Source organism: uncultured Eudoraea sp., from assembly GCF_947258925.1.
Taxonomy (GTDB): Bacteria; Bacteroidota; Bacteroidia; order Flavobacteriales; family Flavobacteriaceae; genus Eudoraea.
Map to the genome: position 1 here is coordinate 1 of NZ_CAMYKG010000027.1, position 57,671 is coordinate 57,671.

Genomic DNA, 57,671 nt, shown 5'->3' on the forward strand with positions numbered 1-57,671 from the left:
TACCAAAGTAGAAACAATAGAAATGGGTATAGTTACTTCAACTACTAAAGAAAATACTGTTGCTCGTTTGTACAAAAACAAGAATAGCCGAATTAAGAAAGCTTTATCTTTTACAACAAAAAGAAACAAAGCTAAATTGGCTTAATTCCCGGTTCACTTCTAGGCCATCTGATATTTCTCGACAAGCATGCAACCCACATAGAATGTGGCGATAATAATCCAGACGATTTGCGGGATCATCCATTTGTATTCCTTTATCGGCAGCTTCTTTAATTTTTGCATATAAGATATCGTTGCCCAAAGTGTAAGCAGGTTACCGGCAAAGGCAACTTCCAGCTGGTTGAAGATAAAAGTATATAAAGGGTATAACCATACTAAAACCAAGAGAAAAACCCCAAATCTAAATACAGGATGTTTCCTTCCCTCAATATCGTAAACCTTATAGAGCATCCAGAACATAATGACCGTAAGCAAAATCCATACAGTGGCAGCTGCAGAGTCTATCCAGGATAGCGAATTGATAAGATCTTCCATAGTACTTATTTTATTTTGGTGTTAAGGTTCTGTTTATTTATTTGTCCAGAACCGGCTCAAGGACTTTCCAAACATTGTCAGCTACTATTTTTTGGCCTTCCACAGTAGGGTGGATGCCATCTTCTTGATTTAATTCAGGAATACCTGCTACATTATCAAGTAAAAAAGGAATAAGGCCCGCTTTGTTCATCTCGGCAAGCTCCGGAAATATCTTTCTGAATTCTGAAGTATACTCCTGACCCATATTGGGAGGTATTTGCATCCCCGCAATTACAATTGTCGTTTCTGGATTTTTAGCTTTAACAGCATCGATTATTTCCTGCAGGTTTTGCCTTGTTTCCTTTAATGGAATGCCGCGCAATCCATCATTTGCGCCCAATTCCAGTACAAAAACGTCTGCACTCTGATTTAAGACCCAGTTCAGCCTGTTTTTTCCGCTCGCAGTGGTTTCCCCGCTTAATCCCGCATTAATTACGGTATATTCTAAATTTAAAGAATCAATAATTTGTTGAATAACCGCAGGATAGGCTTGCTCTGTTTCGAGGCCGTAGCCCGCAGTAAGACTATCGCCAAAGAATACAATTAGTTTACCACTGTCTGAAGTAGTACTGCCATTATCGGTTTGTTCTGTATCAACTGATGAATTTCGGTCTGATTTGTCGGCCTTTTCTCCACAAGCCAGCAATAGTACGAAAACAAAAAAATAACGAAATTTTAAGAAGGTCTGCATGATTTAAGGGTCTAAAAGTCGAAATCATTTCCTTATTTTGCTGCGTTGTTGCAAACAAAATTCTAATAAACTAATAATGTCAAAGATATTAAACGTTCACCAACTGGGGAAGACCTATTCCAGTGGTTCTAAAAAACTAACTGTCCTGGATGCTATTTCCTTTGAAATAGAGAAGGGCGATACCTTTGCCATTGTGGGGCCTTCGGGTAGTGGTAAGACTACTTTACTGGGGCTTTGTGCAGGTTTAGACGAAGCTGATTCAGGCTCCATAGAACTTTGTGGGACCTCAATAAATGAATTAAGTGAAGATGAGCGTGCTTTACTGCGAAATAAGGAAGTAGGTTTTATATTTCAGGACTTTCAATTGTTACCAACGCTTACTGCCCTTGAGAATGTTAGTGTTCCTCTTGAGTTACAAGGTATAAAAAATGCCAAAACCCAGGCCATGGAGCTTTTACATAAGGTTGGGCTGGGGGATAGGTCGGACCATTACCCTTCACAGTTATCAGGTGGTGAGCAACAGCGTGTAGCATTGGCAAGAGCTTTTATAAATAATCCTTCCATTCTTTTTGCAGATGAACCAACGGGTAATCTTGATGAAGAAACGGGTGAAAAAGTAATACAACTCCTTTTTGAACTCAATAAAGAAGCGGGTACAACTTTGGTTATTGTCACACACGACTTGGATCTTGCAAAGCGTACGCAACATATACTAAGGCTTAAAAGGGGCAAAATAGCTTCAAATCAAAGTACTGTATTATCAACATGAAAATGCAAAAGGAAAAGATGTCTAATGCAACCACAGGCTGGCTATTTAAAATGGCCTGGCGGGATGGCAGGGCCAGTGGGGGAAGATTGATTTTGTTCATGGCTTCAATTATTCTCGGTATTACGGCACTGGTTTCAATTCAATCCTTTAGTGATAATCTGCAGGAAAATATTCGTCTGCAGTCCAAATTCCTGATGGGCGCAGATTTTATTATAGATTCAAGACAATTACCTAATGAAAGGGTTCAGGGAATTATGGATTCATTGGGCGGCGCCGAAGGAATGGAAGTCAATTTCGTATCCATGGCGTCATTCCCAGAAAGCAATGACAGTAAATTTGTACGCGTAAGGGGTGTTGAGGGTAGCTTTCCACTCTACGGGGAGTTGGAAACGGAACCTCAAAAAGCCGCAACAACCTATATCACCAAAAATGGGGCTTTGGTTGATGCTACCGTTATGTTGCAGTTCGATTTAGAAGTGGGCGATGTCATTAAAATTGGTGATACTACTTTACCTATTACCGGTATTCTTAAATCTGCACCTGGAAACAGTGGGTTGGCAAGTTCTGTAGCGCCGGCAGTTATTGTTCCTTATCAGATAATTGATCAGACAGGTCTTATTCAGGTTGGGAGCAGACTGGATTATAACTACTATTTTCGGGCACCAGAAGGGATGGATCTGGATATTCTCGATAAAGAACTCGACCCCATCCTGGATGCTGAAGGTGCTGATCTGGATACACATACATCAGGAAGCCGGCAATTGGGTAATTCATATGGTAATGTGGGCAAATTTCTTAATCTGGTGGCATTTATAGCTCTTTTATTAGGTTGTGTGGGTATAGCCAGTTCAGTCCAGATCTATATAAAAGAAAAATTAAGATCGGTGGCAGTACTCAAGTGTTTGGGAGCCAGCAGAAAGCAAACCTTCCTTATCTACTTGATCCAAATAGCCGGAATGGGATTGCTAGGAGGCCTCATAGGTACTTTGGCCGGTGTATTGCTGCAACTTACATTTCCTAGTCTGTTACAGGAATTTCTGCCTTTTGAGATACAATTGTCACTGGCTCCCCAACCCATTGTCATGGGTCTTTTACTGGGTGTCTTAATGTCTGTGCTCTTCGCGTTATTACCACTTATGAATACATGGTATGTTTCACCTTTACAAGTACTTCGCATTCAGGAAGCACCCGAGAAACGCCCGAAAAAGGCCAGGGCGCTTGTTCTTCTAGGAATATTGGTTTTTGTTTTCCTATTTTCACTTTGGCTATTACAAGACTGGCGCTACGCCCTTGGTTTTGTAATCTGTATTGCAGTGACATTCTCCATATTGGCCGGGGTAGCTACATTGTTTATGAAAGGCATTAAAAGATTTTTTCCGTCCAATTGGGGATTTACCTCGAGGCAGAGTTTATTAAACCTTTTCCGTCCAAATAACCAGACCATGGTGTTATTGGTGGCCATAGGAGTTGGTGCTTTTTTAATCAGTACCCTTTATTTTACAAAAGACATGTTGGTAGCCATGGCGCAGCTTGAAAACGATGGGAACAGCCCAAATATAATTTTGTTGGATGTGCAAAGTGAACAAAAAGAAGCAGTTGCACAAAGCATAACCCCTAAAGGCTTACCTATCTTAGATAATATTCCGATAGTGACAATGCGTGTGCATTCGATAAAAGGACGTGCCGCTAATGACCTAAGGCAAGATACCACGCTAACGATGAATAAATGGGTATTGAATCATGAATTCCGGGTTACATATAGGGATTCCATGATCTCTTCAGAGTCCCTTACTGAAGGTGAGTGGGTGTCTGAAACTCCAAAAGATGGCCTTATCCCGGTTTCCATTGCCGATAATATTGCCAGGGATGCTGAAGTAGTAGTTGGAGATACGATTGTTTTTAATGTCCAGGGTGTGTTGATGGAGACGGTAGTGGGAAATACCCGCGCGGTAGACTGGGCACGAATGCAGCCTAACTTTAATATAGTCTTTCCCAAGGGCGTCCTGGAAAATGCTCCTCAGTTTAATGTAATTACAACGAATGCCCCCAATGCTAAAGCTTCTGCCGGACTTCAACGGGAATTGGTCCAAAAATTTCCTAACATTTCGGTCCTGGATTTGCGTCAAATAGTAACCCTTATTGAGAATATCCTTGATAAGATCGCCTGGGTGATCAACTTTATGGCCTTTTTTAGTATCCTAACCGGAATTATTGTGTTAATAGGGGCAGTACGTACCAGTAAATATCAGCGAATTAAAGAGAGTGTTCTTCTAAGGACTTTAGGGGCGAAAAGCAAGCAAATTATGCAAATTACGGCGCTGGAGTACTTTTATCTGGGCGTACTTGGAAGTGGTATTGGGATATTACTTTCACTCATAAGCAGTCAGTTACTCGCCACTTTTGTATTTAAAACACCGTTTGTGCCCTCACCAGTGCCCTTTTTGGTCTTATTACCGGGAATAACATTACTCGTTTTGCTAATTGGGCTTAGTAATAGCAGGAGTGTGCTAAACAGCCCCCCATTGGTAGTGCTTCGGAAGGAAGGAAGTTGAAGTAATGGCATTTCAAATTTTATGCTGGATTTCTCAATCGCTGCTTCGCAGTTCATGTCGAAATGACTTGGGTGGTTTTTAATAGTCCAGTTTAAGCTACAACAGTCATTTCGAACCGAACGGAGTGAGTGTGAGAAATCTCGTCAAATAACCTCTTGATTTATGAATTCCCATTTCGGATTAAAAGCATTTATTAGGTTTTCTTTCTTTTTTCTACGCCACTTCTTAATTTCTTTTTCTCTAAGTATAGCGCTCTTCGGATCTTGGAAACCTTCATAGTATATTAGATAATAACAATTATATTTTCCGGCAAAAGACTTTTTTGAGTTTTGACTGTCAAAATAATGTTGTGATAGTCTTCTTTGGATATTATTGGTTATTCCGATGTAAATTGTGGTCCGGTTTGCATTAGTGGTTATATATACAAAGTAACGGTATAACATTTCTTTATTAGATTTCTCAATCGCTGCTTCGCAGCTCATGTCGAAATGACTGGTGGGTTTTTAAATTGCCTAACACTACCTATAACTGTCATTTCGAACCGAACGAAGTGAGTGTGAGAAATCTCAATTTAGGTGTTTTCAATGACACTTACATGCAGTCTGGATTTCTCAATCGCTGCTTCGCAGCTCATGTCGAAATGACTGGTGGGTTTCTAAATAGCCTAACACTACCTATAACTGTCATTTCGAACCGAACAGAGTGAGTGTGAGAAATCTTGTATTATCAATTTGGAATGCCCGCTAAAAAGCCCAAAATCCCGATTAAGGGTTTTATACCCCAAACCTATTCATCTGAGAATTTTATCACTTCATCGTAAATTCTCCCACCTACCGAAAATAAGGGACTTTCGGCGATTATAACCCTAAATATTTCACTTTCTGTAGTTATTTTATTGTACCCAATCTTATAACATGAAAGCTTATTTTACCTTTTTACTCATACTTTTTTTCGGAGCAGTTGCTCTAGCCCAAAATACAGCAGACCATGGTAAAGTTGAAACATTACAAATGGATATTTTTCTGGCTGATAGCCTTCCTGTTCCTAACAATAGTGGGCAAATTAAGACAGCAAAAGAAGACGCTATTACGCGCTTATACAAATTCAAGAATTCAAGAGTAAAGAAAGCTTTGGCTTTCCGTACAAAACAAAACAGACCCAAACTTGTTTAATCCCCAAACCTATGATACTATTTATTCTTTTATTACCCGTAGCCCTTTTGATAAGTTATGCCCTTGTTTTTCCAAAAACCAAAGGTGTTTTAAGACCTATTAAAGTTCCTTCAAAGCAAAGACAAGCTTTTAGATAATCATAGCTTTATTTTCTCACACCTGGGATGATAATCTATAGCAGGAAAGGCTATTCCTGAATACCGGGTTGTTTAATCTGATAATTCAGGCGATCTTTCTCTGCGTCTACCATCTGTTTAACTTCTTTAAGCAGTGCTTTGGCATCATAAATTATACCATCCTTTATGGTGTATTTTACCCCGCCAACCCGCACAACTTCGTTATCTTCGGTAAGTTTTATGGCGCCAGTGCCATATAGGACTTTCAGGTTTTCCAATGGATTTTCTGAAACAATAACAAAATCTGCTAGTTTTCCGACGGTAACGGTACCAATTTGATCATCGATCCCCAGGGCCTCTGCTCCGTTCAGGGTTGCAGAACGAATAATTTCTAAAGGATGAAACCCGGCTTCCCGCAGCAACTCCATTTCCCGGATATATGCAAAGCCATAGAGTTGAAAGATAAAGCCCGAATCTGAACCCGTAGTAACTCTGCCACCTCGATTTTTATATTCGTTTACGAAGGTCATCCAGAGTTTATAGTTCTTTTTCCAGGCAACCTCTTGTTCCGTTCCCCAATAATGCCAGTAAGAGCCATGGCTTATTTTACTTGGTTGGTAGAAATCCCATAAAGACGGAAGGGTATAATCTTCATGCCATTCTACCCGTCTCGCTCTTTGCAAGTCCCTGCTGGCTTCATAAATATTAAAGGTCGGATCCAGTGTAAAATCCAGGGCAATAAGTTCATCCATTACCTTATTCCAATGCTCTGAATAAGGTTTGGCAGCCTGCTGCCATAGTTTACCCGCTTCTTCAAAACGATGTTGCTCATTGTTGTAATTGTAGTCAAGAGGATAATCCTGTACGGTTCTATCTTCAAACAAAGCCTCAGGTAACCCATACCAGTGCTCCATACTGGTTAAGCCTGCCCGTGCTGAATGCAGCACATTCCATCTGGCCACATTAAGCTGAGCGTGATGACAAGCAGATCGCAAGCCTAATTTTTTGTTTTCATCTAAAGCTGCTGTCATAATTTCGGGAGGTGCCCCAAATAACTTAATGCCATCAGCTCCTTTTTTTGCATTGTTCCGTACCCATTCACGCGCCATTTCGGGAGTACTGATTACGGCATCACTACCCTGGCCAAAACCTGTATACGCCATAATTCGGGGTGCTACAATTTCATTGTTTGCGCTTTTTCTTTTCAGGTCCAGAGTAAAGTCCACACCCCGTCCGCTCGGTTCCCTTACGGTGGTAATTCCATGAGCCATCCAGAGCTTAAAAACATAATCTGGTTCTGCGCCTTGCGCTTTTCCCCCTATATGGCCGTGCATATCCACAAAGCCCGGAAGCAAATACATGCCCGTACAATTCAATTCTTTGCCACCCGGTTTTAGTTTCGGACGGTCTGAATCTTTTATAGCTACCCCGGGATAACCAACTACTTTAACGTTTTTGATTCGATTATTTACAACTTCAATATCCACAGGACCCATGGGTGGTGCGCCATTTCCGTTGATTAAAGTAACACCCCTTATAATAAGTTGAGAAAATGGTCCATCGCCCACGCTACTTTGTGCAATTATTGAAAGATTGCAACAAATGGTGAGTATTAACAAGATTTTTATTCTCTTTTGCATATTAGTCTTTTTGTTTCGGAACTTCAATCTTATCTCCCAGAAATAAGGCATTAAGGAATAATCTGTTAGTGCCGTACCATGATCCACGGAAATTTGGATTATCTGCGAACAATACCACTCTTCCACTACCAAGGGGACTTACAATAAGCGAAGCGGAAGATTTTAAGAATTCCTGGCTATTCTTTCTGCTTATGTAACCGTCTATTAAGGCATTTCTGGAATACCTGGCCACGGTAGAATATTCATTTTTGCTTGGGGAAAGCCAAACATTATTGTTTTTATAAACAGGGATATCCGAATCTCTGTAGCCAAAAGCCAATGGATGGGTAACATCCAGATCTACCTTTAATATAACCCCTCCAAGGCTTTCACGGCCAAGATTTTCATCGGCATCTACATAAGGTCTTCGCGGTACAGCTTTGGTAGAATCTATTTCCGATTTGGTAAGTTTTTCTTTAACAATTTTTTTATCAATTACCCATTTGGAAGCTGTTCCAACAGTGATCAGGGTATTCCCTTTTTTAACCCAGTCGGATAGTTTGGTTCGTTGTTTTTCGGTAAGGCTATACTTGCCTGAAATCATTACAAGGGTAGTGTATTGGTCTAATTTTACCTTGTCAAAATTTCTAACAGGGATTTTAGTAATTGGCATATGTACTCTGGTATCTAACAAATGCCAAACTTCACCGGCTTCGTAGGAGCGTGTACCATCACCAATAAGCATTGCTAATTTAGGGGTTTTTAATGGGCGAATATTTCTACTGCCTAAATCAATTCCCTGACTGCTGTAGCCGGTTGTTATCCCATAGATTGGAACCTGAAATTTTTCCTGGGCTTCAAGCACCCATTTATATACTTCATCTGCATCTTTCTTTTGAAGGCTTACCGGGAGAACCAAGGCGCCATAATTAAAGGATTTGTTGATATTATCGACCTTTGTAGTAAAAGGTTTAAAAGCAGAAGACAGGACCAACTTTTTAGATTGAAGAAAATTTAAAGCTGCCGGGGCATTGTAATCATCCCAGTCAATAATATAGGCATATGAGGATTTTTGTACAGTTTGGACTTTTACAAGACTATCTGTGGATGTAATTTTTTCGCCAGGGTTAACCCGTTTCAACGCCCGGTAATTGATATTATAGAAATTAGCCACAGACCAGGCAGACGCATCATAAAAAACGCTATCCCTATATTTTTTATAAGTTTCAAACATGGTTTGTACCATCCTGTATTGCGGCTGCGATGTGGGTACCACATAGGAATCGTTTCCGGATTTATACACGTCTATTTTGTGTATCAGGAGTTTATCAATAAATGCCTTAACCCTGTTTTTATCATAGCGATCTCCAAAACTGTAACCTTTTATTCCCCTAATAGCCGAGTTCATCATAGCGGATTTAAAGAACTCTTTTTGATAGGCTCGCAAGAAATCTTTGTTTTCAACTGCGGCTTTGACTGTGGTTATACTGGAAACATATTGATTTCGAATGGTAAACGGAAAGGTAATTTCACCAAAGGCGGTTTTCTGTTTATGGCCCCTGGAACTTGCCTGTTCAAATAAAAGTCCCAGTCCACCCTGTATATCGGGATATGAAGAACCGTAGCCGGGATAGGTACCGTCAAAAGCTTCTTTGGTAAAATAGAAGGAACCAATACTATCCAAAGCCTTGGCAAAGTAGTTCCCGAATAAATTATTCAGGTCTTCATAATTCTGTTTAGGCATTATTGGATTTAGTGATCCATTTGCTTTCATAGGTTCGAAGAAATAGGTGCTTTGTGTACCCATTTCATGAAAATCCGTCACCACATTGGGATACCATTCGTGATACCATTTTAGTTTACCCCTGCTTTCAGGATTAATAGCCAGTAGCCAATCTCGGTTAAGGTCGAACCAATAATGATTTGTGCGCCCTCCGGGCCAGTACTCGTTGTGTTCTGCATCTTGTGGGTCCGCTACAAGTGGCTTGCCCTGATAGGTGTTTGCCCATTGCGTATGTCTATCCCGGCCATCAGGATTAATGGTTGGATCAATAAAAATTACCGCATTGTTCAGGTAATTTTGTATCTCGGGATTGTCCGAAGCTACAAATGTATAAGCACTTAAAAGAGCTGCCTCAGAGCTTGAAGGTTCGTTACCATGTACGTTGTAGCCCAAATTTATAAAAATGGGTAGGGATGCGTCTGTAGAAGGCGATTTATTGGGATCAGTGAAAGCGAGGTGTCTTTCCTTGAGCGCTTCTAAATTATCCAGATTTTCGGGAGTGGTAATGGTAAGGATCACGAGTTTTCGTCCCTCATGTGTTCTCCCGTATTCATGAATAGAAGCCCGGTCCGAGAGTTCTGCGAGTTTTTCTAGATAAGCGACAATAAGATCATGTCTGGTATGATGTTCTCCAATGCCATAACCCAAAAACTCTTCAGGGGAAGGGATATTGCTGTTAAAGGGATGGTATTTTTTTAGAAAGTAATCCTGGCTAAATAGGAGGGAAGTGCTTAGCAATAGGCCAACAAATAAAATATTCTTCATGAAAGTAAAGTTGAATTAGTCGGCTAAATATAGGGATAATTGACTTAAGAAGAAGTGTTGCCAGGAGAAGAAGTTAATCATCATTAGTTACCTTGCTATCTCCAGTTAGGACAAGGTTTATGCAATAGATTGATGAAATTCATTTTCACCAACTTCTTTGAAATTAACGATGTAGTTAGTGCCTTTTTTAGAAAAGTCCCTGATAATAGTTCCTTTTAACTGACGCGTAAGATTATGAATTAATTTCAGGCCCAGAGAACGGGTGTTTTTAAAATTCACTTCTTCTGAAAAACCAACGCCATTGTCTCCTATGTTCAGCACATAGTCCTTATCTCCGGTTTTCTCCAAATCAATATGTATTTCACCCTGATCGTCCCCTTTAATTCCATATTTAAGAGCATTAGTTAAGGCTTCGTTTATAAGGAGTCCCAGTGGAATAGCTGTATCTATACCCAACTCAATCTGAGGAATATTAATATTCACCTTAACATTACTGTCCGCTCCCTTGACAGATTTAACCAGGTATTCGCTTAATTCTTCAACATAGGCCCTATAATTTATTTTAGACAGATCTTCCCTCATGTAAAGCATTTCATGAACCATTGCCATTGAGATGACTCTGTTTTGACTGCTTTTTATAAGATTTTTTACCTTATCATCCTTTATTCCCCTGGATTGAAGACTTAATAAACTGGAAACTGTTTGCAGGTTGTTTTTGACCCGGTGATGTACTTCTTTGAGCAGGGTGTCCTTCTCATGGATCCTTTCTTCAATTTCCATCTTGGTTTTATATAAATTATGATGTGCTTTTAATAGGTTTTTACCAAGAACGCCACCCAGGAGGTATACAGAGAACACAATACTTAAAAAGCTAAAGAGGTTTTGGCTTTCAGGAGGAACCACATTCCGGGTTATTGAAAAATCCGAAATCCCCTGAACAAAAATTAAGGTAATAATCAGCACAGTGATATACATATAGATCATGCCATAACGCCGTGTGGAAGCATATCCTGCAAACACAACGATTGCCAGAACAAAAATAAACGGACTGTTAATGCCGCCTGTCAACATGGTGATGGCAGTAGCTGCAGCCAGGCCAAGAATAGAAAGGATATTGTATGTAAGGGACAGATTTTTATGAGAAGCATAGGCCAGGTTATTGATTATACTCAATGCACCAAAAGCAATAAATATATGGGGAACCAATTCATAGATGTCAAGAAAAAAGAGGCAAACGAAACCAAAGATTAAGCCGAAAATAGAAGCAAAATAGCTAACCCTAAGGGTAAGGCGTATTTTATCCTTTATTCTTTGCTGATGTTTGATAGCTTTTTCCATTGTCTTACCTTAAAATCATTATTGTAGCTATACTACATTTAGAAAATAGCAACAAGATTAAGAAAGCGAAATCCCTTAATAGTGTAAAGCTATATATGTTTTGGCATATATTCAACAGCTAAGCAGACAAAAAATAATTTTATTATTGACAATTCTCATGATCTCTATCTTACCTAATAGTGCTAACCTCTAATTTTTTTTGGTCGTAAATTGGTCAGATCTTTTATCTTAACAGCTGTGCCTGTTTCAATACTTTTTCTTGCAGCAATACCTATAAGTATTGACATTGCACCATCTCTACTTCCAGCGGTCCTGTCAAATGGGTCTGCTGAATCCGGGGTTCTAAACATTTTATCCTGCAGGCGTTTATCGCCACCTCCATGGCCGCCTTTTTCCATTTCCACTTTAACCTTTTCAAAATCGTTCCATAATTTATGAACTATTATAGGTTCCTGATGCACGCCTTCTTCGTTTTCCTGATCCATTTCGCGTTCGTGCATTTCAGCCTGATCTATATTCATCTTTTTGTAATAAGGGATATCCATCCATGCTTCTATTCTTCCCTCGGTACCATTGAATGCCACCCGCCAACCTTCCAGGGGAGAATATGTAGTGAGTGAATAATTTAACTGCACATTATTTTGATATTTAACCTGTGCAGACATCTTATCATAAATATTTATTTCATTTCTAAAGAGGCAGTTATCCCGGATATAACCGTCATATTTCTCATTGTCCGCATAAAGATCTGTTAAAAATATATTCTTGGTAATATCCCAATAGAAGTCACATTCAGATTGATGGGTACATGTTCTGCAGTTATCACCGCGGATTGTTCCATTTTTACCGTAGAACTCCAGATCACCAAATGCAAATACTTCCGCCGGTTCAGAATTAATCCACCAGTTAAGCAAATCAAAATGATGAGTAGCCTTGTGTACCCATAAAGATCCGCTACTTTCCATTTGCCCATGCCATCTCCTAAAATAACTGGCACCGTGATAGGTGTTCAGATACCAATGAAAGTCTACTGAAGTTAATTTTCCAATTGAGTTTTTTGCCAGAAGTTCTTTAATCTTTGTATTGTAAGGACTCCAGCGGTAATTAAAACCTACAATAAGGTTTTTTCCGGATTTTATTTCGGCGTCAAGTATAGCCTGACATTTATTCTCATCGGTTGTTAGCGGTTTTTCTGTAAGCACATCACAACCCATTTCCATCGCTTTAATAATAAACTCATGGTGATTGGCATCTTTGGTCGTAACAATGACAAGATCTGGCCTGGAAACCTGAATCATTTCCTCAAAATTTAGAAAAGCAGGACAATTGGCCCCGGTGTACTCCTTTGCAAATGACAGGCGCCCCGGGTTTATATCGCACATGCCTACAAACTCCAGAATATCTGAATATTGATCTACCAGGCGTTTACCCCAAAATGTGATTCCCCTGATACCTGTTCCTACAAGTGCAATTTTTAGTTTTTCATTATGTCCAAAATGAAACTGTGAAATGGGCATGGCATAAGAGGCTGCCAACATGCTAACTGACGTTAGAAATTTTCGTCGGGAAGTTTTCATATCAAAAGGATAATTAAGTGCTGTTACCTAAAGATAGCTCAATTTAAACAAAAAAGGCGCCCTTAGTCGGACGCCTGTAGCATTATTAGTTGATAAATTGTTAATCTTCTATCAAAACCCATTCACCTTTGTCTATTAAAGGTTCTGCCTGTTTAAATTTTAGCGTTTTGCTTTCGCCGGACATTACATTTTTTATAGTGACTCTTACGTTTCTGCCAATTTTGGGTTTTTCCCTTACAATGGTTTCTGTTATAGGAGCTCTGCCCTGATTTTGCCCAGCCGCTCTGTTCTGTGCAGCCAATTCATCACTATTAGGGATTTCCTCCTTGGTGGTCTTTAGTTTTTCCTTAGGCCTTCTCACATTTCGGGCTTCCTGGATATCACTGGTATCAGACGAGGGTAATTCCCCTTTAAAGAGGAAGGAAACAACTTCCTTATTCACCTTGTCGATCATGCTTTTAAAAAGTTCAAAAGCTTCAAATTTATAAATCAACAGGGGATCTTTCTGCTCGTGAACTGCTAATTGAACAGACTGCTTCAACTCGTCCATTTTCCTTAGGTGAGTTTTCCATGCATCATCAATTATTGCAAGTGTTATATTCTTTTCAAAATCCGTAACCAATTCTTTACCATTGGTTTCGTAGGCATTTTTAAGATTAGTAACCACATTTAGCGACTTAATACCATCGGTGAAAGGAACAACAATTCGTTCAAATTTATTGCTGCTGTCTTCGTAAACCTTTTTAATTACAGGAAAGGCGGTGGCAGCACTTCGTTCCATTTTGTTTTGGTAATACTCATAGGCCGCGGCATAGGTCGTATTTGCTATTTCCTGAAAACTTTGTTTGGTGAATTCTTCCTCTGTAACCGGTGAAGTAATGGAAAAATACTTTATCAGTTCAAATTCAAAATTTTTGTAATCACTCGCGGCCTTATTTGTATCAGCAATAACTTCACAGGTATCATACACCATGTTCGCAATATCAACTTTAAGTCGCTCTCCCTGAAGCGCATGGCGTCTTCTTTTATAGACAACTTCACGTTGGGCATTCATAACATCGTCATATTCCAAAAGTCGTTTACGGATACCGAAATTATTTTCTTCAACTTTCTTCTGAGCTCGTTCAATAGATTTGGTCATCATGGAGTGCTGGATTACTTCGCCTTCTTCAAGCCCCATCCTATCCATCATTTTGGCAACCCTGTCCGATCCAAAGAGACGCATTAAATTATCCTCTAAAGAGACATAAAATTGTGAGCTACCGGGATCCCCCTGGCGTCCCGAACGTCCTCGTAACTGTCGGTCTACACGTCTTGAATCATGTCTTTCTGTACCAACAATGGCTAATCCACCAGCTTTTTTGACCTCATCCGATAATTTAATATCCGTACCTCTACCGGCCATATTTGTTGCAATAGTCACTATCCCTGCATTCCCCGCTTCTGCTACAATATCTGCCTCTTTCTTATGGAGTTTCGCATTCAAAACGTTATGAGGAATTTTTCTGATCCCCAACATGCGGGACAATAATTCTGAGATTTCCACAGAAGTTGTACCAATTAGTACGGGTCTCTTCTGTTCAGAAAGCTTTGTAACTTCTTCAATGATTGCGTTGTATTTTTCCCTTTTGGTCTTGTAGATCAGATCGTTTCTGTCATCCCTGGCAATAGGCCTGTTGGTAGGGATCTCCATTACATCTAATTTATAAATCTCCCAAAATTCACCTGCTTCGGTTACCGCTGTACCGGTCATACCGGAAAGCTTTTTGTACATCCTGAAATAGTTCTGCAAAGTAACCGTAGCAAAAGTCTGAGTCATTGCTTCGATTTTTACATTCTCTTTCGCTTCAATAGCCTGATGCAACCCGTCTGAATACCTTCGCCCATCCATGATCCGGCCAGTTTGTTCATCCACAATCATGACCTTATTTTCTATGACCACATATTCCACATCTTTTTCGAAAAGGGTGTATGCTTTGAGCAGCTGACTCAAGGTATGGATGCGTTCACTTTTTACGGCAAAATCTTTGAACAACTCCTCTTTCTGCGCTGCTTCCTGTTCAATTTCCAGGTTTTGATTTTCAATTTTTGCAATTTCACTTCCAATATCGGGCATGACAAAGAAATCTTTTTGCTGATCCCCTGAAATATATTCTATTCCCTTATCGGTAAGTTCAATCTGGTTGTTCTTTTCATCTATGACGAACAACAATTCAGCGTCTACCTGGGGCATCTCCCGATTGTTATCCTGCATATAGAAATTCTCAGTTTTTTGCAGTAATTGTTTAATACCTTCCTCACTGAGAAATTTTATAAGCGCTTTGTTTTTGGGCAAGCCTCTGTGAACCCTTAGCAATAAAAAGCCACCTTCCTTGGTATTACCTGCTGCAATTTCTTTTTTAGCTTCAGCCAGCACTCCGGTGAGGTACTGACGTTGTCTTTGAACGATGTCCGAAACTTTGGGCTTTAATTCATTGAATTCATGTCGGTCTCCTTCCGGTACGGGTCCGGATATTATTAAGGGAGTACGGGCATCATCAACAAGTACAGAATCTACCTCATCTACAATAGCATAATGATGTGGCCTTTGTACCAGGTCTCCTGGTGTATGGGCCATATTATCCCTCAAATAATCGAATCCGAACTCGTTATTGGTTCCATAGGTAATATCAGCATTATAAGCCGCTCTTCGGCCTTCAGAATTGGGTTGATGCCTGTCTATGCAATCGACAGAAAGTCCATGGAATTCGAAAATAGGAGCCATCCAGGTACTATCCCTCTTAGCCAGGTAATCATTTACCGTTACCAAATGGGCCCCTTTACCGGCCAAAGCATTTAGGTACATTGGTAATGTAGCAACAAGGGTTTTACCTTCACCGGTCTGCATCTCTGCAATCTTTCCCTGGTGCAAAGCAATACCTCCAATTAACTGTACATCATAGTGCACCATATCCCAGGTTACTTCTTTACCTGCAGCATCCCATGAATTTAACCAAATGGCATTATCGCCATCGAGACTTACATAGTCTTTTGAACCTGATAAAAGCCTGTCAAATTCTGTAGCTTCAACAGTGATGGTCTCATTATTTACAAATCGCTTGGCAGTTTCCTTCACTACTGCAAAGGCTTCGGGAAGAATATCGTTTAAAGTACCTTCTGTAATCTTGTATGCCTCCTCTTCAAGCCTGTCAATTTCAGTATAAATTTCTTCATTCCTATCAATATCTGTGGAGGCCTGTACTTCTTTTAATAAGGTGTCAATCTGCTTCTGCTGTTCTTCAGTAGCCTTTTTTATGGTTTGTTTGAAGTTATTTGTTTTTTGTCTCAGTTCATTATGGTCCAAACTTTCAATAGCCGCCTCAAAGGACTTAATCTCTTTTAAGATAGGCTGCAGTTCCTTAACATCTTTCTTCGCCTTGTCACCTACGAATGCCTTGATGACTGAATTTAAAATACTCATAAATTATTATTGTTTTGATAGCATGCGCTCCAATTCTTAAAGTGCATTAGAGAAAGTCTTTAAAACGGGTAGTATGCTATAGCATTGTAATATCCTTTGTTAAGCAAAAGGTATTCCAGATTATAAATTTGTGCTTAAATATTTTTAAGCCTGTCAAAATTACATAAAAAAAAAGCCTCAAATGAGACTTTTAATAGTATTTAAGAAACTTCTTTAATATTCATCCTCATTCCAGAGGTAATCTTCTTCAGTGGGGTAATCCGGCCATATTTCTTCTATTGATTCATAAATTTCACCGCCTTCTTCCTCCATAGATTGTAAATTCTCCACTACTTCCAGAGGGGCACCTGTTCTAATGGCGTAATCTATTAACTCGTCTTTGGTAGCAGGCCAGGGCGCATCACTTAAATAAGATGCTAGTTCTAATGTCCAATACATGGCTTTATTCTAATTTTAAAATTTTTGCAAAAATAATTTTAAAACCCAAATTGCCAAGAAAAATCCAATAAATTTCACGTATTTTTTTAACAAATTATGGTTTTAGGTAATTTGATAACGGTGAAATTGTGTATTTATTTGTCCTTTTTCTCAGGAATCCACTTTATTTCATTTGCTTTAAGATCTAATGACAACTTGCGTGCCAAGACAAATAAATAATCAGATAGTCGATTAAGATAGATCAGAACTAATTCATCCACAGGCTGATTTTCATGGAGGAAGGACACCATTCGCTCGGCTCTTCGGCAAACTGTACGTGCAATATGACAGTATGACACGGTGGTGTGCCCTCCTGGTAGGATAAAGTGGGTCATTGGGGGTAAGGATTCATTCATTGTATCGATTTCTTTTTCTAATAGCTCTGCATCCGATAGTAGTATCTTTGGAATATTCAACCGTTCTTTTCCGCTTTTTAATTGTGCCTTATCCGGATCTGTGGCCAAAATTGCCCCTACCGTGAATAATTTATCTTGTGTAGCTACAAGGATTTCCTGCGAATGAGCGTCCATTTTCTGATCCCTAAGGAGTCCCAGCCATGAATTCAGTTCATCTACTGTACCATAAGCATTAATACGGATGTGATGTTTATCAACCCTGGTACCCCCAAAAAGTGAAGTTTTTCCTTTATCCCCGGTTTTGGTATATATTTTCATATGCAATGCTATAACTTTTAAGGTGCAAGTTAGGAAATTGGTCGTATATAGAATTGCTTAAAGCATACAAAGGAATACAATAAGGATTCCTTGTCACTCCTTTTCATCCTTTCGCTCATATCCATCCATAAATTTCCTCGACTTTCGTCTTTTTGAAACCTTTTTACTAAAAATTGATAAGATTATATAAACCAATGCAACTCCGGCTAATATGTAAAAAATGTAATTATTCATGTTTTGTAAATAAACTACCTTAAAATTAATAGATTAAACCCGTATCTTAAAATGTTCTTTAGCCTGGGTGGTATGAAAAAAAAGAAGGCCGCAATAATACATATCTACCGTAACAACATGAAAACTGGTTTGAAGTAGTTTTTGCCACAATTCTTTTGAATTTTTGTTTTTCCTGATTTCATCAATAAATAGTATTCCACCAGGTTGTTTTTTTGCGTATTCGGCCATGGAAGAAATTTCCGTTTCGGATAGGAGTTCCCCATAATAGATCATATCAAAGGGCTCATTGAACCCAACCGTTGGGAATTCTGTTATCACTTTCTTTTTGATCAGTTTATGCCCGTTTTTTAGTTCAATATTTTTTGGTTGGAAGTAGTGAATACATTTCAGGAAAACATCGAGCGAGGTTGACTGCGAGAATTTCTTCTTAGTATAAAGCCCTTTGGTTACAAAGTCATACATAAATGGAGAATGAATTCCATGCTGATTCTTTGCTGTAAACCAAAATTTTAAATAATTCAAAAGCTTATACACAACTAAAGGGGCTAAAAATAGGTAAACATGAATAGAATAATTATTGTTTGAACAATTGGTAAATCAATCTTCCAGGAGGACAGAAAGTTCAAACCACCGTTCTGTTTTCGTCTCAAGATCGGACTGAATATTTTTTAATTTAATTGCTAAAAGATCTATTTCTTCCCCTGATAGTTCTGGATCAGAGAATTGATTTTCTATGTCGTTCTTTTGTTTTTCCAGATCCTGAATAGATTTTTCCAACCGGCTAAATTCCTTTTGTTCTGCATAAGACAGTTTTTTGTTAGTACTATCCGATCGCCATGAATTTTTGTTGGTTTTATTTTGTGTTTTGCCACTCTTTTCGGCCCTTTTATCAAGAACAACACTATCTTCATAGGCCCTGTGATCCGAATAATTCCCGGGAAAATCTTCTATAATTCCATTCCCTTTAAAAACAAATAAATGGTCGACAATTTTATCCATGAAATAGCGATCGTGTGATACTACCAGCAGACATCCGGGAAAATCGAGTAAAAAGTTCTCCAGAATATTTAGGGTAATAATATCCAAATCATTGGTTGGTTCATCGAGGATAAGGAAATTTGGATTTTGGATAAGGATCGTACATAAATACAATCTCTTTCGCTCACCACCACTTAGTTTTTCTACAAAATCGTACTGTTTTTTCCTGTCGAATAAAAATCGTTCCAATAGCTGCTGAGCGGAGAGTTGTCTTCCTTTTTTTAATGGTATATAATCCCCAAACTCGCGAATGACATCAATAACTTTTTGTCCTTCTTTGATAACGATACCTTTTTGGGTATAATACCCAAATTTAATGGTTTCCCCTATAACGATTTTGCCGCTATCAGGTTGTTCAAGTCCGGTTACTATATTCAGGAATGTAGATTTCCCAGTGCCATTTCTACCAATTATTCCAATTCGCTCACCCCTTAAAAAGGTATAATCAAATTTATCTAAGAGCGTGAGATCGGGATAAGCTTTACAAACTTTGTGAAGTTCCAAAATTTTACTACCCATCCTCTCCATATTGATTTCCAATTGAATTTTGTGGCTCATCCTCCTCTGGTGAGCTTTTTCCTTGATGGTATGGAAATCATCAATACGCGATTTAGATTTTGTGGTTCTTGCTTTAGGTTGCCTTCGCATCCAATCCAGTTCTTTTTTATAAAGCAATTTGGATTTATGCTTTTCCACAGCTTCACGTTCTTCCCTGGCTTCTTTTTTCTCGAGATAATATGCGTAATTTCCTTTGTAAGAATAAAGCTCCCCATCATCCAATTCCAGAATCTCATTACAGACCCTTTCCAGAAAATACCTGTCATGAGTTACCATAAAAAGGGTAATTTTTTTACGGCTAAAATAATCTTCGAGCCATTCTATCATCTCCAGATCCAAATGGTTTGTAGGCTCATCCAGAATTAACAGATCTGGTTCATTTAATAAGGCGTTTGCCATGGCCAGCCTTTTTTTCTGTCCACCTGACAAACTTCCTACCTTTGCTTTGATGTTCTCCAGGTTTAACTTAGAAAGTATCTGCCGGTATTGTGTTTCAAAATCCCACGCATTATTCCTTTCCATGGCCTCAAACGCTTTTTGGTAGGCTTCTTCGTTTTCTGTATTAGCAAGTGCCTCTTCATAAGTGGCGATAACCTTCAGAATCTCATTATCAGATTCCAAAATGGTTTGCTCAACAGTAAGTTCTTGATTTAGATCTGGTTCTTGTTCCAAATAAGATATCCTAATTCCTTTTCGGTAGTTTACAGCACCGCTATCGGGAACATCTTTCCCGGAAAGCATATTTAAAATTGTAGTTTTTCCTTCTCCATTCCTGGCTATCAAGGCAATCTTTTGGTCTTTGTTTATGCCAAATGAGAGGTCTTCAAACAAAACTAATTCGCCATAAGATTTGGCTATGTTTTCTACGGAAACCAAATTCATTTCAGGCCGGGATTGGAATTTGTAAAGTACTTATAAAGTAGGGCGTATCGGAATCCAAGTGTGGCAAAGACTATTGAAATCAAAGGTGAAAACTGTTGAACCTGAAAAATCCAGAGGATTAATGTTAGCCCCAGCAAGACCAGGAGAATCAAAATGTATTTGCCCATCCATGTCGGAATACGATCTTTTCTGATTAGGAAATAACAGGCAATAAAATTTAGTGGGAATGCCCAAAGAATGTTGAAATTATTGGCCGTTGAAGAATGGTCTGTCATAAACCACAGGAAAAAAATGAGCACGCCTGCAAGCCCCGTAACCAAAAATAAAAAAAAGTCAAGCCATCTGCTACGGGTGCCATTTCTAAGATCTATATAGGATATGGCAAGGGTAAAAAATAATAAAAAGAGTAACCAAAAAAGAGGGGAGGTCCCAAAGGTAGAATTAAAGTTCCTGTTTGGATAATCCAGGACCGTACGTTCTCTAATCACCAATGGACTATTGGCTAAATTAGTATGGCTCATTTGCTGCATTACATAATAGGGAAGAAACATATATTCTTCAGGTTTAGCCTCCACGTCTATTACTGAACCAAGGGCCAGGTCTATACCAAAACTGGACCATGAATTGTAAAACAGGTTTTGGTGTATCAGATCCCTGAAAGTAGTTTGGGCTTTAATGTGCTGATCATCAAATTTCAGCTTATTGCCTAAAACTTTTTTTAATATTTCGGGTAATTTGGTCGCACAATTATCAAATAAGAAATCGTATTTGTAATCTTTATTTTCCGGAAGTCTGTTGTTTTCCAAAAACCGGAATAAGGCATCTTTCTCTTCCCGATTTAATGCTAAGATTTGTTCTTTTACCCATCTGTTTTCCAGTTCGTAGGTAAACAGGAAGTCGGAAAATTTGGATACACTTAGGGAATAAAGCAATTTTCCTCTGGCAAATTTTCCGTAGAAATTAGGGGTATTAAAATTAAAAGTACCGTAATTATATGCCCAATCTATCCCTCTTGCAGGGTCCTGAACTCTAAAGGCGCTATGTCCAAAACTCGAATACAATTCCTGACCTGAGTCACAGGTAATAATGCTAATCATTGCCCCATCTGATAATTGCGACTGACCATAAAAACTGGTGAAGGCAATCCAAAGGACGAAAAGATGTTTTAACCGAATTCTTAATGCTCTGATCACTTGAAGGATAACAATGAACAGCAAATATCCGAATAAAATATGTTAAGAAAGAGTTAGAATAAAAATTATCTTATTTTTACGAAAACCACCAATCATGAAGAGACATATTCCGCAATTTATCACTATGCTCAATATTTTATGTGGCTGTATTGCTACTGTATTTGCGGTTATGAATATGTTGGAACTTACCGCTTTATTCGTTTTTCTCGGTATTATCTTTGATTTCTTTGATGGACTTGCAGCAAGGTTACTGAATTCACAAAGTGAATTAGGAATCCAGCTCGATTCATTGGCTGATATGATAACCAGTGGCCTGGTCCCGGGCATAGTCATGTTCCAACTTTTGGCCATGTCTCAAACCGGGGGGTGGAATCTAGATTTTTCGGGATCTGGAGAGGCGCTTACATGGGGGGTGTTAAAGACTTCATTTCTTCCTTTTTTTGGCTTTTTAATAACCCTGGCTTCTGCCTATCGATTGGCCAAATTTAATATTGACGAAAATCAAGTCTCGTCATTTATAGGTCTGCCGACCCCGGCGAATGCTTTGGTTATACTCTCACTTCCCTTAATTTTGTTATACCAGGGAAATGACTACTTAAATTCGATAATCTTAAATCCGTGGTTTCTTATCATACTCACCCTTCTCTCTTCCTACCTGCTAAATTCTAAGATTGAATTATTTACCTTAAAATTTGATAATTGGAGCTTTAAGGATAACGCCCTGCGTTACATTTTCATAATTGTAAGTTTAGTCTTACTTTTAACTATGAAGTTTTTAGCTGTCCCTGCCATCGTGGTGTTTTATATTGTAAGCTCCATCGTTTATAAGTTTGGAGCAAAATAATACATTTGGAAAAAACACTTTTATAATGTCGAAATCTATCACCTACTTGCTATTTTTCTTTATTGCTATTGGGCTAACCGCTCAGAAAAATGATAAAGGAGGACTTTTGGAAAATAAGATCAAAGAGTTCTTTGAATTACCAAGAGAAACTATCTATTTACATTTGAACAAAAGTGTTTATTCGAATCTTGAGACGATATGGTTTAAGGGATATGTTTACGATCGTGCGCAAGAATTGCCTTTTGAAGAAACCTCAAACGTATATGTTGGAATATATGATAGTTTGGGAAGGCAAATTCAAAAAAGCCTTTATCTCGCCAAAGCAGGATACCTAAAAGGTAGTATAGATCTTGATTCCACCTATCAAACAGGCTCATATTATTTAAAGGCTTCTACGAATTGGATGAAAAATTTTGCCTACGACAATTCCTATATTGAGAAAATTCAGGTATTTAATAAGGTTGCTCCGAAAAAAGCAGTAAACGTAGCCGTTTCCTATGATGTACAATTTCTTCCGGAAGGTGGAAATCTTATTGAAGGTATAAGGAATACGGTTGGAGTAAAAATTATTGACCAGGATGGTTATGGGGTTCCGGTTAAAAAAGCGGTTGTATATGATAAGAATAACAATCAGGTCTCAGAATTTAAAACTTCTATATACGGATTTGGTAAATTTATCATGGTCCCCGATTTGCAAAATAATTATAAGTTAAAACTGACATTTGCAAATGACAGTCAGGTAAGCTTTACATTACCACCTGCGAAAAAAGAGGGCATTAATATAATGGTTACAAATAATTACAGGCAGGATAAAGTTTTGCTTTCCGTTAATGTAAATGAGGCAACTCAGGCCAAACTAAAAGACAGAACTTTTTATCTTATAACACATCAATCAGGGAAAACCACAAAACTTAAAATAGACTTTGCTGAGAAAAAATCTGTCCTCGTGGCATTGGAGCGAACAGCGCTTTCCAAAGGATTGAATATAATTACCCTATTCGATGAAAATTTTAAACCAGTATTGGAACGGCTTTTTTTTAATGGCCCGGAAGTAGGTGTAAATCAGCTGACACTTTCCGCATCAAAAACGGATAATGATTCTATAGAAGTTAAATTAAAAGAGACTAAACGTTTTGAATCCCCCCTTAATTTTAGTGTCTCCGTATTACCAGAAAGCACTTTGGCCTACGGGCATCAAGAAAATATTCTCAGCACGTTTTATCTTAAACCTTACCTAAAGGGGTATATTGAAAATCCCTCTTATTATTTTCAGAATATAACGGCAAAAAAAGCATATGAATTAGACCTTTTATTACTAACACAAGGATGGAGCAGGTACGATTGGGATATTCTGCTAAATACGCAACCACAACAGCAGCATGAATTTGAAAGGGGCCTTACCTTGAAATCCAGAATAAATGATTCTAAATGGACACCTAATGATCAACTTCTGATTCATCCTAGCAAGAATCATCAAACCACAACTGCTAGTTTAACTGCTGGAAGCAACGAAATAGTTATATCTAACTATTTTTTAGAACGGGATGAATCCATTTACTTATCTAAGCTTCGCAAAGATGGAAAATTAGTGGAACCAAGGCTTTTTTCTTCAATTAGCGACAAAAATATAGTGGACCGGATAAAAATGCTTCCGAAAGATTTGAAAAGGGGTAATTTAAACGAGTCATCTGAAAGTGGAATCTTTGAGGAGAACTTCATATTGCCAGGAAACACCATTGAATTAAAGGAGGTAACGGTATCCGAGAAGAAAATACAAAACGACCCTCAAACAAATCCTAATATCGCCAATTATTTAAGAAATAAAGTTACTCCTGTTACTGAAAAGACATTGATCGATTATCCCAATATATTAGACTTGATTAGCAGCAATGGCTATTTTGTCCGAGAAGAATTACAAGGCTTTGATGGCGGATCTTTTTCCGCTCCTATTTCCAGGGTGAGCATCCGGTCCTTGAGAGGCGGACCCTTATTGGTGGTAATTAATGATGTACGGCAACCAAACCTCGATGTGTTATATGACCTGCCAATTGGTCAAATTGAAAGTTATTATTTTGACAAATTAGCAAGATATGAAGGGGTTATGGCATCAAACAGCGAAGTTCTTTATTTGTACACACGCAGAGGGAAAGAACTTACCTTGGGGAATGGCAGATCTTCCATAGGGAATAGTGTTGAATTTAAAGCAAACAAAGGGTTTGAACCCGTAAAAGAATTCTATAGCCCTAAATACCAAACGTATTCCAGTAGATCTTTTGAGAATTATGGGGTTATCCATTGGCAACCAGAGTTACTAATGGACAATCGGGGAGAAAGTTCATTTAGAATTCCAAATACGGGACAAGACGGAATCTACTTATTCATTGAAGGAATGACAAATGATGGTCATCTCTTTTCTGCCGCAGAAGTCCTGGACCTAAAAGATGCACAATAAGAAAGTACAGCTTCCGGCTATTAGCTGTTTTATTTTGGTAATGTGCATCAGCTGTTTTCATATAAGGTCATACTTCATGCTCAGAAAAAGTGCTTTTATTTGGCGTTCTGTTTTCGACTTTTTAAAGATAGATTATTAATTTTTCGTCATAGAGAAGGTACCGCTGTTTCCACTGCTTGCAGTCCAGTTTCCTGATATTTTAATTGGGGAAGTACCGGTGGCAAGCAAACTAATACCTGTACCATCACATTCATCTTCACCACCTGCTTGAAAACTACCATTGGTAACCCACCAGCTGCCATTAAATGGACAGAGGACCTGGGAATCCGTCTCAGCTGAAATTGCACCATCATTTTGAAGAGTGAAGACCGCATTTGCAGTTCCTGGCGTTCCACTAACCGTCCCATTCCATGTTCCGACAAGTTCAGGGTCTATGGTTTTGTCAGATTCTACCTGTTGCAACTCCGGACCATTGTCATCTGATGAACAACTTACCGAAAGTACCAAAGTCAAAAAAAGAAGGATAAAAAGAAAATAAGAAGATAGCTTTTTCATGATCACAAATTTAATTCAAGTAAATTTTATTATAATTAGTTAGTCCGGAGATCACATGAACGAATATCAATATAAATAAAAAATACCGATAATCATTTGGTTTAGTGCTTGTTGAATCAAAATGCGTATAAATGGAATTATATGGAATTTGCTTACGAATAGAAAACCTAAAAATCCAATTTTTTCTTTCGTAATTCAAAATTCTGCCCCAGGTAGACTTTTCTTACCATTTCATCTTCGGCGAGATCCTCCGGAATTCCGGATTTTAAGATACCTCCCTCGAACATAAGGTAGGATCGCTCTGTAATGGCCAGTGTTTCCTGCACGTTATGATCTGTAATCAAGATACCGATATTCTTATTTTTTAACTGGGCAACAATGCGCTGAATATCTTCAACCGCGACCGGGTCAACCCCTGCAAATGGTTCATCGAGAAGGATAAATTTTGGGTCAGTAGCCAGGGCTCTGGCAATTTCTGTACGCCTTCGTTCCCCGCCTGATAGTAAATCTCCCCTGTTTTTACGAATATGCCCCAGTCCAAATTCTTCTATGAGCGACTCCATTTTCTGGTGTTGCTCTTTTTTACTTAGTTGGGTAAGTTGAAGAACACTTAGAATATTGTCTTCAATACTTAATTTCCTAAAAACAGAAGCCTCCTGGGCCAGGTAACCAATACCATTTTGAGCCCTTTTATACATAGGAAACTTGGTAATCTCTGTCTCGTCTAAATAGATCTTTCCGCCATTGGGTTTAATCAGACCGACAATCATATAAAAACAGGTCGTTTTTCCGGCCCCGTTCGGACCCAATAACCCAACTATCTCCCCCTGGTTGACCTCAAGGGAAATACCCTTAACCACTTTCCGGCCTCTGTAGGCCTTCATTATGCCGTCTGCTCTAAGTTTCATTTAGAAGTATTAACATTCAAAGCTAAGTTATTCTATTCGCTATCTTCCGGAATTATAGTTTTTTTAACCTTCCCCATGTTCAAGTTGTTCCCAATACTCATAAGCTTTCCTGAGATGAGGAATTACAATGGTGCCGCCTACCAAAGTTGCAATACTCAGGGTTTCCATAATTTCTTCTTTGCTAGCGCCATGTTCATGACAGCTTTGCAAATGATATTTCACGCAATCGTCACACCTTAATACCGCAGAGGAGACAAGGCCCAATAATTCCTTGGTTTTTACATCTAAAGCACCTTTCGCAAAGGCGTTTGAATCCAAATTAAAGATTCTTTTAATTATTTTGTTATTATCAGCTAACAATTTTTCGTTCATTTTAGAACGGTAGGAGTTAAACTCCTCAACTGGATTTGACATTTTTAGTTGCTTTTTTTTCTTCTCTTTTCAAAACGGTTTTTGAAATGTAAATGCTTATCTGGTAAAGAATAAGTACAGGCACGGCCACTATTATTTGACTTGCCACATCCGGAGGGGTAATTACTGCTGATATTATAAGTACAATAACCAGAGCAATTTTTCGATACTTTTTAAGTATTTCAGGGGTTACCAGGCCTATTTTGGTCAGAAAGAAAATAATAATTGGCAGTTCAAAGATGAGGCCACAGGCAATAACTGCAGCCCTTACGGTTGCTATATATGAGCTTAAATCTATCTCACGAACAATCTCATCACTAACGGAATATCCACCTAAAAAATTTATTGAAAGCGGGGCTACAACATAATAACCGAAAAGGACACCCAGAAAAAAGAGCGAAGAAGCAATCAATATAAACCCTCGGGAATTGCTGCGTTCTTTATCATAAAGACCGGGGCTTATGAATTTCCACATTTCGTACAGAATATATGGAAATCCAAGAATAAATCCTGCCCAGATAGATGTCCAGATGTGGGCTGAAAACTGTTCTGCCATTTGACGGCTCTGAACGGTAAAAATTGGTTCAGTTACACAAAAGGCCTCACTAAAACCCAGGTATCTCGATAGTTTGCAGAAGACACCATAGGTAGGAAAATCCGGTTTTTTTGGTCCAAAAATTACAGTGTCGAATATAAAGTCTTTCATTACAAAGGCCACTAATCCTATCAAAACCACGACAAGGGTGGATCTAATAAGGTGCCAACGCAGTTCTTCGAGGTGGTCGAGGAAAGACATTTCGTTAGGATCGCTAGTTACCTTTGCCATTAAAGTATTCCTTCGTTAATTAAATTATGTAAATGAACAACACCCGAATATTTTTCTCCATCTATAACCAGTAACTGGGAGATGCCATTAGATTGCATCATCTTTAATGCCTTTACTGCTAGCACATCCGGACTAATTGTTTTAGGGTTTAGTGTCATTATATCCTTGGCTTTTAAACCATTAATATTGTCGTATTTGTTAAGCATGCGCCTGATATCGCCATCTGTGACGATTCCAATAACCTTAGAGTTTTTCATTACAGCCGTTACACCCAACATGCTTTTAGAAATTTCAATAATGACTTGCTTTACATCCGTATCAGCATCAACCTGGGGTTTGAAATTGTTTCCTGAAATGTCGGAAACTCTCAGATACAATTTTTTACCCAATGTTCCACCGGGATGGTATTTGGCAAAATCCTGACTGCTAAATCCCCTCAATTCCAGAAGGCATATTGCCAAAGCGTCACCTATTACAAGTTGTGCAGTGGTGCTGGTAGTCGGTGCCAGATTATTTGGACAAGCTTCCTTTTCGACATATGTATTCAAAATAAAATCTGCTTTTTGAACCAGGAATGACTCTAAATTTCCGCACATTCCTATTAACTTGTTATTGCCCTGTTTGATTAAGGGCACCAACATTTTAATCTCCGGAGTATTTCCACTTTTGGAGATACAAATCACCACATCATTTTCCTGTATTGTACCGAGATCACCATGTATTGCATCCGCAGCATGCATAAAAATAGCAGGAGTTCCTGTAGAGTTTAAGGTAGCTACAATTTTTGAGGCAATGATAGCGCTTTTACCTATTCCGGTAATTACTACCCGCCCCTCAGATTCATAGATGCAATTTACGGCATTGGCAAATTGGTCATCCAAAAGTGATGATAAGTGTGCAATGGCATTGCTTTCTGTTTCGATGGTTTTTTTGGCGGCTGCCAAGATGGCTTTATTATTGCTCAAGATGGTCCTGAAATTATATGTTTACATTCTTAGAAATTAACTTAATATGTAAACAGATTTTAAAAGAATGTATTATATTTAAGAAAACAAAATTACATAATCTTATTTTATAGAAGATTCTAAACTACAAACAATATAATTTATCAATTTTACCTGCCTACTAATTGGAAGTTTATATCTTAATTAATTTTTGAAAAGATATCATAATGGCAAACTCGACTTATTAAAAATGCAATGATTTTGAATGAAATTGATCTACATGCAGCACTTAAAAAATATTTTGGTTTTTCCAATTTTAAAGGGCTACAGGAAGAAGTCATAAAGAACGTAGTTCAAAATAAAAACACCTTCGTTATTATGCCTACGGGAGGTGGTAAATCACTTTGTTATCAACTCCCTGCACTTATAAAAGAAGGCACCGCTATCGTAGTATCTCCATTAATTGCCCTGATGAAAAATCAGGTAGATGCCATTCGCGGGGTTTCATCACATCCGGGGATTGCCCACGTTCTTAACTCTTCATTGACTAAAACTCAGGTTAAAGAAGTAAAACAGGATATTTTGGATGGGATAACAAAATTGCTCTATGTAGCACCTGAATCCCTTACGAAGGAAGAGTATGTTGACTTTTTACAATCTGTTCCCCTTTCATTTGTTGCCATTGATGAGGCTCACTGTATTTCAGAGTGGGGTCATGATTTCAGACCGGAATACAGAAATTTAAGGGCTATTATTAATAGATTGGGGGATAATATCCCTATAATAGGTTTAACGGCCACAGCCACTCCAAAAGTACAGGAGGATATAATAAAGAACCTTGTCATTACAGATGCACGGGTTTTTAAAGCTTCTTTTAACAGGCCTAATTTATTTTATGAGGTAAGGCCAAAGACCAAAAATGTGGATGCCGATATTATTCGTTTTGTCAAGAAAAATACTGGCAAATCAGGAATAATTTATTGTTTGAGCAGAAAAAGGGTTGAAGAACTTGCACAGGTTTTACAGGTCAATGGAGTAAGTGCAGTGCCCTATCATGCCGGATTTGATGCAAAAACCCGAACTAAGTACCAGGATATGTTCCTAATGGAAGATGTGGATGTGGTAATAGCAACCATTGCATTTGGAATGGGTATAGACAAGCCTGATGTGCGTTTTGTAATTCATCATGACATACCTAAAAGCATAGAAAGTTACTACCAGGAAACGGGTCGTGCCGGCCGGGATGGAGGTGAGGGACATTGCCTCGCATTTTATTCCTACAAAGATGTTGAAAAGTTAGAAAAATTCATGTCTGGTAAACCGGTAGCGGAGCAGGAAATTGGTAATGCCCTGCTTCAGGAAATTGTAGCTTATGCAGAAACTTCTATGTCCAGGAGGAAATTTATTCTTCATTATTTTGGCGAGGAATTTGACGAAGAGAATGGCGAAGGAGCGGATATGGATGATAATTCAAGAAATCCAAAAGAAAAGGAAGAAGCCACAGATAATGTAGTCAAGTTAATTCAGGTGATCCAGGGGACCAAAGAAAAATTTAAGTCCAAAGAAATTGTCCTGGCCCTGATAGGTTCTACCAATGCGCTTATTGCTTCGCACAAAACGGAAGGGAAGTCTTTTTTTGGTATTGGGTCTGATAGGGATAAAGGCTATTGGATGGCTTTAATCAGACAAGTACTGGTAGCAGGTTTAATAAGAAAGGAAATTGAACAATATGGCATTTTACATGTAACTGAAGCCGGATCTTCATTTGTTCAGAATCCAACTTCATTTATGATGACCAAAGACCATGTATATAATGAGGAAAACGATCAGGCCATTATAACTGCGTCTAAAAGTGCCGGTGGGGTTGCTGATGAAAAATTATTACGCTTACTAAAAGATCTCAGGAAAAGTGAAGCTAAGAAATTGGATGTTCCGCCTTTTGTTATCTTCCAGGATCCTTCACTAAACGATATGGCACTAAAATATCCCATTTCTCTGGAGGAGTTGGTAAATATTCATGGCGTGGGCGAAGGAAAGGCTAAGAAATATGGAAAACCATTTATATCACTAATTACCCGGTACGTTGAGGATAATGAGATAATTCGTCCGGATGACCTTGTTGTAAAGAGTACCGGATCTAATTCTGCGCTGAAGTTATATATTATTCAGAATGTGGATAGAAAGTTACCCCTGGATGATATCGCTTCTGCCAAGGGACTCGAATTGCCCGAATTGGTAAAAGAAATGGAACAAATAGTTTTTAGTGGTACCAGATTAAATATTGGTTACTGGATTGATGAAATACTTGATGAGGATCAGCAAGATGAAATTCATGACTATTTTCTGGATGCGGAAACGGATAATATTGACGAGGCACAAAAAGAGTTTGATGGCGATTATGAAGATGAAGAATTAAGGCTATACAGACTAAAATTCATGAGTGAGGTGGCAAATTAGGCTTAGCGTGCATACTCACTTTTTACAAATGAAAAAAACCCTCACGAAGAGGGTTTTTAAAACCATACAATCTTACTTTAATTAAAAGTTTCCACTTGTAATAAAGGCTGCTATTACCCCAAAGTAAAGAATCCCGAATACCAGATAAATCACAGCCAGGGCCATGCCAACATACGACAAAATTCTTCCTGTTCTGACACTTTCATAACCTGAATAGTTTTCGGGATGTTCCTTGTAAAGCAACTCCGCTTTTTTGGCACTATTTAAGCCAATTATACTAAAAATAATAGCAAAGGGGCCGCAACACGTTATGGCGCCTATAATGGAAATTATTCCCATGGTCAGGGCGTTGCTCGCCCCCGGTAAGGGTTGTAAATTCATTTGTTATTTATTTAATAAGGTTTATTGCTCCCACTGCTCTCTTATTTCATTCACCTGTTCCATATAAGCCTCCCAGCCTCCCATCTCAGAAATTGAATATATGGCATAGGCAAAATAAACTATTCCTAATACAAGTCCAATTATGGCCATAATTTTGGCTGTTTTAAGCTGATCGTAATTTGAGTATAATTCAGGATTTTCTTTGTACTTATTTTCGTCCTTATACACGAGAAAATAGGCAATGCCGGCAAGAACAGCCCCCGGAAGGCCTCCAAAACAGCAGCAGAGGTATGAAAGAATTGAAAGTACAATGGCTATGGTAACATTAGGTAGTTTTTGTTGTTCCATCTAGTATAGGTTTAATTAGATAAATTTTAGGATATAGTTGATTAAAATAGTCGATACAGTAGTAATCATTAAAAATATGCTAATTTTATTTTCATGTTTTATGGTGATAAAACTATTCAATACTAAAAACCCAAATAAAACTATTAGAGGATAAATAGCAGGATACATTTTAAATGCCTCAGTAAACTCTCCATGTAGTAGTAAAACAGCGGCCCTTTGAATACCGCAACCTGTGCATTCTAAACCTAATAACTGTTTATTCATACACGGAAGCATATAATCTTCATTGGTAAAAAGAATTATTGCTGAAGTTGTATTCATTTTAACTATTTAATCAACTGAAAATTACTATTATTTTTGAGGAATGAAAACAAATCGAATCATTTATTTTTTGCTTATTATCATTGGGGCAACTATCATGGCAACCGGTGATCAATGGATTCAGAAAGAGTATTCCATGAGCATAGGTATAGTTTTACTGATGTTCGGTATTTATAAATCTTCGAAAGTATGGTCTAATGCTGAAGAGCATAATACGGAGGATGAACAATGAGAATTTTTAAAGTAGGTGAAAAGGTTGAGGTCATAGATGATAAGCTCACCGGAGTTGTAATAGCCATTTCAGATGATTTAATAACTATTAGAACCGATGAGGGGTTCCACATGGATTTTAGTGCCTCAGAATTGATTCACACCGAAGATGTGAAGGCTATAAAGGTTACCAACTTTGAAGCTGCCCAGGTGAAAGGCATCAAGGAGCAGGTAGTGAAGCCAAAAGCGAAAAAGACTAGTCCGAAAGACCGTAATAAGCCTACAATGGAAGTTGATCTTCATATTCATCAACTCGTTCCTTCTTCCAAAGGGATGTCTAATTACGACATGTTAAATATTCAGATGGAAACGGCCAAACGACAACTGGAATTTGCAATACGAAAAAGAATACAAAAAGTGGTTTTTATCCATGGCGTAGGAGAAGGAGTTCTGAAAGAAGAATTGAACTTTCTGTTTAAGCGCTACGAAAATGTAAAATTTTACGATGCTGATTATCAAAAATATGGCTTAGGGGCTACCGAAGTTTATATCTATCAAAATCCCTGAATAAATAGATTACTCTTTGGTGGTTATGGTTCCAAATTCGTTAATCCTAAGGTCAGTTATTCGCAAACCTTCCGAATTTACCAATGAAATTTCACTTAGTTCAATTTTGTGCTCAAAAACAGTAGTGTCGCTCTCGCTTTGAACAGTAGTAATAAAGACTTCTCCTCCTTGCCCTTCGTACTCATCTACAACTATTGGTGTAAGCGGAGGAACAACATCACAAAAATAATCCTTGTCAACATCTTCGGAAAAAGTCCGGTAAATTACTTGAGATTGCCCCGGAACTGCGCTTCTAATTGTGTCAGTTGAGACTTCATTGGCTAAAAGGCCGCTTTGCAATTGAAGTACAAGGGCATCGGTGGTATTCAGTTTAAAGAATAATGTGCTGCTCGTTGTTGTTGTGGACTCACAGAAGTTGATGCTGGTATCATTAAAATCTATCGTTTCAATCAACAAATCACCATCGTCGCAGGAGCAAATAAGGCACAAAATAAATAACAACAAAGCTTTATTCATGCTTCAAATTTAAATGAATTTAAAACGATTATCCTAGTGCATTGCATTGATTTTATGAAGAGTTTAAGTTTATTTCAATTATTTTTGGTCATTGCATTAAATTAAAAAGCTTGTTCATGCATAAAATCTATTTTGATAATGCTGCTACTACCCCTGTAAGAGAAGAGGTAATTGTAAAAATGAAGGAAGCCCTGACCAACTGTTATGGCAATCCGTCATCTACCCATGGATTTGGACGGAGTGCCAAAACCGAAATTGAGCAAGCTCGAAAAACTATCGCTAAATATTTAAACGCCGAAGCATCTGAAATTATATTCACATCGGGTGGTACTGAAGCTGATAACATGATATTAAGGAGCGCTGTAAGGGACCTTGGAGTGCAGACCATTATAACCTCGAAGATTGAGCATCATGCTGTTTTACATACTTCGGAGGCACTGCAAAAGGAGTTTGGTATTCGAGTTGAATTTGTCGATACCGACAGTTTTGGGGATATAGACCTAAAGCACCTGGAACAGTTACTGGATGCTGATGATTCAAAGAAGATTGTTAGTTTAATGCATGTAAACAATGAGATAGGGAATATTTTGGATATGCATAAGATCGCATTGCTATGCAAGGCTAAAGGTGCTTACCTCCATTCAGATACGGTACAGTCCATTGGGCATTTTAATTGGGATTTACAATCCACACCTATTGATTTTTTAGTGGCATCGGCGCATAAATTTCACGGTCCTAAGGGGGTGGGGTTTGCTTTTATAAGGAAAAATACGGGGATAGAACCTTTGATAGTTGGAGGTTCTCAGGAACGTGGCTACCGGGCGGGTACAGAACCATTTCATAACATAGTAGGCCTTAAAGAAGCATTTGTAGCAGCCTATGATAACCTGGATGAAGAAGAAGAATATATTTCAGGGCTGAAGCGGTACTTCATTGAAAAGCTTAAAGATGCTATCCCGGGGGTAAAATTTAATGGGTATTCCGGGGATATGGAACGGAGTACCTATACTTTGGTAAATGTCTGCCTGCCTTTTAGTGAAGATAAATCACAAATGATCCTTTTTCATATGGATCTAAAAGGAATTGCATGTTCGGAGGGCAGTGCCTGTCAGTCCGGGGCCAATGGTGGTTCGCATGTCCTTAACGAAATTTTGTCTGATGAAGAACTAAAAATGCCTTCAATCAGATTTTCATTTTCAAAATACAATACACAGGAAGAAGTAGACTATGTAATAGAGGCATTAAAGGAGTTTAGTTTGTCCTAAGATTTTTTAATTTTTTGACGCTCTTTATCATAGGGAAATTTGCGCACTAACTTTTTCATCATTTTATCAATCATATCAGACGTATTTCGACCTGATTTTTTATTGATGCCGTACTCGTATTTCCATAACAGCTTCCCTGTTTTTCCATCACTTATTTTAAGTCCAATTCTCCCGTAGTTTGCAACCCCAAGGATATAATCCATAAAGCTAAATTCTGTGGGAATTCCTTTAGAAAGCAGGATATTTATATCAAGATTACCGCTAACAATTGCATCCACCTCCAGGATTTCACATAGTTCTTTTATAGTATAGGTGTCTATAGTAGTGTAGGTAATATCTTTTTTGGCAAGAATGGCATTTGTGTTACTGACATTTTGAAAATCAACGGTGAATTTCTTTTTTTTCTTTCCCCGGCCAAAATAAGTCTCCAGTGCATCCTGCACGGCATAACCTTCTTTTTCTTCCAGTTTAATTAATTCTTCCTTTGATGTATTTTCCTCAAGTTTAAGATGCGTAAAAAAGGGTATGATTGCTACGATCTTGTGATCTTTACTTAAGACATCAAACTTGTTACTTTCATATACACTTTTTTGAGCGTTAAGGCACGTACCAAATAAAAGCAGGGAGATAATAAGAAATTTCTTCATTATAGACTAACTAAAAGCGCATACTCAGTTTCAGGTTAAATACACGGGATGTCATAAAATTAGGAACTGCAAACTCCTGTTTACTGTCCACATCCCTAACCCAGGTATTGGTTATAGAATTTTGATTGTTAAATAGGTTGAAAATCTCAAAACCAAAATTCAATTCTTCAAAACGATGTAGCCAATGACCCTTGGGGTATTGTTTATTTAATCCTACAAAAGTATAGGAAATACCTAAATCTGCACGCTTATAATCTCTTAATCTATTCTGAAAATTATATGGATCGGCGTAACTCGGCGAGCCACCGGGTACTCCGGTATTGTAAACAAGATTTAAATACATCCTTAAATTGGGTATATTAGGAATATAATCCTGCCATAGAATACCTAGTTGAAATCTCTGGTCAGTTGGTCTGGAAATATACCCCCTGTCATCAATATTTTCCTCTGTTTTAAGAAAACCCAGGCTAACCCAGGATTCAGTTCCCGGTACAAAAGCACCGTTCATTCGCACATCAAATCCATAAGCATAAGCTTTGGCATTATTTGAAGCGGCATACCTTATCCTTACATCATCCAGCGTGTATGGATTTACATTCGATAAATTTTTGTAATAAGCTTCACTAACCAGTTTAAAAGGTCGGTTCCAAAGTTCAAAACTGTATTCGTTACCAAGCACAAAATGAATAGATCTTTGTGCTTTTACCTGAGGTTGTATAGTTCCTGTAGGATCTCTTAATTCTCTGTAAAACGGGGGTTGCTGATATATTCCTGCTGCAAGCCTGAATAACATATCAACCTTCCATGAAGGCTTAATAGCAAATTGTCCCCTGGGACTGAAAATGATCTGAGAATTACTCGGAAATCCTTCGCCGCTAACTGTCCAAAACTGAGACCGGATACCTAGATTGTAATAAATATTGTTGGTATTCCATAGGGTTCTTCTGCTGTATTGAAGATATCCCAGAAAGCGATTGGTTCTTACAAAATTTAAAGCGGAAACAGAGGTATAAGGCACAATTTCCGCATTAAAAGGTTCTTCAGGCTGGTTATTTATGAATTCGTTGGTTGGAGGCCTGACAGAATACCCCAGGGAGTCCAGAAATTCAGATTCACGGATCTGATCGCGAAAATCTTCATGGGTATATTTAATACCCCACTCCAATGAGCTTTTGTTTTTGTTCAGGCGCCCTTTGTGCGCAACGTTAACAATAAGGGCGTCAAGATCATTTCGGGCCCGGTTAAACTGTGTGCCTATTCCTCTTGAAGAAGTAACTTCTCCAAGATTACTACCACCCAGATCTGTATCAATTTCCCCTAATTCATATTGGGCTATTACATCGGAGTACTCTTCTTCAGTAGTATGGTATACAGAAGTAATAAAACTTAACAGCACATCGTCATTTACCTTATAATCTGCTTTTAGGGCCCCAAGGCTGGTTTGGTAGTTATTATCTTCCTTACCTTGATAAAATACTACCAGCGCCTTTGGATCGCTAATTGTTCCAAAGTTGGTCTGTCTTGAGAGAGGCACATTTTGATAGTCGTTTAACGATAGATTTCCTAAAAAGTTAAGACTAAATTTACTTGAGAAATGGTAGGTAAGATAAGTCTGTAAATCTGCAAAAACAGGCGTAAAATTCGTGTTGGTTTGTTGGCTGTTCACCAGGAGGCTATTATCTCTATAGCGCAAACCTGTTACGCTTGTGAAATTTCTGTTTTTAGATATTGTTTCAAGAGTTATCCCTGCGCCAAGGAAACTAGCTTCCACATTTAATCCAAATTCTGATGGATTCTTATAGGTAATATCCAATACTGACGAGAGCCTATCCCCGTAAACCGACTGAAATCCGCCAGAGGAGAATTCGAGGTTTTGTACCATATGGCTATTTACAAAACTCAATCCTTCTTGCTGACCGGAACGAATAAGGAAAGGGCGATAAACTTCAATATCATTAATATAAACCAGGTTTTCGTCATAATTTCCTCCCCTTACAAAATACTGCGTACTGAGTTCGTTATTTGAAGAGACGCCGGGCAGTAATTTTAACACATTTTCTACCCCCGCGTTGGCACCCGGGATTTTTCGTGCTAGTTTTGTAGAAATAGTGGTAATGCCTTCAGCACTCTTTTCCCCAGTGGCCGTTACTTCTACACCATCTACCTGTATTGCATCTGTCTTTAATACAGGATTGAATTCGAACGTCTCGTTGGTGGTAAGGATTAGATCTTCAAGGATTACGTTCTTATGACCTATATGAGAAAATATCACAGTTATTTTCTTATCGGCTATAACTTCTAATAAATAAAAACCGGATGAATCTGTAGAGGTGCCACTTCCCTCAGCGGTAATATTTACATTAGACAAAGGTTTGTCATTTGTTCCTAATACTACGCCCGTAATGGTTGCCTTTTGCCCTCTCAATAAACTGAGAGAACCAAAAAGAGTAAGAAGTAATAAAAGGTTAGAACACTTCAAAGTACTATTTTCTGTAAAACGTGCTGGTAAAGGTATTTGTATTGCCCACGTTATCTGTAACGACTACTTTGAGTTCACATTGCGTTTGATTAAGGATTTTATCGTCAAAATTGTAGGTTAGTGTTTTGGTTTTTGGCTCGTATTCCATTAATATCCACACCCCGTTTAAAGTGGCGGTATAGGTATCAATACCGCTAAGGTCATCAGATATCAGCAGGCTTAGATAACGATAGTTGGTTAACCATTGTTTTTCCCGAAAATTCTTTGTTCTGATTTTTGGTGGAATGGTATCCCTCGCCAACGTATAGGTACCGAGGTTACGGGTCCGTGTTGTGAATGTTGAACCTCGTTTAAAAGTATTCATGTAACTCATTTTATTTTTTTTACCCAGTCGTGCTATAAATAATTCCTTTCGGTCTTGCGCTGAGTAACGGGATACATCAAATGTTATAGTAAAGTTTTTATGTGCAGGTATCCTATTATTGTGGATTACTACCGTGTCATTACCTTTTTGAAGGTCCAGATATTGATTTTCATAAAAAGTGTTTGCAGGAAAATAGACTTTTGCGGCACCCAGGTCATAATTATTTGGTTGTTTGGCTATAATGAAATAATCGGTCTTCTTTTCTTCCTTTAGTATAACTGGTTGCTCCCTTTTTCCCTCAATGGGTATTATTAATTTGACCATATTATTTGCAAGATCCTTAATATGAATTTCCACGTTATAGGAGAGTCCTTCTTTTATATTGATCTTGCCTTCATTATATATTTGATCATAAATTCCCAACCGATTACCAGGGACCATAAACAAACGTTGTATTCGCCTGTTATACTTTCCATAATGGTCATAATCTATCAATGTATTGATATATCTTGTCTCTTTAAACGAGAAAGATTCAAAATTATAATCAGTATAAATCTTTCCATTAACTATTTGCTGTACAGAAAAAACACCGTTTTTATTAGCCGCCAGATCCTGCCTGTCATAGGTGTTAATACCAAATCCAATGGTCCCGGAGGCATATACCTTATCTGCCACATAAGATCCATCTCTTTTTCGGTTAAATTTAATTTGAATCTTCTTACTACTTCTATTTACCTGCGCATTTGCAGACAAGGGATAGGCAAACAGACTTACGAGTGTCGGGTTCGTGGCATCCCAAACTTCCAATCCATATAGTAGCGGATTAGTAGGTTTTTCGGATATGCTGTTTCTTATTTCAAAATGGAGGTGTGGCCCGGAGGATCCGCCTGTATTTCCGGTATAAGCAATCACCTGGTCTTTTTGTACTTTAAGGTCACCATAATCAGGAAAAACCTCAACTTCATAAGACTTTTTCTCGTATTGAAGTTTCTTAATGAAAGCTTCAATTTCCGGTGCAAACTTTTGAAGATGCCCATAAACAGATGTATATCCATTGGGATGGGCAATATATATCACTTTTCCATATCCCCAAAGTCCTACTTTAATTCTGGTTATGGTGCCATTGCCTATAGCATGCACTGGTAAACCCTGGCGTTGTTGAGTTTTGATATCAATGCCCGCATGGAAATGATTTGAGCGTAATTCACCAAATGTTCCGGCAAGGACTAAAGGAATATTCAAAGGGGATCTGAAGACATCCTGCGGGTACTTGTCCTGCCCTGTAATAACAAGGACAGAAAAAAGCAGGATGCATAAACTAGGTATTTTCATAAGCGTTAAGTTGGTACGAATTTAATTAATACGAGATAAACATGGAAAAAAGGTCTGTTAACAACGAAAATTTTATTTAATCTTTTTTTATTTTTTAAGAATTGCCATATCCACGGGATTTAAAGTGTTACTTCAAGAATAATTGCAAAAACTATTGCGAAGTCGTCGAAGGTGTGTTAACTTTGTGTAAATCGCATTGTAATTTGCATATGAGCGAATTGGTTGAAATTGTTGATTCCCTAGAAAATAAAATTAGCAAGCTTTTGCATAAAATTGAATTGCTAAACAAGGCTAAAGAAAGATTGGAACAGGAAGTTACTGATCTTAAAACTGAGGATGAAACAATTAGGAATACCATTTTGGAATGGGAAGAAAGATATAATTCTCTCAAGCTTGCAAATTCGATGTTGGGCAGTGATACAAATAAAACTGAAGCTAAGCTCAAAATAAATACATTGATAAGAGAGTTGGATTATTGTATAGCACAACTTGCTGAATGATGTAACAAAGATATATGGGGGAGAAGCTGAAAATAAAGCTTTCTATTGCAGATAGGGTATATCCTTTAACCATTGATCCAAGTCAGGAAGAAGGATTGAGAAAAGCTGCAAAGAATATTGAACAGCTTGCTAAGAAATTTGAGCAAAATTATGCCGTTAGAGACAAACAGGATGTACTGGCCATGTGTGCCTTGCAGTTTGCCTCGAAGATTGAACAAAGAGGCATAGATAATTCAGAGAGTACCAAAGAAGTTACTGAACGTCTAAAAGCGTTGGATCAGTTGGTAAACTCTAAACTAAGTATAAAATAAGTTCTTTAACATAATACAAAGTTACTGCCCACATTGGTATTTAATTTTTGACGAACTCAACACTAATTTGTTTGAAAAGGGTGAGTTGAGTTTATAAATTGTTTACTGATCCTCAAATAGTTCGGTTTACCCTCGTGTGATAAGAACAAAAGCGAAGTAAAGTCAAAATAGGTATTGGATACAGCGTTAAAAGCTTGAGTATTCAAATAAAAAAAGAGGACAGTAAGGTATTAATTATTAAGATAAGTTATGGATATTACAACAATTGCCATAGGGGCTATAGCAGGTTTGTTAATAGGATTCATTGTAGCAAAATTATTGGAGAAAGGTAAGGCTGCCAAAACGGTTACAAATGCAAAAAAAGAAGCCAGTTCTATTTTAAAATCCGCCAGCATCGAAGGTGAGAATATAAAGAAAGATAAAATATTTCAGGCGAAAGAAAAGTTTCTGGAATTAAAAGCTGAACACGAAAAAGTAATAATAAATAAAGAAAAGAAAATTGCGGAATCTGAGAAACGAACCCGCGATAAGGAATCACAGGTTAGTGCTGAATTGGCCAAGAACAAGAAGTTAAATGAGCAGCTTATAAGCAGGCAAAAAGGTTTGGATCACAAATCTGAACTTTATGATAAAAAGCATTCTGAACTCGAAAAACTTCATAAAAGACAGGTACAGCAGTTAGAGGTAATTTCCGGCTTATCTGCCGAAGAAGCAAAAAGCCAACTCCTGGAATCTTTGAAAGAAACAGCCAAAACGGATGCAATGGCGTACTTGCAAACTACCATGGAAGACGCCAAGCTAACTGCGCAACAGGAAGCAAAGAAAATCGTCATAAATACCATTCAGCGTATTGGTACGGAGGAAGCAGTTGAGAACTGTGTTTCGGTATTCAATCTGGAATCTGATGATGTAAAAGGTCGTATTATTGGCCGAGAGGGCCGCAATATCAGAACTCTTGAATCGGCAACCGGAGTAGAAATTATTGTTGATGATACCCCTGAGGCTATTATACTTTCCTGTTTTGATTCAGTCCGAAGGGAGGTAGCCCGCCTTTCCCTTCATAAATTGGTTACAGATGGAAGAATTCATCCGGCCAGGATTGAAGAGATTGTTCGGAAAACCGAAAAGCAAATAGAACAGGAAATTGTTGAGGTTGGTAAACGCACGGTAATAGATCTCGGTATTCACGGATTACATCCTGAATTAATAAGAGCTGTAGGTAGAATGAAATACAGATCTTCCTACGGTCAGAACCTATTGCAGCACTCAAGAGAGGTAGCAAAACTATGCGGGGTAATGGCTGCGGAATTAGGCTTAAACCCTAAAATAGCTAAACGTGCTGGTCTGTTGCACGATATAGGTAAAGTGCCTAATACAGAAGCAGAAGTAGAAACACCTCATGCCATTTTGGGAATGCAATGGGCAGAGAAATTCGGGGAAAAACCGGACGTCTGTAACGCCATTGGTGCCCACCATGATGAAATAGAAATGAAGACCTTAATATCACCCATTGTACAAGTATGTGATGCTATTAGCGGAGCACGTCCCGGAGCAAGGAGACAGGTACTGGATTCCTATATACAACGCCTAAAAGATCTGGAAGATATCGCCTTTGCTTTTGGAGGTGTTCAAAAAGCGTATGCTATCCAGGCAGGAAGGGAATTGAGGGTAATAGTCGAAAGTGAGAAAGTGAGCGATGATAAAGCTGCACAGCTTTCTTTTGAAATCTCACAGAAAATACAGACCGACATGACATATCCCGGTCAGGTTAAAGTTACGGTTATACGCGAAACACGATCTGTGAATGTAGCCAAATAAGGAATTGTCTCAGAAAAATTGAAAAACGGGCTTTAAGGCTCGTTTTTGCTTTTATAACTATCTGGTAGTATTCAAAGAGGTTATGACCGCTTATTCCACCTGTTTAATCAACGACAAATTTAAAACCGGCAGTGATGATACCCGCGCTCAAACCGGTGTTTCTCTTGTAGTAATTGTATTTGACATCTATGCTTTTCAAACCAAATTTTAGTTTATGTTGTTTCATAATAATGTTGGTGTAGTTAATTCCAAAACCAAATTGATTTGCATTGTACTTAGACAAATCATAATCTGAAGTATAGAATGGGGAGGTAGACAGATGTTGGTTGTAGGGGGCAAAATAATCCGCGGCTTGCTGGTTATAAAAACGGTAAGATGGATACAAGGTGAATTTCCTGGCGATTTTAACGGGAACTTCAATACTAAGTGTATTCGAATTTATCCCCCAATCATCAAAATAATATCTATAATACGATCTCACCACCAGATATTCATTGATGAAAAAATTGAGTCGGCCCCCCAGGGCGACCTTAAACCTGGAATCAGGTAAGCGTTCTATATCATCCGCCAGATGAAAGTTATCAATAAAAGAATCAGCCACATCACTAAAGTAAACCCGCTGAAAAGGTGTTGAAAGCAAACCTTGCTGCAATACTAGATCGGTTAGGAAAGTCCCTTGAATATTTTTAGTAAGGATTTGTGACAAGCCAACCCCAAAGGAATAGGAGTTCCGTTTCTGATCTGTTAAAACGCTAAAGTCAGGACTGTAATTAGGGTTACCTGTTATAGTATTTTCTATAAATAAAAAATCTTCTAATCCCCTTCCTCCGGGAGCAAAAGGACGAAGTTCATAGGGGTAGATGAGCGTCCATTTGTCTAGAAATACATTACCCCTAAACCCAAGTTCGGTATTTTTCTCATTGAATAATCGTGTATAGCTACCCCCAAAACCAAGGGAGTTGTAATCGTATTCAGTGGAATATGAAAGATTTGCGGTCCATATGGAATTCCTATCATCTGAACTATGGCTGTAATTACCGGTAATATTATACCAGGTATCATCCCTGGAAGCACCCGAGGCAGCTATAAAAGGATCTGCAAAACCTTTGTCAAACGGGTTAATATTACTCGAAGAGGCAGAAGTATATGCCGAAATACCGGCATCTAATGTTAATACATCATCATCACTTAAAGGAATAGATACCACCAATGTTCCAGTAATATCTGTTAATTCTTCAGTACCACGGCCTCCGGTAACAGCAGCATTTTGTCCATCCTGACTGTAATAACTGGTCAAAATATCTATTTCAGTTGATTCTAAAACCCTGTTCTTATAAACTTCTTTATTTTGCTCCGAACTTTGGGAACGACCAATCGCGAAAACGACCACCAGTGCGATAAAAAGTAAGAGTTTATGTTTTATCATAGATTTTTTATAAAAAATAGCATAGTGTTCGTGCCAAAAATTATTTAGTTACATCCGCAGCCACCTCCGGTTTTGCCACCATTGGCTCCCGCAGCTGCTTCGCGGTAGGAATGAAAAACTGTAATATTTCTATCACACAACTTTTCTGATAACTCCATATCGGGATCATTGAGATTTACTTTTTCATATCCCTTAACGGCCACGCAGCTACTTAAAACTACAAGGAAGCACGTTGCTAAAACTATTTTCCTGATCATAACCTATCTATTTCTATATTATGGCTGGTAAACACCTTCCCATTTTCGTCAATAATTATGCACTCTACCTGAGGTAACTGATTAATTCGGTTTAATCCTGTTTCTTTTCCCATTACAAAAACAGATGTTGCCAGGGCATCGGCTAATTCCGCCTTGGGAGCGAATACAGTTACACTTAAAATTCCGGTTGCCGGATAACCTGTACGCGGGTCTATAATATGTGCATATCGAATACCATTAAGACGCACAAATTTTTCATAATTACCGGAAGTAACTACGGCCCCATTAGTAATTGGCAAAATAGCAGCTGCTTTCGTTTTATTTAAGGGATTGGTAATGGCTACAGTCCATTCATTGCCATTGGGTTGTCTGCCCCATGTATTCATATCTCCGGAAGCATTTATAATACCGGCCTGCACCCCGTTTTCGAGTAATAGGGATTTAGCCATATCTGCTGCATATCCCTTTCCAATGGCTCCAAAGCCTATTTTCATACCCTTCTTTTTAAGAAAGACCGATCTGTTCTTTGTATCCAAAATAATATTCCGGAATCCTACCTTTGCTACCGATGATTCTATTTCCTTCGTGTTAGGCATTGTTTTCATGCTGCCATCGAATTTCCAGATTTTGTCCATAGACGCATAACTAATGTCAAATGCACCATCGGTAATCCCGGACAGTTTTATAGCCCTATCGATTAATTCGAATAATTCTTCACTAACCCTGACCGATTTTATTCCTGCATTCTGGTTTATTTCAGAGGTTTCTGATTTTGGATCCCAGGAAGAAATTAACTTTTCTATCCTTGTAATCTCAGAAATTGCAAGATCTATATAGGTTTTGGCCTCTAGAGAGTCATTGGCCACAACGGTAATCTGAAAACCGCTGCCCATTCTTTTTACATTGCGCTGAAAAGTTTGCTGTGCCGTTAAGGGTACAATAAAGAACATGAGAATAATAAGGGAGCTATTTAGTTTTACCATTTATTCTTTAAAAGATTCTAAAAGACCAATATATTCTTTTACTGTTATTTTTTTATAACCCGTTTGCCCTAACACCCTTCCATCTTTGTCCAGGACAACAACCAAAGGAAAGTATCCATTTTGGTTATAGGTTTCGGCCAAGTCTTTATTCTTTTCCTGCTGCTCAACCGAAAGTTTATTTTGTTTTTTACGCGGGAAATCTGCCAGCAATAAAACAAAATGGTCCGAAGAATAATTTTTGAATTCTTCAGAGCTCCAAATCTGCTGTTCAAGTTTTATGCAGGGTGCGCACCAATCCGAGCCCTGAAATACTAGAATAATTGGTTTATCCCCAGATTTGGCCAGTTCTTTGGCATAGTTGAAATCTGTCTGCCATTCCTGAGCCCAAATTGTCGCCGAACCAATGAATAGTACCAGAAAGAAGGTTCTTATTTTCATATGATAGATTAACGCTTTTTTTTAAGATTTCGTATCCCGTTTTTGACAGGAGCCACTTACTTTATCAGGATCTTGAGATAATTGCGATCTGTGTCGTAAGTTCCATAATCACATGGGGTATAAGGGTATAGATACTGCCAAATCTACAGTATCTCTTTTAAGCTTATCAAAAGATCATCGCTGGCTATTACAGTAGCGAATTCATTATGTATGCTGGCTAATTCAATTTCGTGAATCATTTCGGCCTTGTATTTAGTTCCATTAGGACCTACTTTATCAAAGGCAGCCGTTGCATCTCCCACTAAAAATGTATCATAACCCAAATTCCCTGCCATTCTTGCGCTACTAGAAACGCAATGATCCGTAGTTAAACCAACAATCACTACTTTTTCAATTCCAAGTTTGTCCATTTTTTGCTGCAGATCTGTCCCAATGAAAGCACTGTTCACCTCTTTCTCTATAATGGCTTCATTTGCCAGTGGTTTAACAATATCCTTGAATTCGTTCCCTATCTTACCCTTAACCAGCGGGGAATTCGGATTGGTTGAGTTGTGCTTAACATGAAAAATAGGAAGCTTATTATTTCTCCAAAAGTCAAGCACTTTTCTTGCATTTGATTCAGCTTGAAGATTATTTCTGTGCCCCCCATAATAGTCAATATCATCTAATCCTTTCTGAATATCGATAAGGAGCAATGCCGGTTTACTTGCAGAATTCATATTATTCAATTTTGTAGAGAATTGGATTAAAGGCTTTAGAGGCAACCATTACTTTGTCACCAATATTCAATGTTTGTACTTCAGATTTATCCGCAATTACTTTAACCACATTGTTTTGAATCAACACTGAAACAATGTGAATAACATCGTGAGATTCTATTTTCAATACTTCACCTATAAATTTAAATTTTCCACTGATCTTTTTATTGGTAAAGATTTCATCGGGCATTCCCTGTTTGATAATTTTCCCCTTTTCCAATACAATAACCCTGTCAGACAGTTTCATAATCTCACCTGGATCATGACTTACCAAGAGGGTGGTAAGACTATATTCCTTATGAATTCTCGAGATATAATCCTGGAGTTTCAAACGAATTTTATAATCCAGCGCTGCAAGAGGTTCATCTAACAAGAGAATTTTTGGCTTGTGTACAAGGGCTCGTGCCAGAGCCACCCGTTGTTGTTGACCACCTGAAAGTGTTTGTGGTTTTCTACTGTTCAGATCCCCAAGTTCCATTAGTTCTATAAGATCAGAAATTACTCTTTTATTCTGCCCTTTATGTGCTGCAAATTCCAGATTTTGTTTTACAGTCATATTTGGGAACAAGGCATAATCCTGAAATACATAACCAATATTTCTTTTTTGGGGCGATAAATAATCCCTCTTTTTGGTATCTACCCAACTGGTATTTTCAACCGTAATAACTCCTTTATCCGGGTTTAATAATCCGGCAAGGATTCTTAAGGTTGAGGTTTTTCCTGAACCGGATTCACCATATAGTGTAACTAATTCACCTTTTCTGATATCACATTTTATGCGAAGGTTCATTTGTCCGTCAGAGTCACTTAAACTTTTATGAAAATCTAGCTTTATCATTTCCAAAAGCGCTTTAGATACCCCCCATTTATTAAATATACCGTAAGCAGGATACAAAATGTTATAATAAATAATACAGAAGCGTAGAAATTGGCCGCGCCGTAATTCATTGCTTCTACCTCATCATAAATTGCAATGGATGCGACCTTGGTTTTACCTGGAATACTTCCGCCAATCATTAGTACTACGCCAAATTCACCCACGGTATGTGCAAAAGCGAGGACAATTCCGGTTAATATTGAAGTTTTGCAATTGGGCAGAAGAACCTTAAGCAAGGTTGTCCATTTTGATTTTCCCATCACCTGCGAAGCTTCCGTGAGTGAATGAGGCAGCATACTCAGACCCGATTGAATTGGGTGAACCATAAAGGGCAGGCTATATATTATGGAAGCAAGGACAAGTCCGCCAAATGAAAATACAAGTTTAAGCCCCAGCCATTCATTTATCCAATTCCCAAAGGCGTTTCCCGGACTGAAAGCCAACAGGAAATAAAAACCCAAAACCGTTGGAGGTAAAACCAAAGGCATGCTGATAAGAGTTTCCATGAAGGGTTTAGATCTGGATTTGGTGTTTACCAGCCAATAGGCTATCGGTATTGAAATAACCAATAGTATTGCCGTAGTAACAACAGCTAGTTTTAAAGTAATAAATAGCGGATCCCAATTCATCATTCAGACAGCATAATTTCATTAGTTTTGACCATTGCGCAAACAGATAACGCTTCTTCCAATCCAAGTTGATCCACCGCATTGGTAGTAATAATGGAGCTTATATCACCTGCCGGGGTATTTATCAGGATATTGCTTAACAATAGACCGCGTTCAATATGAGTAATTTCTCCCTTAAGGCGGTTTTGAAGGCTTATTTTTTGCTCGGTGTCCTTGCCGATAATAACTTCCGTTTCCTTAAATAAAACCTTAACTAAATGACCTGCAGTCAGATATGAAACCGTTTCCGGAGTTTCTATGATGATGGCTTTAAACAGGCTCTGATCAGAAAGCTCAATTGTTACGAGTGATAAACTACCGTTTACCTGCACATTTTTAATATGACCTTTTAAACTATTCATCTACCGAATATCCGAAATCTTTTAATATAATCTTTGCCTCCCTGGAGAAAAGAAATTTGTAAAATTTTTTGACCCCCGAATTATTTCTTTTAGGTTGGTTTATGATCACTGCTCCTTGTGCTATTGGGGTGTAAAGAGAATCGTTGATGATAACAAAATTACCCTTCCCTTTCATTTCCGGTGAAAGAACCACTGATTGGGCTGTAAATCCGATTTCAGCCGATTTAGAATATATAAATTGATTGGTTTGGGCAATACTCTCACCATATACCAATTTAGTCTCAAGATCAGATAAAAGCCCCTTTTTTTTAAGTACTTCCAGGGCTGCCAGTCCATAGGGTGCTGTTTTAGGATTTGCGATTGCAATGTGCTTAATTGACGAACTGTCTAAGTTTTCTGTTGTTGGCGCAAGTCCGTCAACCATTGTCCAGAGTGCTAATTTTCCATATGCGTAGATTTCAGGGGGGGCACTGGCAAAGCCTTTTTTAAATAGATCCGAAGGGTATTTCATATCAGCCGAGACAAAAATATCAAAGGGTGCGCCTTCCATAATCTGGGCAGTATGCTTTCCAGAAGAACTTATAATCAAGTCACAGTTAAAGCCAGTTTCTGCTGTGAATTTTTCAATAATGGACTCTAATGCGTATTGTGTATTGGCCGCAGCGGCAATGGTAATTTTAGATGAATCATTATTTGCGTCTTTACAGGCAGAAACAAGAACTAGTAAAACAATTCCTAATACTTTAAAAACCAATTTTTTTTTAAGCGGCAATTTAAGAGATGGTGGGACTTTAAAATTCCAATTCGGCATAGGCTACTTCTTTAGTGATGTCCGCTACATTGCCCGGATATTCTTTCCCCCTTAAACGACTTACAGTATGTGCTTTTAGTTCATCTTCCGGATATGATTTTATCAATTCCTGTATCGCTTTTTTGTCCAAATCGTCTTCTATATGCTCCAGCCATTTGTCTACCAGTTCTTCCGGTAAAATTAAAGGCATTCGTGGTCCCGAAGCCTTTGGGTTATTATGAATTTTGGACATCATGGAATTTCCCTCAGTTGTTACAATTGAGAAGGTGTTAATCAATTCACCGGTTTCTGTATCCACCCATTCACTCCAGAGCCCGGCCAAAGGTAAAGGTTCATTGTCTTTTTTATTCACATAAAAAGGGAAGGTTTTACCGGCGTAATGATGATGTTCATAAAATCCGTCTACATAAATAATACAGCGCTTATTTTTGGCTGAATTTCGAAAGGAAGGCTTTTCAAAAATTGTTTCCCCTCTTGCGTTAAGCGTTTGGTTCCAGAGCTTTTTTAGTTGAGTCTTATCTTTTACCCAAAACGGTACAAGTCCCCACGTTGCAAGAATTGGTTTATGTGGCGCACTATCTGTATAAATAAATAATTTTGGGTGATTAAATCCTGAAACATGATAAAGTGGCAAGTCTGATAAAGGTGCCATTTTTTCAATAATCTCCTCAATGGCCTGCTCGTTCCCGTAATGCCTGGCACGTTTTAACTGAGCTTCAAGACTTGCTTTGATATCGTAACACATATCTCAATATTTATATAATGGGGAAGAATTAAATTTAAGAAATTTTGTTCAATAATTGATTTGGACTGGATTTAACGTAATTTCTGAATTAAGCAAAATTAAAAAAGATAAGCCAGAGAACTGAGTGTGAACTTTATAAGGGCATCCAAACTAACAATGCCGATTGAATGATAAAAAACAGAATAAAAGGAATTACAAAATATCCCATAACATCTCTCGCCTGTAATTTGGTGCCACTGGCCATTACAGGAAAAATTATTAATAAATAGAAAGGTTGAAGGGCATTACTCAGACTTTCTCCATAGGCAATAGCCATAGAGGCTCTGGCAATCATAGCGGTAACTTCCGTTTCACTGAACCCTGCGCCAAGTTCTTTGACTACATTAATAATTCCAGGTCCAATCACGGCAAACTCCCCACCGGCGGAAGGAATGGCAAAATTCACCAAACCACCAGAAACATATGCTAAAAAGGGATAGTTTGTTAGGGTGGCAATTGAAACCTGAAGATCAGCAATTTTTGCACCTAAACCGGTTGAAAGCATTATTCCCATGATACCTGCATAAAACGGATATTGAAAAAGTATTCCTGAGATATTGCTGCTTGATCGTTTCATGGAAATGCTATACCGCAGCGGAGTTTTATGAAGAAAAAGGCCCAGGATCAGAAATGTAAATATGATAATATTGAAATTCAGTTCGAACCCATTCTGATAAAAATAATGTCCGATAAAAATGAAACCTAAAATGGCAACTGAAGTTTGCAAAACCCCGCTATTATTGAGAAGATCTGAGACAGCTCGATAAGGAAGTTTGTAAGATTCCGCCTCTGCTTTAACTGAAGTCTCGTTTGGAAGATCATCCAGTACCAGGAGATCAGATAATTCTTTATCCTTGTTGTCTTTTGGAACTAATATGAGAAATAATAGAGGTCCTAACACCACAAAAAGCAGGATCATTATAATGTTCAGAGATGATCCCAACGTATAAGAGGTTGGTATCAAATTGGAAAGAATACCTGCTTCAATTAAAAAATTGTTTTCGGTATTTAATAATAGGGCGATAGAACTGGAAGCCCCGGCAACCCAACTACCCATGCCAAAATAAACACAGGCGATTAAAAAAGGATAGTTTAACCCTTTTACTCTTGTGGCCAATTCTCGGGCTAAAATTGCCACAATTACGATCATCCCAAAACTGATCAATGCCATTAGGGCTCCAGAAACAAGTACAAACAAATAAACTTGGCCCGGAGTCTTTATGTAGCGAGATATCCAATTTATACCTTTTTCAACCGTTTCTGATTGGGCTATACTGGCAGCTGTCACAATGACAAGGATAATCTGCATCCCAAAAGCCAGCAAGGACCAAAACCCTCCATACCATCCTTCCAGAACACCTATGAATGAGGTATCTGTCCACAAAAGGGCAGCAAATCCTGTGATGAGGGTAAGGAGCAATGCAAAAACATACGCACTGGGCATATATTTAACAAAGAGATCTGTGAAAAGTTTGCCAAGTGCTGAAATCATACTAGAACTTCTCAGTTGTATTTAGTTATAGTTTAGTTCGTAGGATAAATTAGTAAAATTCCCAATAACGGTTCATTTATTATAGTCCAAAAAATGTGCGATGTTTACTGAAACACACCGCACATTAATAGATACATCAGTTTGATTTTCTTACACGAACAGGATACTCTGGTCGCTTAGGGGTTACCGGAGGGGCACTCTTCAGCTGTTCCATTACGACTTCAATGGCTTTTTCCAATTGAGGATCACTTCCAGAAATAACCTCTTTGGGCCATTGTTCCACTTCAATATCCGGCGCAACCCCTTCATTCTCAACGCGGTAACCGTTTTCGTTCCAGAATGCCACATTAGGCGCAGTTACCGATCCGCCATCAATAAATTCAGGATACCCTAAAACACCAACAAGTCCGCCCCAGGTTGTTTTACCGATGAGGGTACCCAGTTTAAATTTTCTAAACATCCAGGGGAGATAATCCCCGCCTGAGCCGGCAGTTTCATCAATAATCATCACTTTCGGTCCTTGGATGGAGGCGCTGGGGGATTTGAGATCATTTCCATACCTGAAGGTCCAGGATGCCTGATAGGGTTTCTTCAGCATATCTATATAGTAATCTGCCAACTGTCCGCCCCCATTGTGTCGTTCATCAACAATTATAGCTTTCTTATTGGCCTGGGGGAAGAAATACCGTTTAAAATATTCGTGTCCGGCGCCTGCTGTATTGGGTACGTAGACATAGGCCACCTGTCCGTTTGTTGCTTTATCAACTTTTTTAATATTACCTTCAACCCAGTCCCTGTTTCTCAGAGAGCGTTCACTTTCAATAGGAACCACTTTTACCTTGCGCGAGCCAGAGCCGTCTGCGGAAGCTGACACTGTGAGCTCTACAATCTTGTTTTGAGTGTTTTCAAAATGGCTAAAGAGATTTTGATCTGCAGTAACCTGCCTGCCATTTACGGCGATTAAATAATCACCTGTAACAACGTTAACACCCGGTTCTGTTAAAGGTGAACGAAGTTCAGGGGTCCAGTTAAGACCTCCGTATATTTTTGCAAATCGATACCTGTTGTTAGACACGTCATAATCTGCTCCTAAGAGGCCTCCACCAACTTTGTCCGGGTTATTCATTCGATCGCCCCTGCTACCAAACCTATGATGTCCTACAGCAATTTCACTGCACATCCATTGCATAACTCTGTACAGGTCACTTCTGCAAGTGACATCCGGAAGGAAAATTTTATATTTTTCTTTCATCGCATTCCAATCTAATCCATGCATTCCCGGGTCATAGAAATAGTCCCTGTTCACACGCCAGGCTTCATCAAAAATATTGGACCATTCCTGTCTTGGATCAATTTTTACTTTAATACTACCAATATTTAATGCACCATTTTCAGGTTTCTTCCCAACTTCTGTAATACCCCAGGTTTGTTCCTTACGGTATAACATTTTTTTTCCGTCCGCAGCAATAGTATACCAATTTACCGGCATAACTTCTTCATCTTCCCGCTTATTCAAATCATACATTCTAAGTTGCTGTGGATCGCTGAAACTACTATGAGGTTTACGCGATAAATAAAATAATTTTCCTTCTTCAGTAGCGCTTAAGCCGGAATACATGCCCGGTGAAATGGGTAAGTCAATAATACGATTCGTAATTTGTTCCCAGTCTATCCGCAATGGTTCTGCTGTTTTGTCTTCTTTCTTACCATCTTTTGATTTGTCATCTTTATCGGATTTCTCTTCCTTCCCGTTCTTTTCTTCATCATTCTCTTTAGCTAATGGGGAAATAAGCTCCTTCCTTAAGGTTACCAAATAGATAGAATTCGTCATTTCCATATCCTGATTAGACTGATCAAACCAATTCACAACAGGTCCGGCATCTGTGGAGGCAAGCATATAGATGTATTTTCCGCTTGGATCAAAGATAGGTTCACTAACGTTGGAAAGGCCATCGGAAAGTTCAAAGGATTTATTCTGATCAAGGGAATATACGTAGGCCCTTTCAAAGTTTGTTTCCGTTATTATTGTGTAGGACACCCATTTCGAATCATGGGACCAGGAACCAAAAAGTTCTCTGAAAACACCTGGAGAATACAGTTTATCTGTTCCAATTTTAGTGATTTTTGCGGTAGCTGTATCTGCCATCAATAAATTACGCCCATTATCCACGAAGCATAACTTTTTACTATCTGGTGACCAATGTAAAAAGGCGTAGAATCCGGAACCGGAGATAGGTATCTTTTTTATTGAGCCATCTTCCAGTGTTTTAAGATGCAGGCTATATTCACCCGAAGCATCCGAAAAATAAGCTATCTTCTTGCCGTCTGGCGACCATTGTGGATATTTCTCATGAATCCCCGCAGTTTGACTCAAGTTCTCTACATCACCTTTTTCAGCGGGTACAGTTATTACTTCCCCTCTGAAATCAAAAACAGCCCTGGCACCGGATGGTGAAATACCGGCACTTCTAATGTATCTGTCGCCAGAGACATAACGAGGCCTGAGTTCCAGTAAATCTGTAGCGATGGAGATAGTAAGTTTTGTACTGGATAAAGAATTTGTATCAAATAAATGTAAATATCCTGCTTGCTCGTAGATTAAATCATTGTTATTGGTATTGAGACTTATCACGGGAAAATCGTCATAATTTGTGAGCTGGGTTACCTGTCTGGAGTCCAAGTCATAAGCAAAAAGATTGAATTCACCATTACGGTCACTTCTAAAATAAACTTTGTTTCCTATCCACTGTGGATTGGCATCATTGCCTCCCGAGGCTGGTTTGGGAATTTCCGTAACTTCATAGGTCTCCATATCGTAAATCCATATACGTGATTGCGTGCCTCCCCTATAATTCTTCCATTGGTTAAACACTTCATATAGAGGTGAATAAGCGATATATTTTCCATCCTCTGAATACGATGCACTAAATGCACTGGGAATTGGCAATTCCGTTGGCTGACCTCCTTCGATCGAGACAGTATAAAGCTTTGCATGTCTGTTGGTGTAGGTAGCTCTGCGGGAGATGAAAAGCACTTCTTTGCCATCCGGAGTAAAATCTCTTACCTGATCCCAGCTTGGATGCCAGGTTAGTCTTTTAGGAACTCCCCCTTGTGCAGAAACAATAAATACATCTATATTTCCGTCATATTCCGCACTGAAGGCAATTAAAGAACCATCTGGTGAAAAAACGGGGTTGGATTCCACCCCTTCATCAATGGTGAGTCGCCTGGGATTAGTACCATTTTTGTTGGCAATCCACAGATCTTCGGCATAAATAAATGCAATATTATTTTCACTAATTGCAGGACTTTTTAACAACCTGGTATCTATTGTATTTTGAGCATTTATTTGGAAAATCCCTATTGCCAGAAATATGGTTAGTAACGGATAACTTTTAAAGTGTATTCTCATAGGAAAGATGTTATTGATTATTTAATTATTTGAAGTGCATCTAAGCGCAGCTAATTGTAAATGAATGATCGTTAAATATAAGGTGGATTTTGGTCTTACAAAATATGAGATACGACTTTTTTATAATTCGATGAATGTCTAAGAAATAGCTTCCGAGGATTAGGGTTTATTGGTTTAGACTTTGGATCCAATTTTCCAGAATACTTAGGTAATTGCGATGTAGCTTCGACCAATAGGGAAAATCACTCTTTGTAACCTCATACATGGAGTGTGAAGCGCCTTCGAGAACTACTATTTTATGGTTTTTATTTTGAGCTTTTTCAAGGGCCTCGTTGATGGCTTCATAACTCTTAGGAGGAATAATTTCATCCAAACTCCCCTGAACAACAAGTATTGGTTGTTTAGTTTTTTCAAAGTAAGGAATTGGCGAGTAATTTAATTTTTGATCTATTTCAATTTCAGCAAGGTCGGGAATCCAAACCTTATTGAACCACTCTTTGGATTTATTCTGGTCTATTTCTTTCTGAAGGGTTTCTTTGGAAATAACCCCTGCAATAGTTTCAAAAACCTTTCGCTCAAATTTGGTTGCCTCTTCAAAATGCTCACCCAGATTCTCCTGATTCCTGTTCTTCCAGTAATTGAGATCACTTTCCAATAAGGTAGAGCCGGGACAACTTACAGCGATACCATATTTAAGGTCTTTTATCTCATTTAAAATAAATGGTATCTTACTAGCTCCCTGGCTGTTGCCTTTAATTCCTATTTGGTCTAAAGGGATATTCGTCTTTTTAGAAAACCACGTAATGGCATTAATATCATCCGATGCAAGTTCTTCTATGCTTGCCCGGGACCAGTTGCCTTCTGAACTTCCTGTCCCACGTTTGTCATAAATAAAGGTAGTATAACCGCGTTTTGCAAAAAGTTGCGCTTCTGCTCTTGATGCACTTCGGTCCGAATTACCTGAGGAAGTGACAATTACAAGGGCTTCTTTACGGTCATTAGCCGGATAGTAAATAGTACCATTTAATTTCAGATCGTTAGTTCTGAAATTTATGTCCTCCGACGCCGGAATATTCATTTTACCGGCAACTTTATAGAGGGTATAAGGTATTTGAAGGGTATCCACGGTTAGGGATCCGCTTAATTTCGAATTAGTTTTCGCCCATAAATTTTTAAATGAATAGGTATAAAAATCGCTCTGTATTTTAAAGTTTATCGAATCTCCTTTTACTTCAACTTCCCTAAATGGGATTCTGTTGGCATTTTGTTCGAGGCTTGTAAAATAAGCCCTCCACTGCAAGGAATCCTGTTCAATCTCAATAATTATAGAGTCCGAAAAATTACCTTTTTCAAAGAGGCCATTATAAACGCCACTTCGGTCAGACGTTTCCTTATTTGTATTTGGACTACAGGATATTATAGAAAGGATTAATAGTAAATAGAAAGATTTTCTCATCGGTTATTATTGTTTAACTTTTTGATTCGGGATTCTTTTTTCTCGCTTCTATACTGTAAACCATTGGTATTTTATTTCCAAGGTGTTTGATTCGATACTTGCCTGGTTCTGGTTCAATCATAGAGTTAAAACAATTATACGGGGAATAATCATATTCCTGAAGGGAGGTTATTTCAAGGCCATTAGTCAGGAGACCGGTCATTACTTCAGCTAAACCGTGATTCCAGGTTACATATTCCAGTTTTAGATCAGCATCTCTGTTTGCATAGGTTCCTGTTTCAGTTTCTTCAATAGGCCCGGAATTGAAATAGTTGTATTCTACCTTACTAAATTCATTGTCAAACATCCAGACAACAGGATGAAATTCTACGAAAATAAGTCTGCCTCCGGGTCTTAAAAAATGTGATATAATTTGCCCCCATTTGTCAATATCAGGCAACCAGCCAACCGTACCATAGGAGGTATAAACAATATCAAATTCCCCACTTAAATGATTTGGCAGATCATAAAGATCGCAGCAAATAAATTTGGCATCGATGTTTGTTTTGGATGCCAATTCTTTCGCTCTTTCAATGGCCTTATCCGAAAGATCAACCCCTGTAACCTTTGCGCCAAGCCTTCCCAACGACAGTGTATCCTGACCGAAATGACATTGCAAATGCAATATATTCTGACCTTTTATATCCCCCAAAAGTTTTAATTCTATACTCTTCAGTGATGTTTTCCCTTCAAGGAAGCCTTTTATATCATAAAAATCAGACTCCATATGTGTATCCGTCTTTCTGTTCCAGGAGGCCCTGTTTATTTTAATATAGTCAGATTTCGAATCCATGTCTTGTCAGTTACGTTTTATTGCCTTTTGAAGGTATTGTTCTTTTGTTAATCTGTAGTACAAGGAGTCTTCAATACCCTTGCAATTGTCTTTTTTCCAGTAATCCATTGAAAGTTTTTCCAGAACTTTAATGGAGGCTGCATTTTGTCTGGCAACCCGGCCAATAATCTCTGTTAAATTCAACTCTACAAAACCATATTCAAGACAGGCACTAGCGGCTTCAGTGGCATAGCCTTTATTCCATTCCCTTCTAAAAAAACGAAACCCTATATCCACCAAATTTTGTTCATTGAGTTTTAGGCCGCACCATCCAATAAATGAGTGGGAAGCTTTTGTAATGACAGCCCACCTGCCAAAGCCATTATTATCGTAATCCTGGTAATTAAGAAGAAATTCCCTTGCCATTTTTACACTTTCAAAAGGCGGATCCCCGGTATACTTCATAACTTCCGGATCTGAATTTAATTCCCAAATATTTTCGGCATCATCCGGAATAAACTCGCGGAGCAATAATCTTGGAGTTTCTGTAATGTATTTTCCTGAACGATTCATTCCTTTAACATTTTTATCACCAGCCCAATTTGCCCTAAATGGTAGATGTCATGGTGTAACATACCTTCAAGCACAAAAGAATAAGGATAATTACCTCCGAATTCGGGGTCATAATAGTGTTCATCTAAAAAGCTATCATCCTTATCTTGTAAAAGTTCCAATAATTCCAGGAGCGTTTTATTATCTTCTTCCCGGATCTTCTCCCAACCAATAGCCTTTAACTCGTCATTTGTTCTCCAATTTATTGGATTGGCATCTGTAAGTTCACCTCTGCCGGTCCTTAATTTTACGATAGTATCCTTCCGCCAGGAAATAATATGCGCAATAATTTCAGCAATACTGTGTACAGAAGACAACGGACGTACAAATATCTGATCTTCTTTTAATTGGGATAATTTTTTGCTATACGAGTTTCCGGCCCAAATTAAACCATTATGGACTTCACTTATTTGCCTTTTTATTGAATTAATTTGTTTATCCATAGGCAGGAGGTGGATATGGTCCTATTTTTAAGACGAATTGCATGAAAAAGTGTTTCGTGAACCGTAAAATCAGGCTATGATATCTAAAGGTTTCGTTTCTTTCCATTTACCTCGTGTAAAATCCGGAAATGACTGTGGTGCACCGTCATTAGCT

54 protein-coding genes are annotated in these 57,671 nt (G+C 38.3%); 12 read left to right on the plus strand and 42 right to left on the minus strand.

Features of this window, described 5'->3' with window-relative positions:
• Positions 1 to 159 precede the first annotated feature (159 nt).
• Both Q0X77_RS10515 and Q0X77_RS10520 read right to left on the minus strand, forming a co-directional pair.
• The gene (locus Q0X77_RS10515) at positions 160 to 534 is read right to left on the minus strand and encodes a tryptophan-rich sensory protein (protein WP_297797018.1); all 375 of its coding nucleotides are present in this window, start codon (positions 532 to 534) and stop codon (positions 160 to 162) included.
• A gap of 37 nt (positions 535 to 571) precedes the next feature.
• Entirely contained in the window at positions 572 to 1,264 is a 693-nt protein-coding gene (locus Q0X77_RS10520; protein ID WP_297797020.1) for an arylesterase, read from the minus strand.
• Between the two features lie 76 nt (positions 1,265 to 1,340).
• On the opposite strand from Q0X77_RS10520, the gene Q0X77_RS10525 reads away from it, so the two are divergent.
• Positions 1,341 to 2,033, plus strand: coding sequence for an ABC transporter ATP-binding protein (locus Q0X77_RS10525; protein WP_297797023.1), 693 nt, complete (start codon positions 1,341 to 1,343; stop codon positions 2,031 to 2,033).
• A gap of 2 nt (positions 2,034 to 2,035) precedes the next feature.
• The gene (locus Q0X77_RS10530) at positions 2,036 to 4,585 is read left to right on the plus strand and encodes an FtsX-like permease family protein (protein WP_297797028.1); all 2,550 of its coding nucleotides are present in this window, start codon (positions 2,036 to 2,038) and stop codon (positions 4,583 to 4,585) included.
• Positions 4,586 to 4,728: 143 nt separating this feature from the next.
• Here Q0X77_RS10530 and Q0X77_RS10535 read toward each other — a convergent pair whose 3' ends face one another.
• Positions 4,729 to 5,067, minus strand: coding sequence for a GIY-YIG nuclease family protein (locus Q0X77_RS10535; RefSeq protein ID WP_366939206.1), 339 nt, complete (start codon positions 5,065 to 5,067; stop codon positions 4,729 to 4,731).
• Between the two features lie 432 nt (positions 5,068 to 5,499).
• On the opposite strand from Q0X77_RS10535, the gene Q0X77_RS10540 reads away from it, so the two are divergent.
• Positions 5,500 to 5,757, plus strand: coding sequence for a hypothetical protein (locus tag Q0X77_RS10540; RefSeq protein WP_297797035.1), 258 nt, complete (start codon positions 5,500 to 5,502; stop codon positions 5,755 to 5,757).
• 187 nt (positions 5,758 to 5,944) lie between these two features.
• Here Q0X77_RS10540 and Q0X77_RS10545 read toward each other — a convergent pair whose 3' ends face one another.
• The 11 genes from Q0X77_RS10545 to Q0X77_RS10595 all read right to left on the minus strand — a co-directional run bounded on the left by Q0X77_RS10545 (position 5,945) and on the right by Q0X77_RS10595 (position 21,453).
• Complete coding sequence (locus Q0X77_RS10545; RefSeq protein ID WP_297797039.1) at positions 5,945 to 7,513, minus strand: amidohydrolase family protein; 1,569 nt, start codon at positions 7,511 to 7,513, stop codon at positions 5,945 to 5,947.
• A gap of 1 nt (position 7,514) precedes the next feature.
• Complete coding sequence (locus Q0X77_RS10550; protein WP_297797042.1) at positions 7,515 to 10,040, minus strand: M14 family zinc carboxypeptidase; 2,526 nt, start codon at positions 10,038 to 10,040, stop codon at positions 7,515 to 7,517.
• A 117-nt stretch (positions 10,041 to 10,157) separates the two neighbouring features.
• Positions 10,158 to 11,378, minus strand: a complete 1,221-nt coding sequence (locus tag Q0X77_RS10555; RefSeq protein WP_297797045.1) for a histidine kinase dimerization/phosphoacceptor domain -containing protein — start codon at positions 11,376 to 11,378, stop codon at positions 10,158 to 10,160.
• Positions 11,379 to 11,560: 182 nt separating this feature from the next.
• The gene (locus Q0X77_RS10560; RefSeq protein WP_297797048.1) at positions 11,561 to 12,955 is read right to left on the minus strand and encodes a Gfo/Idh/MocA family oxidoreductase; all 1,395 of its coding nucleotides are present in this window, start codon (positions 12,953 to 12,955) and stop codon (positions 11,561 to 11,563) included.
• 100 nt (positions 12,956 to 13,055) lie between these two features.
• Positions 13,056 to 16,415, minus strand: coding sequence for a preprotein translocase subunit SecA (gene secA / locus Q0X77_RS10565; protein WP_297797051.1), 3,360 nt, complete (start codon positions 16,413 to 16,415; stop codon positions 13,056 to 13,058).
• A 213-nt stretch (positions 16,416 to 16,628) separates the two neighbouring features.
• Entirely contained in the window at positions 16,629 to 16,853 is a 225-nt protein-coding gene (locus tag Q0X77_RS10570; RefSeq protein WP_013551418.1) for a DUF2795 domain-containing protein, read from the minus strand.
• 134 nt (positions 16,854 to 16,987) lie between these two features.
• Positions 16,988 to 17,566 (minus strand): cob(I)yrinic acid a,c-diamide adenosyltransferase, encoded by a 579-nt coding sequence (locus tag Q0X77_RS10575; protein ID WP_297797054.1) that lies wholly within the window; start codon positions 17,564 to 17,566, stop codon positions 16,988 to 16,990.
• 93 nt (positions 17,567 to 17,659) lie between these two features.
• Positions 17,660 to 17,800: a hypothetical protein gene (locus Q0X77_RS10580; RefSeq protein WP_297797057.1), complete on the minus strand. Its 141-nt coding sequence runs from the start codon at positions 17,798 to 17,800 to the stop codon at positions 17,660 to 17,662.
• Positions 17,801 to 17,833: 33 nt separating this feature from the next.
• Positions 17,834 to 18,322 carry a hypothetical protein gene (locus Q0X77_RS10585; RefSeq protein ID WP_297797060.1) on the minus strand — a complete coding sequence of 163 codons (489 nt, stop codon included), beginning with the start codon at positions 18,320 to 18,322 and terminating at the stop codon, positions 17,834 to 17,836.
• A gap of 75 nt (positions 18,323 to 18,397) precedes the next feature.
• A complete protein-coding gene (locus Q0X77_RS10590; protein WP_297797064.1) occupies positions 18,398 to 20,278 on the minus strand; it encodes an ABC-F family ATP-binding cassette domain-containing protein in 1,881 nt (626 codons plus the stop codon).
• On the minus strand, positions 20,275 to 21,453 hold the full coding sequence (locus Q0X77_RS10595) for a DUF4105 domain-containing protein (RefSeq protein ID WP_366939207.1): 1,179 nt from the start codon (positions 21,451 to 21,453) through the stop codon (positions 20,275 to 20,277). Before Q0X77_RS10595 ends, Q0X77_RS10590 begins: the two co-directional genes overlap by 4 nt.
• A 112-nt stretch (positions 21,454 to 21,565) precedes the next feature.
• Between Q0X77_RS10595 and Q0X77_RS10600 the strand changes: the two genes are divergently transcribed.
• Entirely contained in the window at positions 21,566 to 22,315 is a 750-nt protein-coding gene (locus Q0X77_RS10600; RefSeq protein ID WP_297797067.1) for a CDP-alcohol phosphatidyltransferase family protein, read from the plus strand.
• Between the two features lie 25 nt (positions 22,316 to 22,340).
• Entirely contained in the window at positions 22,341 to 24,767 is a 2,427-nt protein-coding gene (locus tag Q0X77_RS10605) for a hypothetical protein (RefSeq protein ID WP_297797070.1), read from the plus strand.
• Between the two features lie 135 nt (positions 24,768 to 24,902).
• On the opposite strand, the gene Q0X77_RS10610 is transcribed toward Q0X77_RS10605, so the two are convergent.
• From Q0X77_RS10610 to Q0X77_RS10630, 5 genes are all read right to left on the minus strand, one after another.
• Positions 24,903 to 25,322, minus strand: coding sequence for a hypothetical protein (locus tag Q0X77_RS10610; RefSeq protein WP_297797071.1), 420 nt, complete (start codon positions 25,320 to 25,322; stop codon positions 24,903 to 24,905).
• A gap of 167 nt (positions 25,323 to 25,489) precedes the next feature.
• Positions 25,490 to 26,230 carry an LPS export ABC transporter ATP-binding protein gene (gene lptB, locus Q0X77_RS10615; protein WP_297797074.1) on the minus strand — a complete coding sequence of 247 codons (741 nt, stop codon included), beginning with the start codon at positions 26,228 to 26,230 and terminating at the stop codon, positions 25,490 to 25,492.
• 63 nt (positions 26,231 to 26,293) lie between these two features.
• Positions 26,294 to 26,644, minus strand: coding sequence for a carboxymuconolactone decarboxylase family protein (locus Q0X77_RS10620; RefSeq protein ID WP_297797078.1), 351 nt, complete (start codon positions 26,642 to 26,644; stop codon positions 26,294 to 26,296).
• A complete protein-coding gene (gene tatC / locus Q0X77_RS10625) occupies positions 26,628 to 27,467 on the minus strand; it encodes a twin-arginine translocase subunit TatC (protein ID WP_297797080.1) in 840 nt (279 codons plus the stop codon). Before tatC ends, Q0X77_RS10620 begins: the two co-directional genes overlap by 17 nt.
• Positions 27,467 to 28,432 carry a KpsF/GutQ family sugar-phosphate isomerase gene (locus Q0X77_RS10630; protein WP_297797083.1) on the minus strand — a complete coding sequence of 322 codons (966 nt, stop codon included), beginning with the start codon at positions 28,430 to 28,432 and terminating at the stop codon, positions 27,467 to 27,469. Before Q0X77_RS10630 ends, tatC begins: the two co-directional genes overlap by 1 nt.
• A 234-nt stretch (positions 28,433 to 28,666) precedes the next feature.
• Between Q0X77_RS10630 and recQ the strand changes: the two genes are divergently transcribed.
• A complete protein-coding gene (recQ, locus tag Q0X77_RS10635; protein ID WP_297797086.1) occupies positions 28,667 to 30,868 on the plus strand; it encodes a DNA helicase RecQ in 2,202 nt (733 codons plus the stop codon).
• Positions 30,869 to 30,949: 81 nt separating this feature from the next.
• Here recQ and Q0X77_RS10640 read toward each other — a convergent pair whose 3' ends face one another.
• The 3 genes from Q0X77_RS10640 to Q0X77_RS10650 are packed head-to-tail and all read right to left on the minus strand — an operon-like array spanning position 30,950 to position 31,918.
• Positions 30,950 to 31,249, minus strand: a complete 300-nt coding sequence (locus Q0X77_RS10640; protein WP_297797088.1) for a CCC motif membrane protein — start codon at positions 31,247 to 31,249, stop codon at positions 30,950 to 30,952.
• A gap of 21 nt (positions 31,250 to 31,270) precedes the next feature.
• On the minus strand, positions 31,271 to 31,597 hold the full coding sequence (locus Q0X77_RS10645) for a CCC motif membrane protein (protein WP_297797091.1): 327 nt from the start codon (positions 31,595 to 31,597) through the stop codon (positions 31,271 to 31,273).
• Between the two features lie 15 nt (positions 31,598 to 31,612).
• Entirely contained in the window at positions 31,613 to 31,918 is a 306-nt protein-coding gene (locus Q0X77_RS10650; RefSeq protein ID WP_297797094.1) for a DUF2752 domain-containing protein, read from the minus strand.
• A 43-nt stretch (positions 31,919 to 31,961) separates the two neighbouring features.
• Between Q0X77_RS10650 and Q0X77_RS10655 the strand changes: the two genes are divergently transcribed.
• Together Q0X77_RS10655 and Q0X77_RS10660 are read left to right on the plus strand one after the other, a co-directional pair.
• Positions 31,962 to 32,150 carry a hypothetical protein gene (locus Q0X77_RS10655; RefSeq protein ID WP_297797097.1) on the plus strand — a complete coding sequence of 63 codons (189 nt, stop codon included), beginning with the start codon at positions 31,962 to 31,964 and terminating at the stop codon, positions 32,148 to 32,150.
• On the plus strand, positions 32,147 to 32,695 hold the full coding sequence (locus Q0X77_RS10660) for a Smr/MutS family protein (protein WP_297797100.1): 549 nt from the start codon (positions 32,147 to 32,149) through the stop codon (positions 32,693 to 32,695). The genes Q0X77_RS10655 and Q0X77_RS10660 overlap by 4 nt, the downstream gene beginning before the upstream one ends.
• A 9-nt stretch (positions 32,696 to 32,704) precedes the next feature.
• On the opposite strand, the gene Q0X77_RS10665 is transcribed toward Q0X77_RS10660, so the two are convergent.
• Positions 32,705 to 33,211, minus strand: coding sequence for a hypothetical protein (locus tag Q0X77_RS10665; protein WP_297797103.1), 507 nt, complete (start codon positions 33,209 to 33,211; stop codon positions 32,705 to 32,707).
• 116 nt (positions 33,212 to 33,327) lie between these two features.
• Here Q0X77_RS10665 and Q0X77_RS10670 point away from each other — a divergent pair, with 116 nt between their 5' ends.
• Positions 33,328 to 34,476: a cysteine desulfurase family protein gene (locus tag Q0X77_RS10670; protein WP_297797106.1), complete on the plus strand. Its 1,149-nt coding sequence runs from the start codon at positions 33,328 to 33,330 to the stop codon at positions 34,474 to 34,476.
• Here Q0X77_RS10670 and Q0X77_RS10675 read toward each other — a convergent pair.
• The 3 genes from Q0X77_RS10675 to Q0X77_RS10685 are packed head-to-tail and all read right to left on the minus strand — an operon-like array spanning position 34,473 to position 39,298.
• Entirely contained in the window at positions 34,473 to 35,123 is a 651-nt protein-coding gene (locus tag Q0X77_RS10675; RefSeq protein ID WP_297797109.1) for a hypothetical protein, read from the minus strand. The two genes, Q0X77_RS10670 and Q0X77_RS10675, sit on opposite strands and share 4 nt — an antisense overlap.
• A gap of 10 nt (positions 35,124 to 35,133) precedes the next feature.
• Positions 35,134 to 37,602 carry a carboxypeptidase-like regulatory domain-containing protein gene (locus Q0X77_RS10680; protein WP_297797112.1) on the minus strand — a complete coding sequence of 823 codons (2,469 nt, stop codon included), beginning with the start codon at positions 37,600 to 37,602 and terminating at the stop codon, positions 35,134 to 35,136.
• Between the two features lie 4 nt (positions 37,603 to 37,606).
• On the minus strand, positions 37,607 to 39,298 hold the full coding sequence (locus tag Q0X77_RS10685) for a M23 family metallopeptidase (RefSeq protein WP_297797115.1): 1,692 nt from the start codon (positions 39,296 to 39,298) through the stop codon (positions 37,607 to 37,609).
• Positions 39,299 to 39,507: 209 nt separating this feature from the next.
• Between Q0X77_RS10685 and Q0X77_RS10690 the strand changes: the two genes are divergently transcribed.
• The 3 genes from Q0X77_RS10690 (at position 39,508) to rny (ending at position 41,927) form a co-directional block, all read left to right on the plus strand.
• Complete coding sequence (locus tag Q0X77_RS10690) at positions 39,508 to 39,798, plus strand: hypothetical protein (protein WP_297797118.1); 291 nt, start codon at positions 39,508 to 39,510, stop codon at positions 39,796 to 39,798.
• Between the two features lie 14 nt (positions 39,799 to 39,812).
• Positions 39,813 to 40,109 carry a cell division protein ZapA gene (locus Q0X77_RS10695; RefSeq protein WP_297797121.1) on the plus strand — a complete coding sequence of 99 codons (297 nt, stop codon included), beginning with the start codon at positions 39,813 to 39,815 and terminating at the stop codon, positions 40,107 to 40,109.
• Positions 40,110 to 40,358: 249 nt separating this feature from the next.
• Complete coding sequence (gene rny / locus Q0X77_RS10700; protein ID WP_297797123.1) at positions 40,359 to 41,927, plus strand: ribonuclease Y; 1,569 nt, start codon at positions 40,359 to 40,361, stop codon at positions 41,925 to 41,927.
• A 103-nt stretch (positions 41,928 to 42,030) separates the two neighbouring features.
• On the opposite strand, the gene Q0X77_RS10705 is transcribed toward rny, so the two are convergent.
• The 16 genes from Q0X77_RS10705 to Q0X77_RS10780 all read right to left on the minus strand — a co-directional run bounded on the left by Q0X77_RS10705 (position 42,031) and on the right by Q0X77_RS10780 (position 57,517).
• Positions 42,031 to 43,353 (minus strand): DUF3570 domain-containing protein, encoded by a 1,323-nt coding sequence (locus tag Q0X77_RS10705; RefSeq protein WP_297797126.1) that lies wholly within the window; start codon positions 43,351 to 43,353, stop codon positions 42,031 to 42,033.
• 44 nt (positions 43,354 to 43,397) lie between these two features.
• Positions 43,398 to 43,610, minus strand: a complete 213-nt coding sequence (locus tag Q0X77_RS10710) for a DUF4266 domain-containing protein (RefSeq protein WP_297797129.1) — start codon at positions 43,608 to 43,610, stop codon at positions 43,398 to 43,400.
• On the minus strand, positions 43,607 to 44,593 hold the full coding sequence (locus Q0X77_RS10715; RefSeq protein ID WP_297797132.1) for an FAD:protein FMN transferase: 987 nt from the start codon (positions 44,591 to 44,593) through the stop codon (positions 43,607 to 43,609). The genes Q0X77_RS10710 and Q0X77_RS10715 overlap by 4 nt, the downstream gene beginning before the upstream one ends.
• Positions 44,594 to 45,031: a thioredoxin family protein gene (locus tag Q0X77_RS10720; protein ID WP_297797135.1), complete on the minus strand. Its 438-nt coding sequence runs from the start codon at positions 45,029 to 45,031 to the stop codon at positions 44,594 to 44,596.
• A gap of 143 nt (positions 45,032 to 45,174) precedes the next feature.
• The gene (locus tag Q0X77_RS10725) at positions 45,175 to 45,750 is read right to left on the minus strand and encodes a cysteine hydrolase family protein (RefSeq protein WP_297797138.1); all 576 of its coding nucleotides are present in this window, start codon (positions 45,748 to 45,750) and stop codon (positions 45,175 to 45,177) included.
• 1 nt (position 45,751) lies between these two features.
• Positions 45,752 to 46,627 carry an ATP-binding cassette domain-containing protein gene (locus Q0X77_RS10730; RefSeq protein ID WP_297797141.1) on the minus strand — a complete coding sequence of 292 codons (876 nt, stop codon included), beginning with the start codon at positions 46,625 to 46,627 and terminating at the stop codon, positions 45,752 to 45,754.
• Positions 46,624 to 47,295 carry a molybdate ABC transporter permease subunit gene (modB, locus tag Q0X77_RS10735; protein WP_297797173.1) on the minus strand — a complete coding sequence of 224 codons (672 nt, stop codon included), beginning with the start codon at positions 47,293 to 47,295 and terminating at the stop codon, positions 46,624 to 46,626. Before modB ends, Q0X77_RS10730 begins: the two co-directional genes overlap by 4 nt.
• Positions 47,295 to 47,696, minus strand: coding sequence for a TOBE domain-containing protein (locus Q0X77_RS10740; RefSeq protein WP_297797145.1), 402 nt, complete (start codon positions 47,694 to 47,696; stop codon positions 47,295 to 47,297). Before Q0X77_RS10740 ends, modB begins: the two co-directional genes overlap by 1 nt.
• Positions 47,689 to 48,507, minus strand: a complete 819-nt coding sequence (gene modA, locus Q0X77_RS10745) for a molybdate ABC transporter substrate-binding protein (RefSeq protein WP_297797147.1) — start codon at positions 48,505 to 48,507, stop codon at positions 47,689 to 47,691. Before modA ends, Q0X77_RS10740 begins: the two co-directional genes overlap by 8 nt.
• Positions 48,488 to 49,252 carry an SOS response-associated peptidase gene (locus Q0X77_RS10750; protein WP_297797150.1) on the minus strand — a complete coding sequence of 255 codons (765 nt, stop codon included), beginning with the start codon at positions 49,250 to 49,252 and terminating at the stop codon, positions 48,488 to 48,490. Before Q0X77_RS10750 ends, modA begins: the two co-directional genes overlap by 20 nt.
• Before the next feature lie 133 nt (positions 49,253 to 49,385).
• Positions 49,386 to 50,783: a TIGR00366 family protein gene (locus Q0X77_RS10755; protein ID WP_297797153.1), complete on the minus strand. Its 1,398-nt coding sequence runs from the start codon at positions 50,781 to 50,783 to the stop codon at positions 49,386 to 49,388.
• A 136-nt stretch (positions 50,784 to 50,919) separates the two neighbouring features.
• Complete coding sequence (locus tag Q0X77_RS10760) at positions 50,920 to 54,195, minus strand: S41 family peptidase (RefSeq protein ID WP_297797156.1); 3,276 nt, start codon at positions 54,193 to 54,195, stop codon at positions 50,920 to 50,922.
• A gap of 166 nt (positions 54,196 to 54,361) precedes the next feature.
• A complete protein-coding gene (locus Q0X77_RS10765; protein ID WP_297797159.1) occupies positions 54,362 to 55,651 on the minus strand; it encodes a prolyl oligopeptidase family serine peptidase in 1,290 nt (429 codons plus the stop codon).
• A 13-nt stretch (positions 55,652 to 55,664) separates the two neighbouring features.
• Complete coding sequence (locus Q0X77_RS10770; RefSeq protein WP_297797162.1) at positions 55,665 to 56,483, minus strand: bifunctional 2-polyprenyl-6-hydroxyphenol methylase/3-demethylubiquinol 3-O-methyltransferase UbiG; 819 nt, start codon at positions 56,481 to 56,483, stop codon at positions 55,665 to 55,667.
• A gap of 6 nt (positions 56,484 to 56,489) precedes the next feature.
• Positions 56,490 to 57,035, minus strand: coding sequence for a GNAT family N-acetyltransferase (locus Q0X77_RS10775; protein WP_297797165.1), 546 nt, complete (start codon positions 57,033 to 57,035; stop codon positions 56,490 to 56,492).
• Positions 57,032 to 57,517: a DinB family protein gene (locus tag Q0X77_RS10780; RefSeq protein ID WP_297797168.1), complete on the minus strand. Its 486-nt coding sequence runs from the start codon at positions 57,515 to 57,517 to the stop codon at positions 57,032 to 57,034. Before Q0X77_RS10780 ends, Q0X77_RS10775 begins: the two co-directional genes overlap by 4 nt.
• Positions 57,518 to 57,671: the final 154 nt, after the last annotated feature.

Bases quoted from the DNA above. Each gene is read 5' to 3' on its own strand.
- Q0X77_RS10515 (WP_297797018.1), bottom strand. From the start codon at position 534: ATGGAAGATCTTATCAATTCGCTATCCTGGATAGACTCTGCAGCTGCC.
- Q0X77_RS10520 (WP_297797020.1), bottom strand. From the start codon at position 1,264: ATGCAGACCTTCTTAAAATTTCGTTATTTTTTTGTTTTCGTACTATTG.
- Q0X77_RS10525 (WP_297797023.1), top strand. From the start codon at position 1,341: ATGTCAAAGATATTAAACGTTCACCAACTGGGGAAGACCTATTCCAGT.
- Q0X77_RS10530 (WP_297797028.1), top strand. From the start codon at position 2,036: ATGCAAAAGGAAAAGATGTCTAATGCAACCACAGGCTGGCTATTTAAA.
- Q0X77_RS10535 (WP_366939206.1), bottom strand. From the start codon at position 5,067: ATGAGCTGCGAAGCAGCGATTGAGAAATCTAATAAAGAAATGTTATAC.
- Q0X77_RS10540 (WP_297797035.1), top strand. From the start codon at position 5,500: ATGAAAGCTTATTTTACCTTTTTACTCATACTTTTTTTCGGAGCAGTT.
- Q0X77_RS10545 (WP_297797039.1), bottom strand. From the start codon at position 7,513: ATGCAAAAGAGAATAAAAATCTTGTTAATACTCACCATTTGTTGCAAT.
- Q0X77_RS10550 (WP_297797042.1), bottom strand. From the start codon at position 10,040: ATGAAGAATATTTTATTTGTTGGCCTATTGCTAAGCACTTCCCTCCTA.
- Q0X77_RS10555 (WP_297797045.1), bottom strand. From the start codon at position 11,378: ATGGAAAAAGCTATCAAACATCAGCAAAGAATAAAGGATAAAATACGC.
- Q0X77_RS10560 (WP_297797048.1), bottom strand. From the start codon at position 12,955: ATGAAAACTTCCCGACGAAAATTTCTAACGTCAGTTAGCATGTTGGCA.
- secA (WP_297797051.1), bottom strand. From the start codon at position 16,415: ATGAGTATTTTAAATTCAGTCATCAAGGCATTCGTAGGTGACAAGGCG.
- Q0X77_RS10570 (WP_013551418.1), bottom strand. From the start codon at position 16,853: ATGTATTGGACATTAGAACTAGCATCTTATTTAAGTGATGCGCCCTGG.
- Q0X77_RS10575 (WP_297797054.1), bottom strand. From the start codon at position 17,566: ATGAAAATATATACCAAAACCGGGGATAAAGGAAAAACTTCACTTTTT.
- Q0X77_RS10580 (WP_297797057.1), bottom strand. From the start codon at position 17,800: ATGAATAATTACATTTTTTACATATTAGCCGGAGTTGCATTGGTTTAT.
- Q0X77_RS10590 (WP_297797064.1), bottom strand. From the start codon at position 20,278: ATGAATTTGGTTTCCGTAGAAAACATAGCCAAATCTTATGGCGAATTA.
- Q0X77_RS10600 (WP_297797067.1), top strand. From the start codon at position 21,566: ATGAAGAGACATATTCCGCAATTTATCACTATGCTCAATATTTTATGT.
- Q0X77_RS10605 (WP_297797070.1), top strand. From the start codon at position 22,341: ATGTCGAAATCTATCACCTACTTGCTATTTTTCTTTATTGCTATTGGG.
- Q0X77_RS10610 (WP_297797071.1), bottom strand. From the start codon at position 25,322: ATGAAAAAGCTATCTTCTTATTTTCTTTTTATCCTTCTTTTTTTGACT.
- lptB (WP_297797074.1), bottom strand. From the start codon at position 26,230: ATGAAACTTAGAGCAGACGGCATAATGAAGGCCTACAGAGGCCGGAAA.
- Q0X77_RS10620 (WP_297797078.1), bottom strand. From the start codon at position 26,644: ATGTCAAATCCAGTTGAGGAGTTTAACTCCTACCGTTCTAAAATGAAC.
- tatC (WP_297797080.1), bottom strand. From the start codon at position 27,467: ATGGCAAAGGTAACTAGCGATCCTAACGAAATGTCTTTCCTCGACCAC.
- recQ (WP_297797086.1), top strand. From the start codon at position 28,667: ATGATTTTGAATGAAATTGATCTACATGCAGCACTTAAAAAATATTTT.
- Q0X77_RS10640 (WP_297797088.1), bottom strand. From the start codon at position 31,249: ATGAATTTACAACCCTTACCGGGGGCGAGCAACGCCCTGACCATGGGA.
- Q0X77_RS10645 (WP_297797091.1), bottom strand. From the start codon at position 31,597: ATGGAACAACAAAAACTACCTAATGTTACCATAGCCATTGTACTTTCA.
- Q0X77_RS10650 (WP_297797094.1), bottom strand. From the start codon at position 31,918: ATGAATACAACTTCAGCAATAATTCTTTTTACCAATGAAGATTATATG.
- Q0X77_RS10655 (WP_297797097.1), top strand. From the start codon at position 31,962: ATGAAAACAAATCGAATCATTTATTTTTTGCTTATTATCATTGGGGCA.
- Q0X77_RS10660 (WP_297797100.1), top strand. From the start codon at position 32,147: ATGAGAATTTTTAAAGTAGGTGAAAAGGTTGAGGTCATAGATGATAAG.
- Q0X77_RS10665 (WP_297797103.1), bottom strand. From the start codon at position 33,211: ATGAATAAAGCTTTGTTGTTATTTATTTTGTGCCTTATTTGCTCCTGC.
- Q0X77_RS10670 (WP_297797106.1), top strand. From the start codon at position 33,328: ATGCATAAAATCTATTTTGATAATGCTGCTACTACCCCTGTAAGAGAA.
- Q0X77_RS10675 (WP_297797109.1), bottom strand. From the start codon at position 35,123: ATGAAGAAATTTCTTATTATCTCCCTGCTTTTATTTGGTACGTGCCTT.
- Q0X77_RS10685 (WP_297797115.1), bottom strand. From the start codon at position 39,298: ATGAAAATACCTAGTTTATGCATCCTGCTTTTTTCTGTCCTTGTTATT.
- Q0X77_RS10690 (WP_297797118.1), top strand. From the start codon at position 39,508: ATGAGCGAATTGGTTGAAATTGTTGATTCCCTAGAAAATAAAATTAGC.
- Q0X77_RS10695 (WP_297797121.1), top strand. From the start codon at position 39,813: ATGGGGGAGAAGCTGAAAATAAAGCTTTCTATTGCAGATAGGGTATAT.
- rny (WP_297797123.1), top strand. From the start codon at position 40,359: ATGGATATTACAACAATTGCCATAGGGGCTATAGCAGGTTTGTTAATA.
- Q0X77_RS10705 (WP_297797126.1), bottom strand. From the start codon at position 43,353: ATGATAAAACATAAACTCTTACTTTTTATCGCACTGGTGGTCGTTTTC.
- Q0X77_RS10710 (WP_297797129.1), bottom strand. From the start codon at position 43,610: ATGATCAGGAAAATAGTTTTAGCAACGTGCTTCCTTGTAGTTTTAAGT.
- Q0X77_RS10715 (WP_297797132.1), bottom strand. From the start codon at position 44,593: ATGGTAAAACTAAATAGCTCCCTTATTATTCTCATGTTCTTTATTGTA.
- Q0X77_RS10720 (WP_297797135.1), bottom strand. From the start codon at position 45,031: ATGAAAATAAGAACCTTCTTTCTGGTACTATTCATTGGTTCGGCGACA.
- Q0X77_RS10725 (WP_297797138.1), bottom strand. From the start codon at position 45,750: ATGAATTCTGCAAGTAAACCGGCATTGCTCCTTATCGATATTCAGAAA.
- Q0X77_RS10730 (WP_297797141.1), bottom strand. From the start codon at position 46,627: ATGATAAAGCTAGATTTTCATAAAAGTTTAAGTGACTCTGACGGACAA.
- modB (WP_297797173.1), bottom strand. From the start codon at position 47,295: ATGAATTGGGATCCGCTATTTATTACTTTAAAACTAGCTGTTGTTACT.
- Q0X77_RS10740 (WP_297797145.1), bottom strand. From the start codon at position 47,696: ATGAATAGTTTAAAAGGTCATATTAAAAATGTGCAGGTAAACGGTAGT.
- modA (WP_297797147.1), bottom strand. From the start codon at position 48,507: ATGCCGAATTGGAATTTTAAAGTCCCACCATCTCTTAAATTGCCGCTT.
- Q0X77_RS10750 (WP_297797150.1), bottom strand. From the start codon at position 49,252: ATGTGTTACGATATCAAAGCAAGTCTTGAAGCTCAGTTAAAACGTGCC.
- Q0X77_RS10755 (WP_297797153.1), bottom strand. From the start codon at position 50,783: ATGATTTCAGCACTTGGCAAACTTTTCACAGATCTCTTTGTTAAATAT.
- Q0X77_RS10760 (WP_297797156.1), bottom strand. From the start codon at position 54,195: ATGAGAATACACTTTAAAAGTTATCCGTTACTAACCATATTTCTGGCA.
- Q0X77_RS10765 (WP_297797159.1), bottom strand. From the start codon at position 55,651: ATGAGAAAATCTTTCTATTTACTATTAATCCTTTCTATAATATCCTGT.
- Q0X77_RS10770 (WP_297797162.1), bottom strand. From the start codon at position 56,483: ATGGATTCGAAATCTGACTATATTAAAATAAACAGGGCCTCCTGGAAC.
- Q0X77_RS10775 (WP_297797165.1), bottom strand. From the start codon at position 57,035: ATGAATCGTTCAGGAAAATACATTACAGAAACTCCAAGATTATTGCTC.
- Q0X77_RS10780 (WP_297797168.1), bottom strand. From the start codon at position 57,517: ATGGATAAACAAATTAATTCAATAAAAAGGCAAATAAGTGAAGTCCAT.